Genomic DNA, 57,671 nt, shown 5'->3' on the forward strand with positions numbered 1-57,671 from the left:
GTGAACCTTTTTGGCAGACGCAAACAAGGATCGGTTGGTATCAGGCGACATTGACGACCTGAACGAAGCGCAAATTGAAAAGAGCCTACGTCCACGGATGCTGGCGCAATACATTGGCCAGGATCGGGTTAAACATCAGCTGCAGGTCTATATCACCGCGGCTAAGCAACGCGAAGAGTCCTTGGATCACGTGTTGCTTTACGGGCCGCCGGGATTGGGGAAAACCACGCTGGCATTAGTTATTGCCAATGAGCTAGGCGTCAACATTCGGACCACTTCCGGACCGGCCATTGAAAAGCCGGGCGACTTGGTGGCGCTGTTGAATGAGTTACGCCCTGGTGACGTGTTGTTTGTCGATGAAATTCACCGCTTACCCAAAATTGTTGAAGAAATGCTTTATTCAGCGATGGAGGACTTTTATATTGATATCGTGGTGGGTCAGGGACCGACAGCGCATCCGGTTCATTTTCCCTTACCGCCGTTTACACTAATCGGTGCCACGACGCGTGCAGGCATGCTGTCAGCGCCATTGCGGGATCGATTTGGCATCAGTGAACATATGGCGTATTATTCGCCTGACGACTTAAGTGAGATTGTTAAGCGGTCGGCAACGGTTTTTAACATGGCGATTGATGCTGAAGGCGCTCATGAAATTGCGCGGCGGTCGCGGGGCACACCGCGCGTTGCCAATCGTCTCCTGAAACGGGTGCGCGATTTTGCGGAAGTTGCCGGTAAAAGTCCGGTTGATTTGCAAATGGTCGATCATGCCTTGGATCAATTACAGGTTGATGCGCAAGGACTCGATCAAATTGATCGAAAACTATTGATGTTCATGATCCGCGACTACCAAGGCGGACCGGTCGGCTTATCCACGATCGCTGCGAACATTGGCGAAGAAATGGCCACCATTGAAGAAATGTACGAACCCTATTTGCTGCAGATTGGCTATTTAAAACGAACACCACGCGGCCGCATGGTGACGCCGGCCGGATTTGCGCATATGGGGATGACGGCGCCGGAGCCTGACAACCGGGCGCAGTAAGTCAAAACGATTAAAATGAATGGAAGCGAACAAGGTGCAAGACAAAAAACGTTATCGTCAAGTAGAAAATAAAAATTATCAACTTTCGGATTTCGATTATGATCTGCCACATGAATTAATTGCGCAGACACCGCTGAAGGAACGCGATGCCAGTCGGTTACTGGTACTGAATGCTGATACCGGTGCCATGCAAGATCGGCATTTTTATGATATTTTGGATTATTTTAAACCAGGAGACGCACTGGTCATGAATGACACTCGGGTGATGCCGGCGCGGCTTTATGGTGTTAAGCCGGAAACCGGCGCGCACATGGAAGTCTTGTTACTTAACAACACGTCCGGCGATGACTGGGAAACTTTGATGAAGCCAGCGCGTAAGGCACCGGTTGGCACCGTGATTGACTTTGGTGACGGCTTGTTGAAGGCAACGGTCACCAAAGAACTGGATAATGGTGGTCGCATGATTCATTTTGATTACGATGGCATTTTCATGGAAATTCTGGACAAGCTTGGCGAAACGCCACTCCCGCCTTACATCAAAGAAAAACTTGACGATCCGGAGATGTACCAGACAGTTTATTCTAAGGAATTAGGATCCGCAGCAGCCCCAACAGCCGGGTTGCACTGGACCAAAGAATTGCTGAAAAAAGTGCAGGATAAAGGGGTCAAATTAGTTTATCTGACCCTGCATGTCGGCCTCGGCACGTTCCGGCCAGTGGTTGAGGAAAATATCGAATCCCATAAAATGCACAGCGAATTTTACCGCTTAACCCCTGAAGCAGCGGCAACCCTAAATGAGGTCCGCGACAACGGCGGCCGCATCATCGCAACCGGGACAACGTCAATTCGGACGCTCGAAGCCATCGGCACCAAGTTCGACGGTGAAATCAAACCGGACTCTGGCTGGACCGACATCTTCATCAAGCCAGGCTACCAGTGGAAAGTCGTCGACGCCTTCATCACCAACTTTCATCTACCAAAATCAACCCTAGTCATGCTAGTAGCCGCCTTCACCGGCCGCGACACCATTCTGAATGCTTACAAGCATGCGATTGAAGAAAAATATCGGTTCTTTAGTTTTGGGGATGCCATGTTCATCTATTGATGAGCGCGAGCAGGAGCGCTTAGAAATCGGAGTGTAAGTGGCCCCAAACCTAAATGGCTGGTCTTTGGCCGGGGTCCTTACACGTAGATTTCTGCGACTGCGAGCGCGTTATGGAAAGCATCAGAGAGCATTTTTTCAACACCCACCACACCACGCAAAAAGCCGGCTTGCCCAACGCAAGCCGGCTTTATAACGGACGGGATCACATCAACACACACCTACAGACATGTCTCGATTTTTCTTTTAACGCATCGCTGCGTGGAACAACGTATTCATAGACGATCACAATGGCCAGGTCAAAACCCGGGAAGTGCGAAAACTACGGTAACGGTGATCCCGTCCTTAGGTTTATTTTAACAGGAATCGCGATCCGAAAAAAGCAAACGGGCCTAAATCTGCCAAACTTTGAGTGGCGTTCGTTTTGTCATTTAAAACAGATTCCTTTCTTTTAAATGACAAGTAACTCTGTTAAACTGGCATAACGAGAAAATGGATCAGTGGTGCTGCGAGGGCACTACGATGAATAAGGAGTTTGTTCATGGAACCAGCTGTTAAATATCATCTCATCCATCAAGATAAGCATAGCGGTGCCCGTTTAGGTGAATTAATCACGCCACACGGGACTTTTCCGACGCCTATGTTTATGCCGGTGGGGACGCAGGCAAGCGTTAAAACGATGGCGCCGGAGGAACTAGATACGATGGGCGCCACCGTTATTTTAGCCAACACGTACCATCTGTGGTTGCGCCCGGGACCAGAGCTAATTGAAGAAGCCGGTGGGTTGCACAAATTTATGAATTGGCATAAAGGCATTTTGACTGACTCAGGCGGTTTTCAGGTCTTTTCGCTTGCCGATACCCGACATATCACGGAGGACGGCGTTACGTTCAAGAACCATCTTAACGGGGCGAAAATGTTTCTGTCACCGGAAAAAGCCATTGCCATTGAAAATGCGCTTGGCTCTGATATCATGATGAGTCTGGATGAGTGTCCGCCATTTTTTGAAAGCTATGATTACGTCAAAAAGAGTGTGGCGCGAACCAGTCGTTGGGCGGAGCGGGGGTTAAAAGCCCACAAGAATCCGGATTGGCAAGCGTTGTTTGGTATTGTTCAAGGGGCAGGTTTCAGAGATCTGCGTGAGCAAAGTGCCAAGGACTTGGTCAGCATGGACTTCCCAGGCTATTCGATTGGCGGGTTGTCGGTTGGTGAATCCAAAGATGAGATGAATCACGTATTGGACTTTACGACGCCGCTGCTGCCGGAGAATAAACCGCGTTATCTGATGGGTGTGGGGTCGGCGGATGCGCTCATTGACGGGGCATTGCGCGGCATTGATATGTTTGACTGCGTTTTGCCAACGCGGATCGCCCGCAACGGCACCTGCATGACCAGTCGTGGCCGCCTTGTCATCAAAAACGCGAAGTATGCCCATGACTTTGGCCCGCTCGATCCTAATTGTAACTGTTATGCGTGCCGCAATTACAGCCGCGCCTATATTCGCCATCTGATTCACGTTGGCGAAGCGTTTGGCATTCGGTTGACGACCTACCATAACCTGTATTTCCTGTTACACCTGATGCAGCAGGTTCGCGAAGCCATTGCGAATGACGACCTCTTGGCTTTCCGCGAAGACTTTTTTGAAGCTTATGGGTACAACAAGGAAAAAGCAAAGAATTTCTAGTTTATTGGAGCACAACGCGAAATTCTGGTACACTATGCATTGACAAACTAAAAATAAGAGGTGCCTAATTTGGGAAATGGTAATGTTTCAATGATCGTTCTGTTAGTTGCTTTTTTTGCCTTCATGTACTTTTTCATGATTCGTCCGCAAAAAAAGCAGCAGCAGAAGCGCCAGGAAATGCTGAATGGGTTAAAAAAAGGCGATCCGATTGTGACAATTGGCGGCCTGCACGGGGTTATCGACTCCATTGACCAGCAAGCAGGAACGGTTGTCATCGATTCTGACGGGATTTATCTGACGTTCAACTTAAACGCGGTTCGTGGCGTAGCTTCTCGTCCCGCAACACCGGCGCCAGCAGCCAAGTCAGAAGAAGCTGCCAATACGGATGAACAACGAGCAGCCAAAGCAGCTGACGACACAGAATCGGAAGCTGATAGCCAAGCAGCTGCCACAGACGACACGACTTCGGAAGCAGACAACAAACAGAATTAATCGGCAATTCATTGCTGAATCAAACAAGAGCGGGCATTTGCTGGCTCTTTTTTTTGAGCAAGAAAGGAAGCGCTCACATAGGGTTTTCTGTGACTACGAGCACGTAATTTCTGATCAAATTGTCGATTACTCGTAATTCCCGGCGACCAAGTTCAAAAAAATACAAAGTGAAAAGCGCTTTTAATCCTTGATATTCCGCTAATGTCAATGAGCAAGCAATTTTTTGTGAAAAAGTTCACCAAAGTTGTTTACAAATTCACATGAATCGGTTATGATCTCCTTGTGAAATGGTTAACAAAAATTATGCGAAATGCTTGGAGGTAATCTCATGCTTAAGAATACCGCGAAAACTGCTACTGAAGTTGATGTGAAGCAAATGATCGACGAACTGGTTGCCAATGCGCACTCAGCTTTGAAGATTATGAAAACCTTTGATCAAGAAAAGATCGATCACATCGTTCATCGGATGGCGATTGCTGGCTTGGATCATCATATGGAATTGGCAAAACTCGCCGTTGATGAAACCGGCCGTGGAGTTTGGGAAGATAAAGCCATCAAGAATATGTTTGCCACCGAAGAAATCTGGCATTCAATTAAGAACAATAAGACGGTTGGCGTGATCAATGAAGATAAGCAACGCGGCTTGGTGTCAATTGCCGAACCGATCGGGGTTATTGCCGGGGTAACACCGGTGACCAATCCGACTTCTACCACAATCTTCAAATCCGAAATTTCAATCAAAACCCGTAATCCGATTATTTTCGCTTTCCATCCGGGTGCCCAAAAGTCTTCAGCGCGTGCGCTGGAAGTCATCCGTGAAGAAGCTGAAAAAGCCGGATTGCCAAAAGGCGCTTTACAGTATATTCCGGTACCAAGCATGGAAGCGACCAAGGCTCTGATGGATCATCCAGGCATTGCGACGATCCTGGCAACAGGTGGCCCGGGCATGGTTAAGTCCGCCTATTCTTCTGGCAAGCCTGCTTTAGGGGTTGGTGCAGGGAATGCCCCGGCATACATCGAAGCCAGTGCCAACATCAAACAGGCCGTCAATGACCTAGTACTTTCCAAGAGTTTTGACAATGGTATGATCTGTGCTTCCGAACAAGGAGCGATTGTTGATTCCAGCATTTACGATGCCGTGAAGAAAGAATTCGAAGCCCAAGGCGCTTATTTTGTTCAACCTAAGGACATGAAGAAGTTTGAAAGCACCGTGATCAATCTTGAAAAGCAAAGCGTCAATCCGCGCATTGTCGGTCAAAGTCCGAAGCAGATTGCTGAGTGGGCCGGTATTCAAATTCCGGAAGGTACCACGATTCTGATCGCTGAACTTAAAGGCGTGGGCGTGAAGTATCCACTTTCCCGCGAAAAGCTGAGCCCGGTTTTGGCCATGGTCAAAGCTGACGGGCATGAAGATGCCTTCAAGAAATGCGAAACTATGTTGGACATTGGCGGGTTAGGGCACACAGCGGTTATTCATACGGCAGATGAAGACTTGGCTTTGAAGTATGCCGATGCCATGCAGGCTTGCCGGATCTTGATCAACACGCCATCTTCTGTCGGCGGGATCGGGGACCTTTATAACGAAATGATTCCTAGCCTGACGCTGGGCTGCGGCTCTTACGGCGGCAACTCGATTTCGCACAATGTGGGGACAGTTGACTTGCTGAATATCAAGACCATGGCAAAACGGCGCAACAATATGCAATGGATGAAATTGCCGCCAAAGATTTATTTTGAAAAAAACTCGGTTCGCTATCTGGAACACATGGAAGGCATTAAGCGGGCGTTCATCGTTGCCGACCGCAGCATGGAAAAGCTGGGTTTCGTGAAGATCATTGAAGATGTACTGGCACGCCGGGAAAATCCGGTTCAGGTGCAGACCTTCGTTGATGTTGAACCTGATCCATCAACCGACACTGTCTTCAAAGGAACCGATATCATGCGGTCATTTGGTCCGGATACTGTCATTGCTATCGGTGGCGGCTCGGTTATGGATGCTGCCAAGGGTATGTGCTTATTCAATGACGCCGGGGATGCCGACTTCTTCGGGGCTAAGCAAAAGTTTCTGGATATTCGTAAGCGGACTTACACCTTCCCGAAACTGAACAAGACCAAACTGGTTTGCATCCCGACGACTTCCGGTACCGGTTCTGAGGTTACCCCATTTGCGGTTATCACGGATTCGAAAGCAGGCATCAAGTATCCCTTAGCCGATTATGCGCTGACCCCGGATATCGCGATTGTGGACAGTCAATTCATTGAATCCGTACCGCCAGTGGTTGTTGCCGACTCCGGTCTCGATGTTCTCTGCCATGCAACTGAAAGCTATGTATCCACCATGGCAACCCACTATACTAAGGGCTTGAGCCTTGAAGCGATCAAGCTGGTATTTGAAAACCTTGAAAAGAGTTATCACGGCGACATCGCTGCGAAATCCAAGATGCATGATGCTTCAACGATTGCCGGGATGGCCTTTGCCAACGCACTGCTGGGAATTAACCACAGTATTGCCCACAAGTTGGGTCAGGCGTTCCATCTCCCTCATGGCCGTTGCATTGCGATCACCATGCCACACGTGATCCGTTTCAATGCCAGTCAGCCGAAGAAGCGCGCTATCTGGGCTAAGTACAGTTACTTCCGCGCCAACGAAGATTATGCAGAAATTGCCCGTTATCTTGGCTTGCCAGGTAAAACCACCGATGAACTGGTAGAAAGCTACGTTCAGGCCTTCATCAAACTGGCACACAGCGTTGGCATCAAGTTGAGTCTGAAGGATCAAGGGGTTAAAAAAGCCGATCTGGACAAGCAGGTTGATCGACTTGCCGAACTTGCTTACGAAGACAACTGCACAGTCACCAATCCACAAGAACCATTAATCAGTGATTTGAAGCACATCATTCTCGATGAATACGAAGGCACGGAATCGACTTTCTAGGCGAGCATATGCTAATCATTTCACGATGATCGGCGAAGGTTCATCAGATTAACCTTTTGCGCCGATCTGTCAAAACACGTCATGAAATTGACGTGTTTTTTTATGCAAGTCATGGCATAATGTAGTACGGTAACTGCAATTAAAAGTAAGGACGTAAAATGACACCGAATAAAGAAGATTATCTTAAGTTGATTTTTGAGATCGGCGGTGACACCGAACTGGTCTCTAATAAGCAAATCGTTGCGGGGATGCATGTTTCTGCTGCCTCGGTCAGTGAGATGATCAATAAACTGGGTGAAGAAAAACTGGTCGCGCACACGCCTTACCAGGGCATCCAATTGACATCGGCAGGCCGGAAAAAAGCGGCTATTTTGGTGCGTAATCATCGTCTTTGGGAAGTGTTTTTAGTTAAATGCCTGAAGTATTCGCCGGATGCTGTTCATCAGGAGGCGGAAAAATTGGAACATGCCCTGACACCGGAGATGGCAAAACGGCTGTCTGCCATGTTGGGAAATCCCGAATACTGTCCGCATGGTGGCGTGATTCCGGATGCGGAAGGCCACTATATCCAGCAGAGTCGCGTCACTTTGGGTACAATGGAAGTTGGTCAACGCGGTCATATCGAACGGGTAATTGATGAGGTTTCGTTAATTGATTACACCGTCAAAATCGATCTACGCCTTGATGATGCCTTCACGGTGACGGCTAAAACACTGGATGCAGTGATCATCAAATTGGATCGAACAGGAAAAGAATTGGCGGTCGATGCCGATCGTGCTGCGCATATATTTGTTGAATTGTAATCAGGTTTTGGGAAAGCAGGGGCGTATACATGCCAGAAGAATCACGCGCTGTGATCATTATTTTTGGAGGATCAGGGGATCTAGCTTCGCGTAAACTATATCCCGCATTATTTAATCTTTATCGCCGCGGCGTGTTGGCTGAACATTTTGCCGTGATCGGGACTGCCCGACGACCATGGAGCGATGAACATTACCATGAGGTGGTTGAAACCGCGATTGCCGGGCTTAACCCGGAGCCGGAGCAAGCACACGCGTTTGCCCAACATTTCTTTTATCAAAGCCATGATGTCACCGATGCGGATCATTACATCACGCTAAAAAATCTGGCGGCTAAGTTGGATGATCAGTTTGCGACGGGTGGCAATCGGGTCTTTTACATGGCGATGGCACCGGACTTCTTTGAAACCATTGCCAGCCATCTCAAGTCCGAACATTTGTTGACGGATGCCGGGTTTAATCGGCTCATTATCGAAAAACCGTTTGGCCATGACTACGCCAGCGCCAAAGAACTGAATGACTCGTTAACGGCAACGTTTGCCGATGATCAGATCTTCCGGATTGATCATTACTTAGGCAAAGAGATGATTCAGAATCTTTTGGCGTTTCGGTTTGACAATACGATTTTTGAAGGTATCTGGAATAAGAAGTATATCGACAACATTCAGATTACGTTGGCCGAAGCGGTCGGCGTTGAGGAGCGGGCCGGCTATTATGAAAAGGCTGGCGCACTGCGGGACATGGTGCAAAACCACGTGATGCAGGTGCTGTCTTATCTCACCATGGACAAGCCGAAGTCCTTTACCACCAATGATATTTTGGCGGTAAAGGATAAAGTGTTCGCGGCGTTGAAGCCCTATGATCTGGCAACAGCGAAAGCCAATTTTGTCCGCGCCCAGTACGTCGGCGCTGAAGTCGATGGGAAAGCCGTTCGCGGATACCGTGAGGAAGAAGGCGTGGCGGCTGATTCACAAACCGCGACATTTGTGGCCGGAAAAATTATGTTGGATATGCCGCAGTGGCAAGGCGTTCCGATTTATATTCGCACCGGCAAACGCCTGACGCGCAAATCGACGCAGCTGACACTGACCTTCAAGCCAGTCGCTGCGCCGTTGTTCGGCCAATCCGCCGACAGCAAACCGGACACCTTGACCATTTATATCGAGCCAAGTGAAGGCTATTCACTACAGCTAAACGGCAAGGCGTTGGGAACTGGCCTCACCATTGAACCGGATGAATTGCGTTACCGCCATGACCCAGAGGCAGCGGCTGCAGCACCGGAGGCCTATGAACGGCTGATTAACAACGTGTTGGAAGGCGATCAGACCAACTTTACCCATTGGTCCGAATTGTCGGCTTCGTGGCACTTCATTGATGCCATTCAGGCTGCCTGGTCACAAGAACCGAACATGCCAACGTATCCGGCCGCAACTATGGGACCACAGGCAGCGTTTGATTTGTTGTCGCGTGACGGCCGCGAATGGTTCTGGCAACCGCACTGTGTTCAAATGGCTGATTAAGACTAATATACAGTGAGAAGGGACTGTGGCCGGAAAGGTTATGGTTCCTTTTTGAGTGAGCGTGAGCCAGCCCAGTTTCTGGGCTGGCGAGCGCGTTATCGAAAGCGAAATTCGGCCAGCCTTATTGCCCCACATAGAAAGCTTTGGATTTTTCAATCTTGGCCAAGTAAGCACAACCACTTTTCAATCACCGTAAGGAGGGGCATATGGCACTGTTCGAATTACCTTTACAAAATGATACGTCCCGAAAGATTATCCATCTCGATATGGACGCTTTTTACGCCTCGATTGAAATGCGCGATGACCCGCGACTGCGAAGCAAAGCCTTGGTGATTGCCCGCGATCCGCGAACGACCGGCGGAAAAGGCGTTGTGACGACGGCTAATTATGTGGCTCGGGGCTATGGCGTGCACTCGGCTATGCCTGCTAATGAAGCCTTGCAACTGGTGCCGCGATCGGAACTGGTGTTTAAAACACCGGACTTTCCTAAATATAAAGCTGTCTCAGCCCAAATTCATGCCTTGTTTCATCGAGTCACTGATTTGATAGAACCAGTTGCGTTTGACGAGGCATATCTGGATGTGACGGCTAATCACGCTTTTCCCAGCACCATTGCATTGGCCTTATGGTTGCAGGATCAAATCAGTCAGGCCACGCAACTGACCAGCTCCATCGGTATTTCTTACAACAAATTCATTGCCAAACAGGCGTCTGACTATAACAAACCCAACGGTCGGACCGTGGTGCTACCGGAACAGGCATTACTGTTTTTGGATCGCTTACCGATTAAACAGTTTCGCGGCGTCGGGAAAAAGACGCTGCCGAAATTAACGGATTTAGGCGTGACTGATGGCCAAACGTTGCGTGCGTTATCGCAGGATCAGCTACTGGGAATGTTTGGCAAAATGGGTTTTGTGCTGTACCAACATGCCCGTGGCGTCGATAATCGCCCGGTGGCTGTGCGGACGGCCAAGTCGATTGGTAAGGAACGAACGTATGGCACACCACTGACTGACAGCACGAGTGTCCAGACCCAGCTGCGTAAATTGGCAGCGATGGTGGTGACATCCTTGAATCAAAAAGGCATGCATGGCAAGACCGTTGTCCTTAAAGTCCGGGATGTCGATTTTAGCACCCAGACAAAGCGCTTAACTCAAGATCATTATTTTGAAAATGAACAGGATATTTTTGCGGCTGCATGGCAACTTTGGCAAAGCGTCAAGTTACCGAAGTTAGCGATTCGCCTGCTGGGCATTACCGTGACCGGCCTCGATCCTAAACAGTATGAAAATATTGATTTGCCATTAGGATGAGGATTGGAACTGCTTTCATTGTCATGCCGCCTGTGGCCGAATGGTACTGTTCCCATACTGTCATAGTACAGCCAAAGCTATGGTATACTAACGATAGATTGCAATGAGGTGATGGTATGGCAACAAAGCATGAGCAGATTCTGGATTATATTGCGAATTTAGCGGTCGGCAAGAAAATCTCGGTTCGATCAATTGCTAAACATTTGAAGGTCAGTGAAGGTACTGCCTATCGGGCGATTAAGGAAGCCGAGAATACCGGTTTCGTTTCCACAATTGCCCGGGTCGGAACGATCCGAATCGAGCAAAAACCGTTAAATCCAATTGAATCCGTCACGTTTAAGACGTTAGTTGATTTGATTGATGCTAACGTCTTAGGCGGTCATGCCGGCATGGATAAGAAGCTCGATAAATTCGTGATTGGTGCGATGACGCCGGCTGCCATGCGGCCATATATTACGCGTAATTCATTGCTGATTGTCGGAAATCGTGAAGACGTTCAGCGCCTGGCACTTGAAGACGGTGCCGCAGTGTTAATCACTGGGGGATTTGAAACCAGTCCGGCGATTATTGCTTTAGCAGATAATCAGCAGCTACCAGTGCTGCAGACCGCTTATGACACTTTTACCGTGGCGACAATGATTAATCGGGCTTTGTCCGATCAAGCGATTAAGCAGGATATTTTAACGGTTGCCGCGATTTATACGCCACTTTCCCAGATTGAAACAATCGGCGTCGAAGCAACAGTGGGCGATTATCTGGCCATGACGGATCCGCATTATCCGCTACCGGTTATCACCCGCAACGGTCGCCTGGTTGGATTGATGCGTCCGGCATTGGCAGCTGGCAAAAAGCCAACCGTGCCGATCGAGCGGTTAATGCAAAAAGATCCGCAAACCGTAAAACCGTATTTGAGTGTTACCACAGTCGGACACACGATGCAGGATAATGGCATGAATGCGATGCCGGTGGTCGATGACAGTTGGAATCTACTCGGAATCGTGACGCGCAATGCAGTCTTTTCCAGTTTGACCGGGATTGCGCATAGTCGGGAATTGTCCAATACCATTGCGGATCAAGTCAGTGCCCAATTGACGGCGATCACGCCGCAAAAGCCGTACGGTGGTGGATTTGAACTCAAAACGGTGCCGGCGATGACCAATGCGTTGGGGACGATGAGTTTTGGGGTCCTTGCTGAAGCCATCAATAGCTGCACAACAAGGTATCTCCACGCTAGCGGGCGGCGAAATGTGTTGGTTGAAGGTGTGAATCTGACCACTTTCCGCCCTGTACAACTGGAAAGCATTGTGACCGTTTTGCTACGGGTACTTGAACTGACACGCCATGATGCCACAGTTGATGTCGATGTCCTCAGCGATGGGGTGCAGGTGGCCAAGGCGGTTGTGACCTGCCAGCTACTAGAAAGGAATTGATCAAACATGATTCAAACCGATATTATCAACGCCATTAAGGCCAATAATCCCATTATTATTCACCGGCACGTGAACCCGGATCCGGATGCATTGGGGTCCCAGGTTGGCTTGGCCGAAGCCATTCGCGCGGGTTTTCCGGACAAGCAGGTTTATCAAGTCGGCAGCAATACCGGAAATTTAAGTTGGTTGGCGCAGGAACAAACCATCAGCGATGATGTTTATCAAGATGCACTGGTGATTGTGACCGATACAGCTGACACACCGCGGATTTCGGATACGCGCTTTAATCAAGGGAAAATGCTGATTAAAATCGACCACCACCCTAATGATGATGCTTACGGCGATCTTACCTGGGTCGATAACGATGCTAGTTCGGCATCCGAGCTGATTTACGATCTTATTGCGGCCAGTGATGGCACGTTAAAATTATCGGATCAAGCGGCAAGGATGCTTTATGCCGGCATTGTCGGTGATACCGGCCGCTTTCTTTTTAACAACACGACGCCGCATACGTTGCAGGTAGCCGCCGAGCTTATTAAAAAAGATTTTGATCCGACTGCGATTAACAATCGGATGAACACGGTCACGTTGGACCAAGCCCGACTGCAAGGGTATGTGATTGACCATTTGAAGATCAGTCCTGCCGGGGCAGCGAGCGTTACCGTGCCACGTACTGCCATTGAGGATCTGAAATTAGCAGACGATCAGGTAAGTGCCGTGGTCGGAACACCTGGCCGACTCGACATTGTTGTCGCCTGGGCCGAATTTATCGAACAGGCAGAAGGCGGGTACCGAGTTCATTTACGTTCTAAGGGGCCCATTATCAATACACTCGCAAAAGCGCACAATGGCGGAGGGCATCCCTTGGCCAGCGGTGCCAAAGCCGCTAATTTTGACGAAGTGATTCAAATCGAAACGCAACTTGATCAATTGGTCAAAGACTATTCAACTTCAGGAAAGTAGGCATTATGGAGAATCAATTTAAACAATATCAAATCAAGCCGTTCGTGATCGCCGGCCTTGATGCTATGGGGATCACGCAACCGACGCCGATTCAAAAAAAGGTGATTCCGGCCTTATTGCGCGGGGAGAATCTTGTGGGTCAGAGTCAGACAGGCAGCGGGAAAACCCACGCCTTTTTGGTACCGTTGCTTAGCATGGTCGATCCTGAACAGGATGCAACCCAAGTGGTCATCACGGCCCCTTCCCGCGAGCTCGCCAATCAGATTTATGCGGTCGCCCAACAATTGACCCAAACGGAACCGGCGATTCGGATCAGTCGGTTAGTCGGCGGGATGGATAAGCAAAAGCAGATTGACAAACTGCAGCATCATCAGCCACATGTTGCCATTGGCACACCGGGGCGGATCTTAGACATGATAAAACGTTATGATTTAGTGCCGGCTTCGGTTCGTCATTTTGTCGTCGATGAAGCCGATATGACGTTGGACATGGGTTTTCTGGAGACTGTCGATGCGATTGCGTCTAGTTTTCCGGAGAATTTGCAGATGGCCGTTTTTTCTGCCACCATTCCGCAAAAGCTCGAACCGTTCCTGCGTAAATACATGCATCACCCCACAATGATTGAACTCAAACCACAGTCCGTCATCGCTGACACCGTTGAGAATATTCTGATTGCTGCTAAAGGACAGGATAAAAACGAACTGGTTTATCAGCTCGTCACGATGGGCCATCCGTTTTTGGTGTTGATTTTTGCCAATACCAAAACCAGCGTGGATGCGATTCATGATTACCTGAAACATCAAGGGTTGAAAGTTGCCAAGATTCATGGTGGCGTCCAACCGCGTGAACGCCGGCGCATCATGAAAGAAGTGGCTGATCTTAAATATCAATACGTGGTTGCGACTGATTTGGCTGCGCGTGGCATTGATATTAAAGGGGTTTCGATGGTGATTAATGCCGAGATTCCGCGAGACCTGGAGTTCTTTATTCATCGAGTAGGGCGGACTGGACGAAACGGCTTGGCTGGTACGGCGATCACGCTTTATGAACCGGGACAAGAAGATCAGGTTGCCGAGTTAGAGCATATGGGCATCAAGTTTGCGCCTAAGACCCTTCACAAAGGCGAATTGGTCGACACGTATGATCGGAATCGGCGCGTTCACCGTAAGCCTAAGCAGGAAGAAACAAGTCTGGCGATGCGCGGCTTAGTCAAAAAAGCCAAGCAAAAGCATATGCCAAACTATCGTAAGAAAATTCGCACTGCTGCGTTATTGGAACGCAAACGGAATGCCAAAGTTGCCCGTCGCCAAGCCTTATTAGCCGAAAAACGTAAAAACCGCAAACGAGGATAAAAATATGGCCGTAAACGAGTTGACGCTGCCGACATGGAATACCCTGAATGAAAAACGGCAGCGCTTTATTTTTCAACAGCTGACTCGCTATTTCTTAAGTCCATTGCTGACAGTTGACGCAATTCGTCCGGTGACCGCCACGTTTTACGGTCAGACACTTCACACTTTTGAAGCGATGATCGGTGGCGAATGGGTGCGGTTGGTTCCGGGGATGACGAATGTCAGTCTGGGATTCGCTACGAATCATCAAGAAGAGTTGGCACCTTACCTGGCGCAAAGCGATTTGACTCTGGCTGACATTCAACAGCTGCTTTCACCGGTTAGAAAAACCGACATGCCTCCTATGTTGGTCGCAACCAGGGCAACGCCAGCCAATGAGGAGATTTTGGGACGGGTTAGTTTGACCACCCGAATTTTCAAGGGCAACCATATGGCATATGCGGCAATTCGCGCGCAGGTACTGGCGTTACTGGATCGCCATGGCAGCCTTGATCCATTTTCGCAAACTGGCTGGCCGGCTACCCTGACAAGCGGCAGCGTCAAATTGCGATTGGCCAGTGCGCATCATTATCAGGTCAGTATCGTTAAATCGTGGCGTAAAGCTGATCTGAGCAAGTCACTGAGCTATTTTGGCTTCCGTCTGCCGACTCAGGATCAATATGAATACCTGCAAAGTGGCGGTAACCCCAGCCTGTTTCCATTCGGCAATACGCTACCACTGGAAATGCCGCGGTATTTGCCTAACCGCTTTGGCCTGACCATTCCGGTTAAACGAACCGGTAGTGAGCTGATTGTCGAAGACTTGCAAAAAAGCACGGCATTAACTGCTCAGCCGACAGCAAAAGAGGCATTGGCGTTATCGCCGTTTTATCAGGTTCCAGGTGAAGTAGATTTGTCATCTGCCGTGTATCGTCGGGTTGCGACAATTACGGTGAATTAGTCGCCAAGCCTTCATGCTCCTTAACAAAGTGAGTTGACCCCACTTTTCAGAAAAGCTATAATGAACAACCGTTAGGACATGCGTCGACCCCTGTGTGAGACAGAAACAACCGCGTTAGTTGAGAACGGTTGCGCCAGGCTAAGATGTGCTCCCTGATATCAGTTGAACGAATATTAATGAAGTGGTAATGAGTCGCATCATTGCAACCAAGGTGGTACCGCGTGCAAGCGCCCTTGGCAGCAATGGTGCTTTTTGTGTTAACGTGCTTACCAGCCCAGAGGAGGAAGTGCCAAAGTGAAAAAGATGTCAAGTGGCGAAATTCGCCAAATGTTTCTGGATTTTTTTAAGAGTAAAGGTCATGCCGTTGAACCAAGTGCTTCGTTGATCCCGGTCGACGATCCGACTTTGTTATGGATCAATTCCGGTGTTGCGACGCTGAAGAAGTATTTTGATGGCTCGGTCGCACCGGACAATCCGCGGATCACCAATGCCCAAAAGTCGATTCGAACCAACGATATTGAAAATGTCGGGAAAACTGCGCGCCATTTAACCTTTTTTGAAATGCTAGGCAACTTTTCCGTTGGTGATTATTTCAAAAAAGAAGTGATTCCGTGGGCGTGGGAGTTACTGACGAGCCCTAAATGGTTCGGATTTGATCCTAAGCGTCTGTACGTGACGGTTTATCCAAAAGATAAGGTAACTAAAGAACTATGGCGCAAGGTCGGGGTTCCTGACGATCACATCGTTGAAGCGGAAGATAATTTCTGGGACATTGGTGAAGGCCCATCCGGTCCGGATTCCGAAATTTTTTATGACCGCGGCCAATCGTTCAACAATGTCGCTGAAGATGATCCGGAGAACTATCCCGGCGGTGAAAACTCGCGGTATGTTGAAATCTGGAATATTGTCTTTTCAGAACTGAATCATTTACCAGACGGGCGCTTTGTCGAGCAACCACATAAGAACATTGATACTGGCATGGGCTTGGAACGTTTGGTTGCCGTGATTCAAGGGACACCAACGATTTTTGAAACCGACCTGTTCATGCCGATTATCAAGGCGACCGAAAAGATGAGTGCTGGCAAAAAATACGGTGCCAATGCGCAGGATGATGTTTCATTTAAAATCATTGCGGACCACGCGCGGACGGTGACATTTGCGATTGGCGATGGCGCCTTGCCAAGTAACGAAGGTCGCGGTTACGTGTTGCGGCGGCTGATCCGGCGTGCGGTTCTGAATGGCAAAAAGCTAGGCATCGATCACGATTTTCTGTATCAATTGGTACCGGTTGTCGGCGAAATCATGAAGAGCTATTACCCACAGATTCTGGCTAACCAACCATTTATTCAAAAGGTGATCAAATCCGAGGAAACGCGATTCCGCCAGACATTGGATGCCGGTGTCAATCTGTTGAATCAGATCATTGCCGAATTGAAGAAAACCGGCAAGAAAGAAATTTCCGGCGCCGATGCCTTCAAGTTGTTTGACACATACGGGTTCCCGGTTGAAATGACCAATGAGTATGCGCAGGACGAGGGTTTACAAGTCGATATGGTCGGCTTCAAAAAGAACATGGCCGCGCAACGTGATCGGGCCCGTAAAGCGCGCGGCGATCGCCAGTCTATGGGCAGTCAGGATACGGTTTTAATGAACATCACAACGCCAAGTAAATTTACCGGTTGGACCGAATTGGATCATAAGCATGCGACCCTGCAGGACATTATTGTCGACGATCAGCTGCAGGATGATGTCAGTGACGGCACGGCGCAGTTGATTTTTAACGAGACCCCGTTTTATGCGGAAATGGGCGGCCAGGTCGCCGATCACGGGCAAATTAAGGCGCAAGACGGCACGGTATTGGCAGAAGTAACTGATGTGCAGCATGCACCCAATGGCCAGAATCTGCATACGGTGACCGTTAACGGTAAGTTGGAAAAAGGCCAAGCATACTGGCTGAGTGTTGATCGGCTGCGACGGAAGAAAGTTTCGCTTAACCATACGGCGACCCATTTGCTTGATCAAGCACTGCGCGATGTTTTAGGCGAGCATACTCACCAGGCAGGTTCATTAGTCGAACCGGATTACTTGCGGTTTGATTTTACGAACTTCGGACAGGTAACCCCGAAACAGCTCCGCGAAGTCGAAACGATTGTTAATCAGAAAATCTGGGATGCTTTGCCGATTACCTGGAAAGAGATGCCAATCGAAGAGGCCAAGAAACTTGGCGCGATTGCTATGTTTGGGGACAAATATGGCGATGTCGTGCGGATTGTGTCGATTGGCGATTATAACAAGGAATTCGATGGCGGCACGCATCCAACCAACACCAATGCATTAGGATTATTCAAGATCACCAGCGAATCCGGTATCGGTGCCGGTATTCGCCGGGTTGAAGCTGTGACCTCTAAGGAAGCTTATGAATATCTGACGCAACAACAGGATTGGCTAAGAGAAACCGCAGATCATCTGAAAATTGATCAGGTGAAAAACGTGCCAAGCAAGGTAGCCCAACTGCAGGCTGATCTTAAAACCGAGCAGAAAACAGTGGATGGGTTGCAGGCAAAACTTGCTGCCCAAGCTGCAGCTGGTATTTTTGACCATGCCGAAACGGTTGGCGACTTCAAGATCATTACCAAACAGGTTCAAGTTGCCGGGATGAACGAGTTGCGACAATTGGCCGATGAATGGAAAACCAAGAACGCTTCGGATGTGCTGGTGCTGGGAACGGAAGCCAATGGCAAGGCAAACTTGCTGGTAGCAGCCAATGCAACCGCGAATAAAGCCGGCATCAAAGCAGGTGACCTGATCAAAGCCATCGCGCCAAAAGTTGGCGGTGGCGGCGGCGGTCGTCCGGACATGGCTCAGGCAGGCGGCAAGAATCCGGCCGGTATTGCAGCAGCCTTAAGCGAAGCCAAGCAGGTTATTGGCCAACAAGCTTAGTAAACTGAAGCCGTTTTACTGGTAATCATGGTCAGCTTCAGTGCCTAAATTGATCCTCTTGAATGCCATTTAAATAGTTGTACCGTGCGTCAGAATTCGCTAACAGTTATTTTGTTAGTCGAATCCTGACGCATTTTATTTTTGGCGTTATGAGCGCGATGATTCATGGTAGAATGAAGAAAACGATTCTATTGGGGGTGAGTAGCATGAGAGCGTTGCGGTTGGCCTTAACCGATTTCTTGGGGACGCGGGAGGTTTATCAAGTCGTCTGTCGCGATAACCTGGTTAACATAGATTATATTGTTGATCCGACAACGCTGGAAGGAGCGGCCGAGAATGAATTGACAGGAGCGGATGCTGCGGCGTTTATTGCCAAACTATCCGCGCTCGACTTCAATGCCTGGCGCAAACCGTCAGCTGAAAAGTCACCGATGCTGGCTGACACGCGCTGGGAATTGACGATCACTGACGATGGTGGTCAGAAGGATCGCTACGAAGGCGGTCAGCCACTTCCTGAAAATTTTGAAACCTTGCTTAGTTTATTGAAGTATGTCGTTACCGTTCCGGGCGGCCACTTTTTGCCAGCCACAGCATGGCAGTTGGATTATGTCCGCTTTGGCACCATCCAGTTGCCGAAGTTCGATGGGCCGGGCCGCTTTTTAAATCGGCAATTACGTTATCGGCGAACGTACCTGATTGATGCGTTGAATAATCAAGTGGTTCTGAAAACTGCCTACGCCGAGCCACTTTCCGATCATGATGTTGTCTATCATGACCCTGAGCTGGTAGCATCCTTAGCTAAAAAGGTGACCGATGCTGTGGCTGGTTTAGGCGATTTAACCGCCATCACTGTCGATCCTGCTCAGCGGCCGCGAGCGATTCTGGTATTGACGGTAAAGTATCCGCACGGCGAGCCAACGCAACTTCAAGTGAATGCTGAAACCGACTTGAAGATGAAGAAGTTATGGCAGACAGTCATTGCGGCCATTCAGAATTTTCGGCGGATCGGTGAACGACGTGATCTGCAGGAAGCTTATCAACTCGGTCCGCAGTTGATGCATTACATTAAAGTCAACTTCCGGCAAGGGTCCAAGGATTATTTGTATAAAACCGATTTGCCTGGACTGCAGGAAGGCGACGTGGTCATCGTTCCGGTGGGAAATGAAGGGCGTACGCTGCATGGTGAGGTTGTCGATGCGCAGGTTATGCCGCCGATTCATTTTCCAGTGCATCCTGATAAGATTAAACAGGTGATCGGCTTGGCTGATTGGGATGACGAGGATGATGATTGGGTGTAACAGACGCTTTCATTGACTTTTTACTTACTTTTGCTCAGGAATTGTACATTTGCCTGGCTTTCAAATAAAATGGTCTGTGAAGCGGATAGAATAGAGGTGTAAGAATGAGCACATTAGATCAAACCGTTCACTTTGATTTTCGAGATAACAATCCGAAAAATGTTCACGAAACGTTGGAAACTGTGTATAAGGCGCTTGAGGAAAAAGGCTATAACCCGATCAACCAGATAGTGGGGTATCTGATTTCTGGGGATCCAGCCTATATTCCTCGGTACAATGATGCGCGTAACCTGATCCGGAAACATGAGCGCGACGAGATCATTGAAGAGCTTGTTCGAAACTATCTTGGCAAGGAGCAAGCTTAATGCGCTTAATGGGGTTGGACGTCGGTTCTCGGACTGTCGGGGTAGCGATCAGTGATCCTTTAGGCTGGACGGCACAAGGTCTGGAGATTATTCGGATCAATGAAGATAAACAACAGTTTGGGATTACACGCCTCAAAGAGTTGGTCAAGCAATATGAGGTGACCGCCTTTGTTTTGGGTTTACCCAAAAATATGAACAATTCAATTGGACCACGCGCAGAAAAGTCACAGGCTTATGGTGATTTACTTAAAGAGACGTTTGGTTTGCCAGTTGACTTTATTGATGAGCGGCTTACAACCGTTGAGGCTTCGCGGATGCTGATTGAAGAAGCAGACGCCAGCCGTAAGCGGCAAAAGCAGGTCATTGATAAAGTGGCTGCTCAGATGATTCTACAAAATTATCTGGATGCAAAAGGTCCCTTGACGAAGCAATAATCATGGCAGGTGGCAACACAGGTTCCGCCTGTATTTAAGGAGAAGCAAGATGGCGAATAACGAACATGTAACGCCCGGCGATGACAATCAGCAGATTACGCTGATCGATGAAAAGGGCAACGAAGAGCTCTATCAGGTTTTATTCACGTTTGATTCCGAAGATTACGGCAAAAGCTACGTGCTTTTATACCCTGCCAGCGAAAGCGATAATCAGGAAGTTGAAATCCAGGCTTTCTCATTCACGCCGGATGCAAACGGGGATGCCAGCTCGGGAGATCTTTTTCCTATCGAAGACGATGAGGAATGGGATATGGTCGAAGAAGTCCTAAACACCTTCTTGGCCGATGACGATTCAAATCTACAAGATTAACCAAGTCATCCCCCTAGCAGGCCACCGGAATTGGTGGTCTGCTTTTTGTGTGAGCGTGAACTGGCGCGGTTAGGAGCCGGAGTGTAAGTGGCCTTGGGCGTGATGGCCCGGGCTTGGCCATTGCGACCGAGGTCCTTACATGCAGGCTCCTGCGCCAGTGAACGCGTTATGGCAACCGAGCACATTTCGAGCAGATAACTCCCAATTTCAGTCGCATTTACCCGCACCTGCTCGCGACCGGTTAACTATGGTAAAATACACCTTAAAAGAGTGGAGGCATTCGCGTCATGACTGAGGAGAAGCGCCGCTTTAAAGCCATTATTGGCGGTAAAGCGTATACGATTATCGGACCCGGATCCGAGCAACATTTTTTGACCGTGACGAAGCTGCTGAACGAACGGCTGGATCAAGTTAAAACGCTTGCACCGGATATGACCGCCGAAGAGCAGGCCGTTTTAGTTGCCTTCAATGCTGTTTCTGATCAGGTTAAACTGTTAGCGGCCCAACAGGATGAGCCGGATCAAAAGGCATAGTGGGGGAACGACTTGATTTCGATTGCGATTATTTTAGTGTTGGCATATTTTTATTACAGTGGGGCACGTCTTTTTATTACAGTGGGGCACGTCGCGGGGCTGTGTTGCAGTGGCTACACGTGGGCGGATATGCCCTGAGCTTTTTGGCAGCAACTGCCTTGGCCCAGCCATTAGGGGAACACTTCACGTTATTAATTCCTTATCCATCAGCGACTAATGCCGGTCAATTTGCGTTTTATTCCGATAAAATCGGTTTGACGTTAGATACCGCGTTTTATCGCGGCTTTGCTTTTTTACTGGTACTGACGATCGGCTGGTTAATGACTCGAATTATCTCGTTGTGGTTTCATGATTTGACTTATAAGGCAATGGGTCACCGCAAAAGTGCTGTCATTGGCGGCATCGCTAATTTGGTGATTGGGTATATTTTTTTGTTTCTCATTTTGGCGTTGCTGGCGTTGATTCCGATTGCCGGGATTCAACAGGGACTCGACCATTCAATTGTTGCCAAAGTCATGATTAAATATTCACCGGGGTTAACACAATTTGTGAATGCCCTTTGGTTGTGAACACAGTGACGCTCAAGGACGGAGAACGGATGTCTTTGGGCGCTTCGTGGTTATAGGAGCAGAACATGAATAAAAAGATTTTAAAAACACTTGAATACGACAAGATTCAGCAAGCACTGTTGCGTCAAGTCGTAACGGCGAAAGGACGGCAGCTGGTCCAGAATATGGTGCCGTTAACGGATCCGGTGGCCGTACAACGGGCGCTGGATGAAACCGCTGACGGAGCCTCAGCATTACGGCTCAAAGGTGGCATTCCGGTTCCCCAGCTGGAAAATATTGATCCGGCATTAAAGCGAGTCGATATCGGGGCCGTTTTGAATGGCCAGGAGTTGGCCAGCATCAGTCGGGTGTTGCAAACAGTGAGTGCCATCGATAAATTTTTGACTGACTTACAGGATCAGATTGACTTTCGGCAGTTATATACGTTGCAAGAGGAACTGACAGCATTGCCGCAATTATCTCGGCGTTTGAAGACTGCCGTTGATCCAGATGGCACTTTAACTGATGAAGCCAGTCCCGAGCTGCACGGGATTCGTGAGCAAATTAAACGTATTGAAAGCGATATTCGTAACAAAATGTCTGAATATACGCGTGGCGCCCAGTCAAAATATTTGAGTGATCCAATTGTAACGATTCGTGACGATCGCTATGTCATCCCGGTGAAAGCAGCGTATCGCAGCAAATTCGGTGGTGTTGTGCACGATCAAAGTGCCACGGGGCAAACCCTTTTTGTTGAACCACAAGCTATCGTCGCGTTGAATAACCGTCTGCGTGAGGCTCAGATGGCAGAAACAGCCGAAATCAATCGGGTGTTGGCTGAGCTATCAAATGAGTTGGCACCCTATACAGGGCAGATCAAAGCCAATGCGGCGGTTTTGGGCCATTTTGACTTTATTAACGCTAAAGCCAAGTTGGCTAAGGACCAAAAGGCAACCGAACCACTTGTTTCATCCGATAATGATGTCCTGTTGCGGCAGGCACGCCATCCGTTAATTGACCGGCATCAGGTGGTTGGTAATGACATCCCACTGGGAGCAGATTATCAGGCAATGGTGATCACGGGCCCCAACACCGGTGGAAAAACGATCACCTTAAAAACGTTAGGGCTATTGCAGCTCATGGGTCAATCCGGCTTGTTTATTCCGGCTGACGATGAAAGCCGCATCGGCATTTTTGATGAGGTTTTTGCCGACATTGGCGATGAGCAGTCGATCGAGCAGAATCTGTCCACTTTTTCGGCCCATATGGATAATATCGTGCACATTCTTAAACAGCTTTCCCGCAATAGTCTGGTGCTGTTTGATGAATTGGGAGCAGGCACGGATCCACAGGAAGGTGCGGCGCTGGCGATTGCAATTTTGGATGCGGTCGGCGAAATTGGCGCGTACGTGGTGGCGACGACCCATTACCCGGAACTGAAATTGTATGGCTACAACACGCCAAAAACCATCAACGCGTCGATGGAGTTCGACAGCAAAACGCTGCAGCCAACCTATCGCCTGTTGGTCGGTGTTCCCGGTCGGTCAAACGCCTTCGATATTTCGATGCGATTAGGCCTACCGCAGTCGATTGTCGATCGGGCCAAGTCGATGATTAGTTCCGACAGTCACGAACTCAACAACATGATCAGTGATTTGGAAAGACAACGTAAGGCAGCAGAAAATACCCGGGCAGCTGCGCAACGGCAATTGGCAGATGCCCAAGCGCTTCACGACGAATTGGCTGATGCGTATAAGACATTCACCACTGAACGGGACGCTCAGTTGCAACAGGCGAAGGAAAAAGCCAATGCCATGGTTGACAAGGCGCAGGCAAAAGCGGATAAAATTATTAAGCAGCTGCGGCAAATGCAACTGACCAATCCGGGATCCGTCAAAGAAAATCAATTGATTGCGGCCAAAACCGCCCTGAAGCATCTGCATCAAGACGAGCCACTGCAAAAAAATCGGGTGCTTCGGCGTGAACGGGAAAAGCAGGCCTTGCATGTCGGCGATGAGGTGAAGGTCGCCAGTTATGACCAGACTGGCACTTTATTGGAACAGTTCGACAAGGATCATTGGCAGGTTCAGATGGGCATTTTGAAAATGAAGGTGCCGACGTCAGAACTGGAAAAAGTCAAACCAACCAAACAGGCCTCCGTCCAGCGGCCAGTGGTCAAAGTTAGTGGCGGTGGCATGAGCGGCCCGTCTACCACGCTGGATTTGCGTGGCGAGCGCTATGAGCAGGCAATGGCCGATTTGGATCAATATATTGATGCAGCATTGTTGGCGGGCTATCCGTCGGTGACGATCATTCATGGTTTGGGCACCGGCGCGATTCGCAATGGTGTGAACCAATATCTGAAGCGTCATCGGCAAGTGAAAAGCTTTGGGTTTGCCCCGCAGAATGCTGGTGGATCCGGGGCAACGATTGTTAATTTCAAGTAGCTGGTAGTATTTTACCAGTGAATGTGCTATGATTTAGTTATAAAAAGTAAGAGGAGGAATCCGTTCATGGTTCAAGCAGTCACAGATTCAAACTACAAGACGGAGACCGACACTGGCGTCACCCTAACCGATTTTTGGGCGACATGGTGCGGCCCTTGTCGTATGCAGAGCCCAGTGATCGAAAAGTTAGCCGAAAGCCGCGATGACGTTAAGTTCGTCAAGATGGATGTCGACGCTAACCCGGAGACGCCAAAGTCCTTTGGCATTATGGCGATCCCAACGCTTGTTATCAAGAAAGATGGCAAGGTTGTCGAGAAGCTGGTTGGCTATCAAACCAAAGATCAGCTCGATGCAACACTGAACAAGTACACCGCTTAATTGAAGCAAAAGGACCAACATTCTGGTCGGAGGCTGCAGTCTGAATAAGGCTGTGGCCTTTTTTAGAAGTGTCAAATAAGACGCGTAACTTTTTAGCACACAAGCAGGTTTGTGCGAAAGTTACGCGTCTTTTCTTTTTCATAACCAGATTGGTGAGACTCAAAAATTGGGGGTTAAAGCAAATACCGTTCACTGTGGATATAAAAAACATGATAAAAAGACGAATCTTAATCCAAACCGAGGAAAATCAGTGGGATTTTTCAGATGTAATCGCTATATTAGGGTTATTTCATCGTGGTGGTTTAGCCTGGGAAACGACCTGTATTGAACACGCATAAACGCGTCCGACGTTGGTATAACAGGAACTTTGAGATGTTAAACAATTGTTTGGGTTGAAGCCCGGCAGATAGTTGTCTGGTTCACATTACGAAACTGTTAGGTGATTGTTACGCTTTTCGTTGGCGAGGCGTTTTCTGTAAAACTATAATAGACGTGTAATTAAGAACGTGGGGTGACAAGATGTTCGCAAAATTAAAAGCGGTGTGGGAGAATCCCACATTTCGGTTCATCTTTTGGACCGTCACGTATTTCGTGATTCTGCTGGTTCTGGTTTATCTATACGGATACAGTGGCATCAATAACAGTAAATTCATCTATAACGAGTTCTAAAAAGGGGGAAAACCGAGATGATCGATAATGTCATCACAGCGATTGATCGGGTCGCCGCAGAGCATCCAACGCGCGTGGCTTATGATTATGAAGGTAAACAGTACACATACGCGCAGTTAAAAGACGGCAGTGATCGCTTGGCCGGTTTCTTTGCGGAAACCTTGCCAGATGGTCAGCCGATCATTGTGTATGGCGGACAAACCTTTGATATGGTCGAGGTTTTCCTTGGGCTTTCAAAATCAGGGCATGCCTACATTCCGATCGATACGCACAGTCCGAATGAACGGATCACGCAGGTCCAGGATGTTGCCCATGCACCGGCCGTCATTGAAGTCGCTCCGCTGCCGATTACGGTGCCAGACGTCCAGATTATTAAGGCGCCGGAACTACATGACGCCGAAAAGACGCATGAACCGATTCGCTCCTTGCAACATGCCGTCGCCGGAGACGATAACTACTACATCATTTTCACGAGCGGCACAACCGGCAAACCAAAAGGCGTTCAGATCAGCCACGAAAATCTGTTGAGCTATGTTAATTGGAATATCTCCGATTTTGGCCTCCAGGAAGGCGTCGTTTCGATGTCCCAACCGCCGTATTCGTTTGACTTAAGTGTCATGGATCTATATCCAACGTTGGTACTCGGCGGCACGTTAAAAGCTTTGCCAAAAGAAGTGACTGACAACTTCAAAGACTTATTTGCAACGCTGCCAAAACTCGGTCTGAATGAATGGGTTTCAACCCCGTCATTTGTCGAAATTGCCTTGCTAGATCCGAACTTTAAACAGGAAAATTATCCGAACCTGACGCATTTTCTATTCTGTGGTGAGGAACTTGTCAATAAAACCGCACAGGAGCTGATTACCCGCTTTCCCAAAGCAACGGTCTATAACACTTATGGTCCGACAGAAGCAACGGTTGCCGTGACCGGTATGGCGATCACGCAAGAAATTGTCGATCAATATCCGCGGTTGCCAATTGGGTATGCCAAACCTGACACCGATATTTTCATTGTTGATGAGCAAGGCAATCAAGTGCCGCCTGATACGGAAGGCGAGTTAATGATTGTCGGACCAAGTGTTTCTAAGGGTTATCTCAATAATCCGGATAAAACCGCAAAAGCTTTCTTTAAAGTTGGCAGTAAGCGGGGTTATCGGTCCGGTGACTTAGCAACAATGACGGCAGATGGCATGATCTTTTATCGTGGTCGTACCGATTTTCAAGTCAAACTGCACGGTTACCGCATTGAGCTGGAAGATGTTGACCATAACCTGAATCAGGTTTCGTATATCAAACAGGCGTCAACGGTGCCGCGCTACGATAAGGATCATAAAGTAGCACAATTAATCGCCTTTGCGGTTGCCAAGCCTAACGACTTCGATAGTGATATGAAGTTAACGCAGGCGGTCAAAGCCGAACTGGGCAAGATGGTGATGGAATATATGATTCCGCAACGCATTATCTATCGGGATCAATTACCATTGACAGCGAATGGCAAGGTTGATCGCAAAGCACTGATTGCAGAGGTAAATCATTAATGCTGAATTTACAACCTTATGAAAATCCACAGTATTTTCTCTATTTGATCATCGCCTTGCTGCCGGTCATCATCGGGATGTTTAAGGGCTTCAGGATGCATTGGTATGAAAGTATCTTTTCACTAGTGTTCCTGGTTCTGATTTTTGACGCTGACAAGTGGCCACAGGGTAAGGCACTGTTGGGATATGTTGTCTTCAACCTGTTGCTGGTATATGCCTACTTCAAGTATCGCACGCGAGAAGGGTCGAAAAACTCGACGGCTGTGTTTTATCTCAGTGTTGCGTTAGGCATTGCCCAGCTAGCGGTTGTCAAGTTTACCCCGTTGTTCCAACATCACGGCTCGATTCTGGGTTTTCTGGGAATTAGTTATCTGACCTTCCGTGTCGTCGGAACGATCATGGAAATCCGGGATGGCTCGATCAAAGACCTGAATATGTGGAAGTTTGTCCAATTTCTATTGTTCTTCCCAACGATCTCAAGCGGCCCGATTGACCGTTATCGCCGCTTCGTTAAAGATTATGATCGGGTCCCTGATCCTGAACATTATGCCCAGCTCGTCACAAAAGCGATGCATTACTTGATGCTCGGGTTCCTTTATAAGTTCATTCTTGGCTATATTTTTGGGACTTTGTGGCTGCCTTCCGTCGAGCATATGGCGATGGCAAGCCGCGGTGGGGCATTCTTGGGACTCAGTTGGCCGATTGTCGGCGTCATGTACGCTTATTCCGGATATTTGTTCTTCGACTTTGCCGGTTACAGTTTGTTTGCGGTGGCCATTTCGTATTTGATGGGCATCGAGACGCCAATGAACTTCAACAAGCCGTGGATGTCTTATAACATTAAGGACTTCTGGAATCGTTGGCATATGAGTCTGAGCTTCTGGTTCCGTGACTACATTTACATGCGGTTCGTGTTCTTCGTGATGAAACATAAGTGGCTGAAGTCACGCGTTTCGACGGCGTTTGTCGGTTATCTGGTGTTATTCCTGATCATGGGTATTTGGCATGGTGAACACTGGTATTACATCGTTTACGGGTTATTCCACGCTATGCTCATCAATTTGACCGATGCTTGGCTGCGCTTTAAGAAGAAGCACAAAGACTTCTTCCCGCACAATAAGGCAACGCATTACTTTGCTATTTTCATGACAGCAAATGCAGTCTGCCTTTCGTTCTTGATTTTTTCCGGGTTCTTGGACACACTGTGGTTCCATTAAAAATGTTGTGGTAAATGGCCGGTCGTTCAATGACCGACTGGAGTTGAAAAGAAAGAGGTAGTTGATAATGGCAGACGAATCAATTAAAAATGGTGTTTTGGATATTTTGGCTGATTTAACCGGTTCTGACGATGTGAAAAAGGATTTGGATATGAACTTGTTTGAAACCGGGCTGTTGGATTCAATGGGAACCGTACAGCTGCTGTTGGAACTGCAAAGCCAGTATGGTGTGAACGCACCGGTATCCGAATTTGATCGTAAGGAGTGGGATACTCCTAATAAAATCATTGCAAAGGTCGAACAAGCACAATGAAAAAACCGATCGGGAAGATCCTTTGGCGCGGACTTGGCCCGCTGCTGATCGCTGTGATCCTGGTCGCCGCCTTGATGCTCGTGCCATTTAAGTTTGGCCGCAGCAGCCAAGCGACGATCAGGCAGGCAGCCAGTTCAATGTCGGCCAACGTGCTTAAAGGCGAAAATATTAAAAATGAAGCCATGGCCGAGAACTATGTCCCGTTCATTGGGTCATCCGAATTGTCGCGGATGGATGCTTTGCACCCTTCCGTATTGGCGCAAAAGTATCATCGCAGCTATCGTCCGTTTTTGATGGGGATGGCCGGCACCCAATCGCTGACACATTTCCTGTCGGTCAACGCGTTGACGCATGTGAATGGGAAAAAGGCTGTGATGGTGCTGTCGCCGCAATGGTTTGTTCCTGGCGGTGTGCGCAAGGCACAGTTTGACTTCTTCTTTTCTCCGGCGCAACTGACGACTTTCTTGTTGCATGCTAATCCGAATTCAGAAGCGGATCGCTATGCAGCGCGCCGATTGTTACAGTTTCCATCGACGAATTCGGATCGGATGTCCAATGGCGCGCTAAAAAATATCGCTGCCGGACAGAAGCTGTCGGATGCCCAGTATTGGTATTTGAAGCAAGTTAAAAGTCCGATGGCTGATCATCAGGATGCTTTGTTCTCGCAGTTGTTTTTAAATAATAATCAGCCGAAGTTGGACAAAGCGGCTAAACAGCTGCCTGCAAAGTATGATGCTGATGACTTAGACGGCGTGGCGACACAGATAGGCATGAAGGAAACAACGAACAATCCTTTTGGACTTAAGAATGACTTTTATTCGAAAAGAGTCAAAAAGAATTTGCCTAAGCTGGAGGGGTCACAGGCACACTGGAGTTATGTGAAATCGCCAGAGTATTCAGATCTGCAACTGGTATTGAATACATTTGCGAAGAAGCATATGGAAGTTTTGTTTGTCATTCCGCCAATCAATGCCAAGTGGGCAGCCTATACCGGCCTGGATCTTGGCATGATTCAAAATACCGTGACAAAGTTGAAATACCAGCTGAAAACGCAAGGCTTCAACCACGTTTTGGATTTAAGCCAGGATGGTGGCCAACCATACTTCATGGAAGATACGATTCATATTGGTTGGCGCGGTTGGCTTAAAATGGACCAAACTGTCCGTCCGTTCCTTAAAACGAATAAGGCAGCAAGAATTCATTACAAACTTAACGACCAGTTTTATACGAAGAGTTGGCAGCAGCGGTCTGCTAATGGCTTAGACTGAAGCTCTGAAAATAGCGGTAGTTAATGCTTGCGTCTGACGAAAAGCGACCCCGAAGACAAATGGCGTCTTCGGGGTCGCTTTTGCGTGATTGCATTTATTTCAAGCTGTTTGGGCTTACCGACAAGCCAATGGCCCACCTGCATGAAGGCTATTGATCGTCGGGCGCCAGATCAATGAGATGATCGGCAGTAGGTTGCGAATCTTGATTGTCCATGACAACGGTTAGGACAACGTTTTGGTCACGCCGTTGAATCGCACTGCCGCCTTCAACGGCAAAGCCCAAGACCTGTTGCAATGATTGGGCTAAAAACCCGGCTTCAAGTTGAAAGTCTGGGTCATCGTATGTACGAATACGGGTTGCCACGACGTCTCCAGCCAGCAAATATTGGCGCTCCTGGCGCATTTGTTTGAGCGGCGTTAATGTACCGAAACCAACCTGGGTAAAGAGTTGCGGTAAGGCGGTTTCATCGACTGGTAATTTGGTTGCCAAATCACGCCCTGACCAATAGAGAATATGGTGCTGTTCTTCACCCAGCATGTTCGGCAACATTAGATCGCGCATTGCCGTTACCGCAAAGAATGAGACCGAGCCGGGAAGGTTCAGCAGGGTGGTATAATCAGATTTTGCCATGTTGTGCCTCCTGTTTCTATTCGTCTAGTATAGCCGAAAAACGGGTTTAAAAACATGCTTTTCTGAACGCTTGCTTTTTTTAAGATTTAAACTCACAATGAAGTTTCAGAGTTTTATCGCGACAGATAAGTATCAGGGGCCGTCACGTGTTTTCAGTCGGGGGGTCACGCTAGATTTTTGCGATTTATTAACAGGCTAGCGTGGTAATCGATGTTAACCAACGGCGATACCTTGAATTGAAGTTTCAAAAGGAGATTCATCATGATGAACAAGCAACCAATCGGATTTATTGACTCAGGTGTCGGCGGCTTGACCGTTGTGAAAGAAGCCTTGCATCAGTTACCGGCCGAAAATACGGTTTATTTAGGTGACCAAGCGCGTCTGCCATATGGACCGCGACCCGCCGAACAGGTTCAGGCATTTACTTGGCAGATGGTCAATTTCCTGCTCACCAAGCACATCAAGATGCTGGTCATTGCGTGCAATACGGCGACAGCAGCAGCTTTGCCTTTGATTAAAGCCAAGCTATCGATCCCGGTGATCGGGGTCATCAAGCCAGGCAGTCGTGCGGCTTTAAAAGCAACGCGCACCGGCCATATCGGCATTATCGCGACAGAAGGAACGGTTAAAAGTGGTGCGTATACCCAGGCTTTGCGGATGAAGGCGCCTGACATTCGCCTAACCAGTTTAGCGGCACCCAAGTTCGTGTCATTGGTCGAAAGTAACGAGGCGCATTCGCCAATCGCCAAGCGGGTGGTGGCGGATACTTTGCAGCCGCTTTTGCACACGGACATTGATACGTTGGTGCTCGGGTGCACGCATTACCCGATTTTACGGCCGATTATTCAAAACGTGATGGGTAGCGGCGTCACCTTAATTGACTCAGGCGCAGAAACCGTTAATGATGTTTCGATGCTGCTTGATTATTTTGATTTGGCCAATGACAGCCATGAAACGCCCACGCACGATTATTATACGACAGGCGCCCCTTCCATGTTTGATGAGTTAGGTGAAGCATGGCTTGAATTGAAGGCTCCCATGCACGCCCAGCATGTTAATATTGAATCAGAGCCGACCCACTTTGTTGACGCGGCAGATATGCCAACTGGTAAAACCATCGTGGTAGCCAGCAAAAATCCCGGTAAAGTAAAAGAATTTAAGGCGATGTTTGAGCCTGCTGGCTACACGGTTAAAAGCCTGGCTGATTTTCCCAGCGTCCCGACTGTCGACGAGACTGGCACGACTTTTGAAGAAAATGCGCGGCAAAAAGCCGACCAGTACGCAAAAGATCTCCAGCTACCGGTGGTTGCCGATGATTCGGGTTTAATGGTTGATGCGCTGGATGGTCAACCGGGCATTCGTTCAGCCCGTTATGCCGGCGATGGGCATAACGATGCGGCGAATAATGCCAAACTTTTGGCGAATTTAGCCGATGTTCCTGACGATGCGCGAACCGCCACGTTCCATACAACCTTGGTGCTGGCAAAACCGGATCATCCGGAAGCCGATCTGGTGGTTCATGGTGATCTTTCTGGACAAATCACGGCCATCCCGCGCGGAACTGACGGCTTTGGCTACGATCCATTTTTCTTGGTGCCGTCACTAGGTAAAACACTGGCAGAGCTGACTGCCGAAGAAAAAAATCAGATTAGTCATCGCGGTAATGCCATGCGGTCACTGGAAAAGGTTTGGCAGGCATGGTTGGAGGAAAAGATATGAAAATTCTGGCAGTAAGCGATACGCACGGCGATCGTGCGATTCTCGAGACAATTTTGAAACAGCAGCCGGATCTGGATGGTTATTTCTATGCTGGCGATTCGGAGTTGCCAGCGGATGATTCGCTTTTTCAAACGTATCATGCGGTTGAAGGGAACATGGACTTTGATCCTAATTTCCCCATGAGTGTGACAACGACGGTGAAAGGCATCACGATTTTTATGACGCATGGCCATCGATTTGGCGTGAACTTTGGGTTGGATAAGCTCATGGCTGCCGGCGAAGCTGCCCACGCTCAGCTGGTTATTTTCGGGCATACCCATCAACTTGGCGTGGAAGAGCGCGCCGGTATGGTGATTTTGAATCCGGGCTCGATTAGTCAGCCCCGCGGTCAGTTCGCCAATTTAGGCAGTACTTACGCCACAGTTTCCTGGACAGAGGACAAAGTGCACGTTGACTTTTTGAAGCGGGACGGCAGCATCGTTGCGCCATTAAGCCGCGACTTTTTGCAGGCATGATCGGCATATTTGAGATAATTAAAAATCGGTTCTAGCGGCAATTGCTAGAGCCGATTTTTTATGAGAATCAAACCGTTGTTACATGAAGAGCTGTTTGTAGGTGAAGACCGCGAGAATGGCTGCAACGATTGGCGCGATTACAGGCACCCAGGCGTATCCCCAGTCGGAACTGCCTTTGTGTTTTAATGGCAAAAGCGCGTGCAGAATTCGCGGGCCGAGGTCACGGGCCGGGTTTAACGCCGGTCCGGTTGGGCCACCCAGTGATGCCACTAATGTCGCCACAAGGAAGCCTAAGCCCATGTGTGCCGTTCCAAGATTGTCTTGGAAGAACGGTGCTTTGGTAATACCAAGGGCGCCGATGAAAAGAATATACGAACCGATAAATTCGTTGACGAAACCGTTTAGTTTGCTCTTCGTCGCACTGATCGTACTAAATGTCCCAAGAATGTGTTGGGTATTGGTCGTGAGATCATAATGCGGTTTGTAAGCTGCAACGACAAACAGCTGTCCGACCATGGCCCCGGCCATCTGGACCACAATATACGGTAACACTTCTGACCACGGGAACATGCCAGAAGCAGCTAAACCTAATGTAAATGCGGGATTAATGTGGTTACCGGAAATGGCGCCAAACATCATGGCGGGAATCATGACCCCGGCGCCGTAGCCGACCGCAATCAGCAGCCAGTCTGAGCCATTTCCCTTGGTACCCTTCAAGTCGACGTTGGCAACGGAACCATTTCCTAACAAAACCATAATGGCAGTGCCAATAAATTCGGCGGCCAAACGCACGCCTAGATCATATGTCATTTTTACCCCTCCAAATGATTCGTTCATTGCTAGCATGTGCATGGTGCTTACTTTGATTTGCTTTGTTGCTTCGATAATGTGTTCTTCCGGCTCTAAGCGCTCCTGCTCACGCTCCACCATAACGCGTTCGCAGTCGCAGAAATCTGCGTGTAAGGACCTCGGTCGCAATGGCAAAGAGCGCCATCACGCCCAAGGCCACTTACACTCCGATTTCTAAGCGCTCCTGCTCACGCTCACCCATAACGCGTTCGCCAGCCCAGAAGCCTGCGTGTAAGGACCTCGATCGCAATGGCCAAAGCCCGGCCATTACGCCCGAGGCCACTTACACTCCGGCTTCTAAGCGGGCTGGCTCACGCTCACTAAAAAGTTGTCGTATTTCTTATGAATAACGGCGATAGAAATTCCTTGATGTCATTCATGGTAAAATAACCATATGGTGTTTCCGCCTTTTGACGGATGGCACCGGCATGGATAAGCGGTAAACTGAACCAATAAAGTTAACTAATCTAACTTTTTGCTCGATGTGCTTAAACCAAGAATGTTAAAAAGGAGCTACCCAAATGTTAAATCAAGCCATTGCCAATATGCTGATTGAAAATCGTCATCACTTTATGATTTCTGCAGATATGGTTGCAACGGTCTCCGAAGATAACCCATTAAGTCATGCGTTTCTTGTTCTTACCAAGGTGCGCTATGCGAAAATTCCGGTTTTGGATCACGACTCGAAGTTTAAAGGGCTCATTTCACTGCCGATGATTACCGAAACGATGCTGGGTCTGGACCATATCAGTTTTCAGTCACTAGATACCATGACCGTCAAAGATGTCATGGAGACTGATGTGGCGACAATTAGTGACCCCTATGACTTGGAGAACGTTTTACATTTGCTTGTCGACAACCCGTTCATTCCGGTCGTTCAGGATGGATACTTCACTGGTATCGTGACCCGGCGTGAGGTGATGAAAGGCATCAACAATATTGGTCACAATATCGACAAGCATTTCCAGTTGGAACCTTTAGCGTCAGTCGTTGAAAAAGAATCTTAACCCCTTAAAAACCGGCATACGGACAAACCTGTATGCTGGTTTTTTGTTGGCCACATTAGTTAGCGTCTGCGTTGGATTCCGGTTTATCTAGGAAAATGGTCGCTAAAACGCCGATGATGAGGCTAACCACAACCAAAAGTGCCGGAATAACCATGCCAGTAGCCGGCCAATAAGGCGCGATGCCAGTTTCGAGCAGAATGACCACTGCTGCGGCAACAATACCGCATACAGCATAATAAACCTGGGTTTCAAAATGTTCGAGCAAATACGCCATCAATTTGGCCACCGCAATCAGACCGACAATGGCGCCAAGCATGAAAGGCAGCAGCAGCGCCACTGAGCCCATCGCCGCGTTAAAAGCCGACCAGTTGCCGGAAGCAAATGCTCGGGCCGCATCACCTAGCTGGCTGACAGCATTATAGACGGTTCCGTACTGATCAATAACCATCAGCATGACGGAGCCGGAAATACCAGGGATGGCCATTAACGATACCGCAAAGATGCCGGCAAAAGCCATCACACCGGCGTCACTAACACTGCTCAGGCGCTGAATGGCAATGAGGTTCTCCGGCTGGGTCCCGCCAATCTTGGCTAGTCCGTAAATACCCGCAAATCCTGCAGCCACTAGTAAGAGGTACCACCAAGTGAAGGGTTTGAGCACCAATTTGCGATAAATAAACGGGCCGATGCCAAGTACTAACCCGATAAAGAAACCATAACTAGGTAGCGGCCAATGCGTGGTGACGACTAGGACGGCTTTAGTGGAAACCAAGATACCAACGACAGCTCCTAAGCCAATCGGTGCCAAGAAACGCAAATTTTTCTTGGGATTGGCGCGGAAGTGATTCACTGCTTGTAAGAGGCGGTCATACAACCCGACGACGACGGCAAAAATACTGCCGGAAAGACCGGAAATGACAAGTGCAATGCCGATGATGGCACCTTTGATGAAGTTGAGCATAGCATCTCCTTATAAATGGATTTTGGTGTGAATATTGGTAAAACGCCAAACTCTTTATGAGCCAGACTGTAAATTGATCGGCGGCGTGATCACATGAATGCCGGCGGAGTTTAATGCAGCAATGTAAGCAGCGAGAAATGTTCGCTGTAAACTGAGCTGCTCACCGTTTTCAGCGTAAAAAAGAACTTGGTAGGTAAACGTGCCATTTTTTTCCTCTGTCAGACCCAGAATATCCGGACCCTCAGTGATGGTCGTGAACTTTGGAACTAAGTCGTGATTGACGCGTTCAATAGTTTTGCGGACCAAATCGAGATCAGCAGTCGGCTCAAGTGGCAACTTAATGAGTACCTGCATGTTGCTGCGGGAAAGGTTGCTGACGATTGTAATGTTGCGATTAGGGATGAAGTTAACCGTACCGTCATAACTCTTAACCACCGTGGTGCGTAAGCCAAGGCTAGTGACTGTTCCGGAAATCTTGCCTAATTGGACAACATCACCAACGTCAAACTGCGCCTCCAGTAGAATAAAGAAACCAGTCACAACGTCATTGACGAAGCCTTGAGCACCAAAGCCGATTGCCAAGCCGGCCACGCCCGCACCAGCAAGCAGTGTCCCCACCGGAACGCCCAACGTTGATAGGATCGCGTAAAAATAGAAGAAGAGCACAAAATAGAAAAATAGATTTCGCGAAAGGGTGTGGATGGTTTTGACGCGCGTGCCTGATAAATGCGCGCGACGCTGATAGCTTTTAAAAGCCCGATTGATGGCGAACTGACCTAAACGATAAAGTGCAAGAAATAAAATCGAAAAGAATAGCAACGACAGAACCTTATCAATCAGGGTTCCGGCAATTTTATCCCAGTTGATGGTTTTAAAATACCGTAACCACACATTGGGTTGTTCAGTTACGGTCGTTGCCGTGAACATCATGCCTGTCACGTGACGACCTCCTCTTGGTGTTGGCTTTATTTTACCAGAACCGGGGCGGATCTGCTGGAGATTTGTCATGATGCGGATAAGTTTTAACTTTTGGTGGGAGAAGGGGTGGGTGCGATTGTGTGGCAGGGGGTAAGGGTGGTGAGGTAGTTCGATTTCGAATACGGTTACTGGGGTAGAGGTCGGCGTGAAAGGTCTCAGACCTAAAATGGCCCAAGCCCAGGTATTGGGGAGAAAGATAGATTTTGTGGGCAATCCGGTTCCGAAACGCGATCCCCGGCGCAGAAATCTGCGTGTAAGGACCTTGGGCACAATGGCAAAGGGGATAAGAATTGGAAGGCAATCCGGTTCCGAAACGCGCTCACAGGCCCAGAAACCTACACATAAGGACCTCGAACCTAAATGGCCAAAGCCCAGCCATTTAGGTTCGAGGCCACTTATGCTCCGGTTTCTAACCGGGCCTGCTCACGCTCTTAAATCTTTTGCACCACTCTCCCCTCGATGTTATGATTGGTGTAATCAACTGGTTTGAAATGGAGGGTGTTGCATGTCAGGTGGAGAGATTGCTTGGATCATTGCTGCGGTTGCTTTTTTGATTATTGCTTTGGCGATTGCCGTCATTGCGATTCGGGTTTCGGGTGTGACCAAGGAAATTAAGGAAACGGTTGCCGAGACGAATAAGACGTTGAACACGGTCAACGGGGAGCTTGGCATTTTGACGAAGGAAGTCGAAGGCCTTCTTGCGAAGAGCAATACCCTTCTTGAAGATGTAAATGGCAAGGTGGCGGCGATTGATCCTGTCTTTACCGCAATTGGTGAGCTTGGTGAAAGCGTTTCTGATTTGAATCAGTCAACGCGCAATTTGACCGAACGCGTTGCCCATGGTGCTAAGAACGGGGCCAAGGCGACGGTTGCGACACGTATGGGTGCCAAAGCATTTTCAATGTTGACCAAAAAGAAACATCATAATGAATAGCAGGGGGAATCATCATGGCTAAAAAAGGACATTTTTTGCTTGGATTTGTATTCGGAGCTGCCAGTGCCTTAGCAACGACTTATTTATTGACTCCGCAAACCAGTGACGAGTTAAAGCGACGGGTTAAGCATGCTTCCGCGAATTTAGCCGATCGTGCGGTTGATTACTATTGATTACGCCAAAGAGGCTAGTGCTGACTGGAAGCAAAGCGCGACGGATTTTGTCGATGACTTGAAGGCGCGTGGGAATGATGCCGATGGGTCAGAAGCGTTGGCTAATTATGATGCTGCGACCGAGCAATTGCGCGACCAATTGAATACTGCAGCGGATACGGATACTTCAGCTGATTTTGATGACATTGTGCTGGACGGTAAGAGTGCGTTTGCCCAAGCCAAGGATGACGATGAAGGCAGTGAAACCCGCACCGATGAAGTGCCGGAACCGACCGAACCAAAGCCAGTTAGTGGAGCCGCCGCATCTGAGGCCAAACCGGCAAGTTCTGAATCTGAAGCCACCGATTAATCAGCACTAGTAACTACAAGATTTTGAATATTAAAAATGGCGACAAACGAAAGACACCCCGACGTGAGCACCTTTCGTTTGTCGCTTTTAGCATCACAGCTGGTCTTAGCTGTGGAAAGACTTATCTTGATCGTGAACGAAGGAGGATCATATGCTAAATAGCGAACGTCAGGCACACATCAAAGCCACTTTAAGTACTGCGGCCGAGCCGCTCAGTGCGTCGAGTTTTGCGCGGCGGTTTACTGTCAGTCGGCAGACCATTGTTGGCGATATTGCGCTTTTGCGGGCCCAAGGCGAACCGATCATTGCAACGCCGCGTGGTTATACGTTGTCACATCCAGCGGCTCATGAGTTTTTGATTCCTTGCAAACATACGCCGGAGCAAACGGTACAGGAGCTGCAGCTGATCCTCGACAACGGTGGCTGGATTGAAGATGTTTTGGTCGAGCATCCGTTATATGGTCAGTTACGCGGTCAGCTGAATATTCGCACCGTTGCCGATATGAAGCTGTTTTTGAGTCGTCTAGCGCGTTATCAAGGCCGCCACTTGTCCGAGTTAACCGGTGGCATTCATTTACACACGATTAGCGTTAGAAATGAACGGAATATCGCCAAAATTAAAGAAGCACTGCGCAAGGCTGGCATTTTATATGAACAGTCGGAAGCAGACTAGACAATTTCGGTGGTAGAGGCAAAAACAGCAGCAGTCAACAACATAAAAATGGTCCCGAGGAGACAGCGTCTACCTCTTTGGGACCATTTTTGATATTAACGCCCTGTTCATCTTTTTCCGACGAGTAACTCGGCGTCATCAGCCATTGATGACAGTGAATTCTTTTGATGTGTGGGTAAAAGGTCCGCAGCCGGTTTCCGTGACGTGGACACAGTCTTCAATCCGAACACCAGCGACACCAGGAACGTAAATACCAGGTTCGATCGAGAAGCACATGCCTGGCTGTAGAATCATATCGTTGCCTTCCATGATGGATGGGAATTCATGGGTGGACATGCCGATTCCGTGTCCCAAACGGTGATTAAAATATTCGCCGTAACCCGCTTTGGTAATAATGTCGCGGGCAATCTTGTCGAGGTCGGATGCTTTTAATCCCGGCTTAACGGCATCCATAGCAGTCAGGTTCGCTTCTAGACAAATATCAAAAATTTCACGCGGCTTACCGGTGACCTGACCAAAAGCGACGGTGCGCGTGGCGTCAGACATGTAACCATGGTTGTCCGTACCAAGATCAAACAAGACCAGTTCATTTGGAGCGAGCTTTGTTCCCATCGGTTCGCCATGCGGATTGGCCGCATCTACGCCAGCTTGGACGATGGTGCCAAAACTCATGTGCATGACGCCTTCCTTCATCATCGCATAGTCAATTTCAGCCGCAACTTCCTGTTCAGTGGCACCTGCCTTGATCGCCTTAAAACCTGCTTGGAACGCGCGGTCAGCCTGAGCCCCGGCAATTTCCATTTGTTTAATTTCGGCAGGTGTTTTGATTAACCGTTGCTTTTCAATGAAACGGGAAGCATCGATCGGAAAAGTCGCATCAGGAAACTGCTTCATGAGGGCTTCAAATTTGAAGACTGCGAGGTTATCTTTTTCAATAGCCCACTTGGTCGGATTAGGGTTCACGTCCTTGATATGGGTTGCCATGACGGCAAACGGATCTTCGTGATCAAGATAGCCAAATACCTGATAAGGCCAGCCAGCTTTTTTAACTTCCTCAATGGTTAGTTGCGGGGTGAACAGGAACGGATCCTTGTCCGGGGTGACGATTAAGGCGGTGATCCGTTCTTCGGGATCCTGGAAGAAACCCGTGTAATAGTTGATATTGACCGGGTCACTGATATAAGCAAGGTCGAGGCCTTCTTCGCCAACCCAGGTTTGTAATGCTGCTAAATGCTCGTTCATCGTGGTCCTCCTCAAAAGGGCACAGCACAAAATATCATGCAAAACGAATCTTTTACCATATTTGTGCTGCACCGTGATATTAACGTGCCAAGTGCTCAGGCATCGAAAATGACTTGCAAGATAAGGTGCTAGTCGCGATGCCAAATGCAACTTTCTTTACCAGTATATCACGAGCCATGAGGGACACTTTCTGAAAAGCCCGTTTGTGAAAATTTCATGGAAAATTCAGTAAAACGCTTGCATTGCCTTTCTCATTCTGCTATTTTGGAATGTAAATAGATGTTTCGTGATTTTCATACTCACGACTAAGGAGAAAATAAAGTGGAAAAACAAACAATAACAATTTATGATGTTGCCCGCGAGGCAAATGTATCGATGGCGACGGTGTCCCGAGTGGTTAATGGTAACCCGAATGTGAAGCCGGCTACCCGCAAGAAGGTTTTAGAGGTTATCGAACGCCTCGACTACCGGCCGAATGCGGTAGCCCGTGGCCTGGCAAGCAAGAAAACGACAACCGTCGGCGTTATCATTCCCGACGTTACCAACATGTTCTTCTCAAGCTTGGCCCGTGGGATTGATGATGTTGCGACCATGTACAAATACAACATTATTTTGGCGAACTCGGATGAAAATAACCAAAAGGAAGTTTCCGTACTTAACACTTTGTTGGCCAAGCAGGTTGACGGGTTGATTTTCATGGGTCATGAACTGACCGATTCGATTCGCGCGGAATTTTCCCGAAGCAAAACGCCGGTTGTACTGGCAGGCTCGATTGATCCGGATGAACAGGTTGGCAGTGTCAACATTGACTACGTGGCTGCGGTTGAAGAAGCGACGCACCAATTACTGGAGAGCGGTAATAAGCGGGTGGCATTGGCGACCGGCTCGCTCACCCATCCGATTAACGGTCAGTTCCGCCTGAAGGGCTATAAACAAGCACTTGAAAAAGCCGGCGTTGCCTATGACGAAAGCCTGATCTTTGAAAATGAGCCAAGTTATCAAGCGGGGTTGGCATTGTTTGGTAAGCTGCAGAAAGTCGGCGCAACGGCTGTCATTGCCGGCGATGATGAACTGGCAGTCGGCATTTTGGATGGCGCACTGGACAAGGGCGTGAAGGTGCCGGATGATTTTGAAATTATTACCAGCAACAACACCAAGCTAACCGAAATGACCCGGCCACAACTGACATCAATTGATCAGCCGCTTTATGACATTGGCGCTGTGGCAATGCGGTTGCTGACAAAGATGATGAACAAAGAAGAGATCGAAGAAAAAACCGTGATGTTAGGTTTCGATATTTTGAAACGCGGCTCAACCAAATAAAGGTGTTGAGCGAAATCAGCTTTGGCACCTCGTGAGCAATAAAAAATCGGTTCTAAAGACAGATGATGTGTGTCTTTAGAACCGATTTTTGCGTTACTGGATTGATTGGCCTTCAAGATGACGCATGAACTTACTGACCGCTGCCAGTTGTAGCAGGTGTGGTTTGCTGATTATTGGTCGTTGTGCCACCAGTTGTGTTACCGCCAGTCGTTGTCGTGCCAGTGCCGGTTGTTTCGCCGCCAGTGCCAGTTGCACCGTTTGTCCCGCCAGTTCCCGTTGTTTGCGGTTCACTTGGCTGGTTTTCGGAGGTTCCTTGCTGGTTTTTCTGGCTGGAAGGCACCGTGACGCTAGGCGTTTGGCTGCTTTCAGTTGTGGCTGGTGCCGTGGTTTCAGGCGTGATCGGTGTTTCCTGATGCTCTTTTTTGGCTTCGGTCGAGCGACCATTAGCGTCAGAAACCTGACCATAGCCATTGCTTTTACCGTTGAGATGGTCATAGAACAACTGATAATTGTCTTTGCTGCCGCCGATGCCAAATTCAGCTTTCGCAGTTGGCTGCCAGTCATTGTAGAGGCTGGTAACAGTTGATCCGCCTGTGTGATAAGTGCGCCCGTTAAAAGTAAGGGTGCCAGCCGGTTGCCCGGTTTGCTTATCGACAGTGACGGACTTGACGGTACTTGGTCGGGCTAATTTTTTATCAACTTTAAATTGCTTAGGGATGGTGTGATAAACCGCATTTGCCAACTTCGACCAATAAGCTTCGTTGGTCATTGAACTGTTTTCATCAAGCGTGTAGTTGGTGCCGTTACTGTTGTCATAGCCCATCCAACTGGCAATGGTGACACCCGGCGTTGAACCGATAAACCAAATATCGCGGAAATCGTTGCTGGTACCGGTTTTCCCGATCAGGTTGTCCGTATTGAAGCGCAGCTGATAGTTCAGGCTCTCGGCAGTCCCTGATTCAACCACGTTTTTCAACATTTGATTCATGATGTAGTTCGTACCTTTGGAGAAAACCTTGGTCTTTTTAACCTGATGGCGGTAGACGGCATGGCCTGAAGGATCGACGATTTCAGAGATGACATAAGCTGGTACGTGTTCGCCTTGATTGGCAAAAGTGGAAAAAGCGCTGGCTTGTTCCTTGACGTCGACGCCATAATCGGTACCGCCCAAGGCTAGACCGAGCTGGCTGTAATCATTGTCAGTGAGGGTATTGATGCCCATTTTTTCCATGTAGCTTTTGACATTGACGTTCGGCTTGATGTGTTTATACAGATTAACTGCCGGAATGTTGTAGGATTGGGCAAGCGCTTCGGTGGCAGGGATGAACCGATTTTGAATCTGGTCGCCGTAATCGGTCACACTGTAATTGTTGCCAAGGTTGGTTTTGAAGTCAGCCAAAGCCGTCTGCGAACCGATGACTTTTTGATCGATCGCTGGTGCATACACCAAAAGCGGCTTAATCGTGGAGCCGGGAGAACGTAAGGTGTAAATGTGATTGAGTTCACCAGAGACCCCGCCGACAAATCCGAGAACGGCACCGGTTTGGTTGTCCAACACAACCGAGCCGTTTTGAACCGGATGTTTGACGGTTTCGGTTTCACCGGTTTTAGGATTGATCTGAGTACTGGTGTAGGTTTGACCGAATGTATTTCGCGTGGCGCGCATCACAAATTGCATCCGATCGTACACGTCTTTGTTGATGGTACTTTTGATTTGGTAATTTTTGGAAGCGAAAAGATCGCCTGCTTGCCTCAAATAGTCGTTGTTTAAGGCGTTGTCTTTGGCAAGGTCGGCAGCAGAGTGACCATCATTTTGGGCTAATTTCTCAGCTAATAATGATTTAGCTTCACTGAGCACCATGTTGTAGACATACCCATACTCATTGTCATCCTGTTCGGCATTTTCCGGCTTGAGGAACGCGCCTTTTAGATCGAATGACTTGGCTGCAACATACTGCTTGTGACTGATGACGCCAGCTCGATACATCCGAAACAGCACGGTCTGTTGCCGATTAATGCCGGATTTAAGGCTGGCTTTTAGTTGACCGTTGGCAGTATACGGCGTGTAAACAAACGGACTCTGCGGCAAGCCAGCAATAAAGGCGGCTTCCGGCAGGTTCACCTGACTGGCAGAGACGCCAAAAAGTCCTTGCGCAGCCGCTTCGACGCCGGCAATGTTTTGCCCCTTGTTGTTCCGACCCAGCGTGGCAACATTCAGATAAGTTTCCAGGATTTCGTTCTTGCTGAAGTGGTTGTTTAGGCGCCGCGCCAACATGATCTCCGCAGCTTTACGTTTGAAGGTTGTCTCTGAGTTCAAAAACATCATTTTGACAACCTGCTGCGTTAAAGTCGAGCCGCCAGTTTGGTTACCCATGCCGGTTAAGTCGGAAAAGAAAGCCCGAATCACCGCCTTAGGCACCACCCCGTCATGACGATAAAAGTCTTCGTCTTCAGTGGCAATGATCGCCTTGGTCAGCCACGGCGACATGTCACTAAGACTGACCTTTGTCGAATACAAATCGCTTTTGACATCGCTCAGCTTGACGTTATGTGCAAAATACATACTGGAAGTACGGCTGGTGTTAGATAGCGTTGCCTTCATCGCTGCTTCGGTCGGAATCGGCGTTGCATCGATGATCGACACAAAATAACCGCCAAATAAGCCGAGGCCAAAAACAGCTGCAATGCCTAAAACGCCTAATAAGTAATAGACAATACTTTTGATGCTTTGAAGCGTGACATTACCGTAAAAAACAACGGCAGTTTTACCCGTTAAATGTTTGGAATCAGCTTTGGAATCAGGACGCCGCGTCACGAATGCCGTGAACCAGCGGCGAAATCGAGTTCCAAGCGTCTTGACCCGATCGACGAACTTTTTCAAGTGCTTGTCCCACCTTAAATTTTGGTCTAATATTCCTTAGTATACCGTAAAAATAAAGCGGATTCTAATACTGTTGGCAGAGCGTGAGCCGGCGCGGTTAGAAGTCGGAGTATAAGTGGCCTTGGGCGTGATGGCCCGGGCTTAGGCCATCGCGACCAAGGTCCTTATACACAGACTTCTGCGCCGGTGAACGCGTTTCGGAGAGCATCGGTAAACAGACCGGTCTTTGACCATTGCGACCAAGGTTCTTATACGCAGACTTCTGCGCCAGAGAATGCGTTTGTGGAAAGCGCCAGTTTCTGTTTGCGACAACGCACTTCAAAGCCAACTTACCTGTTTGCCCTCACCATTCATAGTTTCAAGCGGCTTCACTTGCGACCCGCGTTGTGTTGTGCAAGACTGATAACTATATAAATAAGCGTGCGAGAACAGGGGTTAAACATGTATCGAGTTATTTTGTTTGATGTAGACGACACTTTGTTGGATTTTAAAGCAGGGGAACTAAAAAGCCTGGCTAAGATGTTTGCCAGGCTTAAATTACCATATACGCCGCGGATTGAGGCGAGTTATTTGAAAATCAATGCTGATCTGTGGCGTGATTACGAAGCAGGCCGGATTACGCGGCCGGAACTGTTTGACGTGCGATTTGCCAAGCTGTTTCGCCATCACCATTTGAACGCTAATCCGCATTTAGCTGAACGGACGTATCATCATTTTTTGGATCAGGAAGCAATTTTGCTGCCGCGGGTGACGGAAACTCTGGATGCCTTAAAAGACTATCGGCTGTTTATCGTCAGTAACGGCATTGAGCCGGTCCAGCGTGAGCGTCTGGCAACCAGCGGTTTAATTGATTATTTTGAGGACATCTTTGTTTCCGATAGTGTCGGGAGCCCGAAGCCGACCGTGGCGTTTTTTGATTATGTTGCCAAACGCATTCCCCGATTCAATCGGCGCGAGACGCTGATTATGGGTGATTCATTGACCTCGGACATTCAAGGCGGCATCAACGGCAAGATTGATTCAATCTGGTTCAATCCGCATTTTCAGCCTAATCGCGAGCAGATAACGCCAACTTATCAGCTGAATGAATTCAGTGATTTGACGAAGTTACTGCTTGCCAACTAGACGATGTGTGGCTTAATTGGCTAAGCGAATGGTGCCAGTTGTAACGACCATTGTTCCTTGGGCCGTTTTTAACAGTAAGGCACCATTATCATCGAACCCGCTGATGATTCCGGTCAGCGGGTTTTGTGTACCGCTAACCGTGATTTGCCGACCGATCCAGGCAGCCTTTTTCCGATAAATCGGCATAATGGTGTCAGGATTTGCAAACAACCGCATGAGATTCGTCAAGAAACGGCCGGCAAGCTCCGGACGCGGATCGCTACCGGGCTTTTCAGCAAGAAGGGTCGTGATTGGCTGATCGGTTGGTAACGGCGCTGTCGGAGTCGAGAAGATGTCAACGCCGACGCCAAGCACTACAGCATTTTGTTCGAGCAATGCTTCTGCCAAAATACCGGCAACCTTTTGGCCGTTTTTTTGCAAGTCGTTGACCCATTTGATCGCGGTGACAATACCAAATTGGGTTTCAATGGCTTGCTGCAAAGCGACACCTGCAGCTGGCGTGATTAAGGCACGGCTGATTTGCGGGTGGAAGGCGTAACTCAGATAGAGACCGGCATCGGCAGGACTGGCAAAGGGTTTGCCATGGCGTCCGACACCGGCAGTTTGTTCACCGGCAATTAGAATTTGCGGCAACGTTGCTCCGTTTTGAACCGTTTGTTTTAAAACCGTATTGGTCGAGGTTACCGTTGCTTGCGTGGCCACTGCTGCGCGCAGGTGCGGATCATCTAACCATGGATCTAAGCTATCAGGCGTTAACATAAGAAAGCTTCCTTTCTGGGATTAATCGCAAGTGCGCCAGAAGTCAGGTGACAGACTTCTGGCGCACAGGCACGAGCATGAATTTTAAAATTTGCCAAGAACTGTTATCAGTAATGTGAATACTGATTACATTTTAAAAATACAGAGACTTAGCTTATTTGACTAAGCGGCTGATGGCGTCGGCATAAATGGCCACAGCCGTGATGATATCTTTAATCGGCATGTACTCATTCGCCTGATGCATGACATTTTCCTGTCCCGGCATCTGGGCGCCGAAAGCGACACCCCGTTTGATAATTCGGCCATAGGTGCCGCCACCGATGACTTGTTCGTGTCCCGCAATACCAGTGTGGTCAGTGAAAGTTTGCAAATAGGGTTTTAACCAGCGGATCGTCACCAGGAACGTAATGCGGTTCCTGTGCATGGCCACTCAAGGATACGTCGAATTGGTCGGCACCAACCGCGCTTTCAATTTGATCACGGATTTTATCAGCGTCGGTGCCTTGCGGGTAACGGACATTGACCAGCACACTTTGTTCGCCATCCTGGGTGAACGTGAAGATATCCGGGCTAGCGGTTAACTCACCCATCAGTTTGTCCGTGTAATTGATACCCAAGTGGTGGCCGCGTGAATCTAAGTGCAGATATTTGGCGATCATGGTCAGATAGGCTTTGCCTGCCGGATCAAAAGGCAAATCAGCTAGCAAGCTTGCCAGATAAGTGGCCGCATTCTTGCCATCTTTTGGTTCCTGGGCATGGGCACCTTTACCCACGATTTCAATCGTTGTAGGATTGCCCAGCGTCAAGGTGAGTTTGACGCCTTGCTGATCAGCCCAGTCGCTGACTTGGGTCGCAAAGCTTTCAGGCAAGTCGCCGGTAATCGTTGCTTTTGCTTCTTGCGGAACCATATTGGGTCGAATACCCGCCGAAAATTCATTCAAAGTCAGTTGGGCTTCTGCTGCAGCAACCGGTTTTTGCACGATTTTGAAGCTGGCAATGCCTTTTTCGCCGTTGATAATTGGAAATTCAGCATCAGGAGAGAAGCCAAAGTCCGGTGCCGGCTCGCTTTCGAGATAGCGGTGCAAGCCAACCCAGTCGGATTCTTCGTCTGTGCCTAAGATGAAGTGAATCTTTTTATTGATTGGCAGGCCCAGATCGCGGACGAGTTTCAATGCATAGTAAGCAGCAATGCTCGGTCCTTTATCGTCGCTGGTGCCACGACCGTAAATCTTGCCATCGCGAATCACTGGGTCGAATGGGTCGGTTTTCCAGCCAGGTCCAGCGGGAACAACATCGACATGCCCAAATAGTCCTAAAGTTTCAGGACCGCTGCCTAACTCGATCCGACCGGCAACATGGTCCACATTGAGCGTCTTAAAACCATCCCGCTCGGCAATTGCCAAGAAGGCATCCAGCGCTTTTGTCGGACCGGGTCCGAGTGGATATTCTGCGGTTTTATGCTCGGTGTCGCGTTCGGAATTGATCTTCAACAGTGTTGTGAGATCAGAAAGAAGCTGGGGTTCCAATCTTTCTGCTTCCTACTGCCAATTAATTGCCATGAGGTTAACCTACTTTCTTTCTATCGTTGTCTTTAGAATAGCATGTTTGTTCCACAGAAACGACTGAATCATTCAGAGAAAATCGAAAAGCGGTCAGAACACGGTGAAAAGCTTGTCATGGCGCGATTGTAAGCACACCCATGTCGTAACCCTTCTCAACCGATTTCAGTGACCCGAGCATTAAGCAAGGGGGTGTCAAATGCCGAATTGCCTAATGCCCAGTGGATGAGCGGCTTTTCTTTTAGTGGAATGCTGCGATAGAGCATGAGCCAGGTTGCCATGTTTTCGGCAGATGGCAACAATTGCACATCTTTGGCTTTTAACCAGCCTGTTTTGGTTTTTAAGTAAAGCTGACTATTTTCGTAGCGTGCGGCCAGAACCCGTGCGCGGGTATTGTCCGCAACGTGGCCAGTAACATTTTGCTGGTGTAACGGATCAGCGTAAACCGGCGCACGAAAACCGCGGCTGGTGACGACGATTTTTTGGTGGAGAAACAGGCTGGCCCAGCCGGCTTGGGGTGCGAGGTTGATCGTTGTAACTGGCACGAACGCGTTATCGCCGATTTGATAATACGTGTTGCCGGCAATGGTAACCATTGCAGAAATCGCAATCGGTGTTTGCGGTGCTAACTGTTCAGGGCGTAGGAGCGGCTGATAAGGGTTTTCGTAAACCGGAAGCGCCGAGACACTGGAGTTAGCGCCAAGATCGTTGATACTGGTGGTAACAGACGCGGCTTTCAGCGCCTGGAATTCATGCCCGAGACTCGTGTAGTTGGTCACAACACCGTCAATGTTGAGGTTAACCAGCCATGTCCACCGATCCCGATCCTCGTTCATCTCATCCCAGACGTACATTTTTTTGCCAAGGTCATGCAGCTGATTGACCAGCTGCGGCGTCACCAGATCCGAACTTAAATTAATGCCGTCTACATAAGTCAACACATCAAAATTGATCCGTTTAAGCGAACCAACAATTAAAATCCGCGGCACAGAAGGCAAATCCGCCTGCAAGCGCTTGAGACTGGCAGCCGAAAATGAATGGAACATGACGCGGTTTTCCATGTGATACTGTTTAATCAAAGCTGTAATTTTGTCTTCAAGGTGGGGATGCGGTTCGCCTTTAACGATTTTGGTTTCAATCAAGAATTTATGGTTTGTCTGTTGCTCGTGGGCGAAAAGCTCCTCGAGGCTGTGAACCGGTTCGCCATTTTTGGTATGATATTGCTGAAGTTGCGCAAAAGTGCTCTTGGCAATGGTCAGATTGGCGCCGGTCATCCGCTGAATGGTTGAATCATGTTGAATCACGACCACGCCATCAGCACTTTCATGTACATCGAGTTCAACATAATCAGCGCCGTTGTTAAAAGCACTATCGAAACTTTGAAAAGTTTCTTCCGGATAGTTCAGCGGATCGCCACGGTGGCCAACCAGCGTAAACCCTGAAAGCAGAAGAAATAATGGCAGCAGCAAAACTGCCACAGTGAATCGTTTGCCCATACAGGCTGCTCCTTTCCAGAAAAAAACATCATACCATAAACAATAGCATAGTGAGCGCGAACCGGCGCGGTTAGAAACCGGAGCATAAGTGCCCTTGAGCCTAAATGGCTGGGCTTTGGCCATTTAGGCTCAAGGCCCTTATGTGCAGGTTTCTGCGCCGGTGAGCGCGTTATGGAGCCGGATTGCCTTACTATTTTTACTCCCCCAAAATGGTCATTGCAAGTAAGATCCCTACACGCAGACTTCTGCGCCAATGAACGCGTTACGATAACCTTAAAACAAACTCAGCAAACAAATAAGGAGCGTCAAAAATGGCAGAAAAATATCAGGTTTTTGATTTGATTCAGGAAATTACCCGACTTGACGGAAGCCGCTATTTTGAACTAGGCAACGTCATGTTGAATGGCCGCGCGGAAAAAGCAGCTATGAAGGGCTTTATTAAGCGGGTGCGGATTGTTCAATTGAATATTGCCCACTCGACGGCTGTCACAACTTATGAAAAATATATCAACGAGCATTATGAATTTCCGCCAGCGGATTTGACCAGTTGGGAAGAATGGGACAAACCAGAAGGCCCGATTCGCGATGCTTATCATGAGATTCTACGACAAAATCATGTAGGTTGATTCCGCAGCAATACAGGCGGTCTGGAATCGTATTCAATGAAACATGACAACATTTTAATAAAAACCTCAATTTTCGTGATGAATTCCGTGATTATTGCAAAAAGCGGGCCTGTGTCGATTGTATTTCTCACTGTCAAACGGTCACGCGCTTTGCTTCACATTGACGCTACTTATATAATGTAAGGCATATGAAAGCGAGGGATCTGCGTGAAGTATCTAGGTAAATGGCTTATCCCGTTCGTCGCGGCGATCGCGGTTTTTATTGGCATGCAATTTGATAGCGGCTTCTATACCAAGCCGGTTGGTCAGGTTGAAGCGGTTAAGGTGGTTAAAACCACCACCCACCAAGACGAAGACGAAAATCGTGATCGCATGGTTAAGCAGCAGGTTCAGATACGCCTCCTCAACACAGCTAAACGGGGCAAACGCATCACCATGCACAATACCTACTCGTTTAGTGGTGCATTGGACAATGAACTTCGCGTGGGTGAGCAGGTTTTCCTGGATGTTGACAAGGGTGCCTATACCTTGAACAACGTGAAACGGGATGCGATTCTGGCGGCGTTGTTAGTCTTGACTTTTGGTTTGATCTTTTTGGTCATGGGCCGGCGAGCGTGGTTAACGAGCATTAGCATTTTACTCAACACGTTAATCTTCTTTATCGCAGTTGAGTGGGAGATCGGCAGTAAGCAGTGGCAGGCGTGGTGGTTATTTGTCATTTTGGCGGTGATTTTCACGGTGCTGACAGCAGTGTTTATTGTTGGAATTAAGCCGATTGCCGCAACAATTTCGTTGGGTGCCTTGTTGGCTACCACAGTCGCAGTGGCGCTCGGCTATGGCATTATGGCCTTGACCAATTACAGCGGCATCCACTTTGAAGAGGTCAAATACGCCACTCAAACGCCGCAACTCTTATTCTTCGGTCAAATTGTGATTGGCTCTTTGGGCGCTGTGCTAGACGAGGCGAGTGACATTTCGGTTGCGATCTTCCAGCTTCATGACACGGCCAAGGAGCGGTTTCGGGCAGGGATGGCTATTGGCCGCAATGTTATGGGACCGCTGATTTCGGTTCTGTTTATGATTTTCATTGCCGATACATTCATGGAATCGGTTTTGTGGATCCGCAACAATAATTCGATTGCACAAACGGTTATCTGGGTGATGGGACTTGGATTTGCCCAGAGCCTCATCAGCGCGTTTGGTATTGTGCTGGCAGTGCCGGTGACGAGTGGGTTAGCGGCGATGATGGCTAAAATTAAGAAGGTGACAGCATGAACGCTATTCTTGCACTATCCTTGGTTCTGCTTGTCATGATGTTTATTGTCGGCGGCAAGCAAGGCTTGTCAAATTTCTTTGCCTTAGCCGTCAACGCCTTGTTAATGATCTTGGTCGTCATTTTAATGGCCAGCGGGTTTAATCCGATTATTGTAGCCATTATTTTTGGGCTGATTATTTTGGCCAGCACGATTTTCCTCAGCACCAGCCAGCTTTCTGTCGCCGGACCGGCGTTTGTCTCGTCTTTGTTAATCATGACGTTATTGGTCGGACTGATTCTTTTGACGATGACGTTGAGCCAGACAGCGGGGTTTGGGCCGGAAGATTCCGAAGCACTGGAAGGCTTTTCCGTGTACATCGGCGTCAGTTTCCCGCACATTTTGATTGCCACTACCTTGCTGGGTACGCTTGGGGCAATTGCTGAAGCAGCGATTGCCGTTGCAGCCGGAATGGATGAGATTAAGGATCAGGCAAGTGCCACCGGGATTAAACAAATGGGGCACGAGATTATCGGAACTGCTTTAAATACGCTATTCTTTGGCTTCTTTGGCGGTTTTTCTTCTTTGTTTATCTGGTTTGCGTCACTGCGCTATCCATTTTCACAGGTAATTAATAACAAGATTTTTGTTGGCGAACTCTTGCAGGTCTTGATTTCGGTGATTGCCGTCATTTTGACCGTGCCGATGACGACTTGGGTGGTCACGACCAGGCATGCACATCGCCGAAAGGAGTAACATGCAATATTTTATTGCGGATACACACTTTTTTCATGCAGACCTTTTAGGGAACAACGATTTTGCTCCTCGCCTGTTTCCAACCATTGAGGCAATGGACGCGGCGATGATTCAGGCATGGAATGCGCGGGTTGATGATCGCGATATCGTCTATCATTTAGGTGACATTGCGATGAATCCGGAGCATTTTCCCCAACCGCCGGAAGTTTTGGCGATCCTATTGCAACTGCACGGCCGGATTGTTTTTATAAAAGGAAACCACGACTACGAATCACTGTTTAAGTTTCTTCATCGTCATGACCCGGGCGTGAACGGTTTGCCTAAGTTCACCTTCCATTCAGTTGGCACGATTATCAAGGATGACCATACGCAGTTCATTATGACGCATTATCCGTTGATGATGGGTATTGTGAAGCAGACGCTGAATTTACACGGCCACATTCACCACAATAGCGTCAACATTGCAGAGAATATCAATGTAGGGGTAGACGCTCCGGAACGGGATTTGTTAGTGCCACATCTGCCTTTTGGAACCCCACTGACGGCGGCTGAAGTACACAAGATTTACCGGTTGAAGGCTGCGGTGTTAGCTAAGGAACGCTGAGTGCAATGTGATGTTTGACCCGTTGTCTTGCAGGGCATAGGATGAAACTAGGGTATTAGTTTAGAAATGTCACCTGAAAGACCGATTAGGGAGGTGCCTTGTGGAAAAGTTAGTGATTCTGCACACGAATGACCTGCATTCCCACTTTGAAAACTGGCCGAAAATTCGCCGGTTTATGTTGGGAACCCGCGCTGCAGAACAAGCAGAAGAGGCGAGTGTTTTAGCATTTGACGATGGCGATGCAATGGATCGTTCGGTACCGTTAACCGAAGCAACGGACGGGCAGATTAATATTCAGCTGTTGAATGAAATCGGCTATGATGCGGTGACCATTGGCAACAATGAAGGCGTCGGCAATCCGCATCAGGTGTTGGAGCATTTGTACGATCACGCTAATTTTCCCGTTGCACTGGCCAACTTGTTTGAGCCGGATGGCACGCGTCCGCATTGGGCCAAGCCCATTGTCATGAAGCAGACACCGGCAGGGACGCGAATTGCCATTGTCGGCTTTACGGCACCATTTTTCCTGACATATCAGCCAAATGGGTGGCAGGTTAAGACAGTGGCAGACGTTTTTCCGGCGATTCTCAAACAGCTTGAGGGCACCTATGATGTTTTGATTGTGCTATCACATTTAGGCATTGAGGCTGATCGTCATTTAGCCCAGCAATATCCGCAAATTGATGTCGTGATTGGCGGGCATACGCATCACTTGCTTGCAGAAGGCGAATTACACGGGACGACCTTATTAACCGCCGCTGAAAAGTATGGCCATTATGTTGGCAAGATTACGTTATCGCTGGATGATGACCACAAAATTCAGACGCGTCGTGCCGAAACCTTTCAAACCGCTTTGTTACAAGGAGCCGCAGCGGATCCGCGAGAAATTCAAGGCTATGAAAGTAAAGGCATTGCCTTGTTAAAACAGCAAAAAGTTGCTCGCTTGCCTAAACACCTGGCGATTCAGTATGATCGGCCATCACCATTACTTGATTTTGGCTTGGCGGCGGTCGCTGATGCTGCTAAAACCGATGCGGCAATCCTGAATGCCGGCCTTTTCCTGACCCCGCTTGGCCCCGGCGTTGTCACACAGGCTGATCTTCTGACCTGTTTGCCCCATCCCATGCACCTGCTAAAAGTAACTTTAAGTGGCAAGGAACTCTGGCGTCTGATCATGGAAATGGAAAAGAACCGCATGTTTCTCCGCCACTTCCACATGATCGGCATGAGTTTTCGCGGCAAAATTTTTGGAGACATCGGTTATCGCGGCATTTCGGTTGATCGAGAAAAGCGGACAGTTTTGTGGCATGGCGAGCCGCTGGTTCTGGAACGGCAATATACGTTCGCAACCGTCGACAACTTTCTGTTCATTCCGTTCTTCCCAACCATCGAAATTATGGGCAGCAATGAATTTCTTTTTCCGAAACTGATACGGGAGGTTGTTGGCGATTATATGGCAAAAGTTTTTCCTTTATAAATTCATGCTATACTTTTACAATTACGAGTCGAATGATTTTTTTAAAAGGAGGGCGCGACTTGGGTGAACGAGAAGCATTATCCGAACAAATTGATGTCGCCTTGACTCCGGACACAACCAAAGAGATGGGGGTTGTCAAAGTCGACCATGATCTGATAACGATTGATGGCCGCCGCTATCGCATTGTCAAAGACCACCGTGATGCTTTTGACCTTGAACGCTTAAATGAACGATACAACGATATTCTCGATAAGTACGATTATATTGTTGGCGACTGGGGTTACGACCAGTTACGGTTGCGCGGTTTTTACAAAGACGATCGCCGCGGTGCCAGCAAGGATCAGCAGATCAGCACATTAGAAGATTATCTCTATGAATATTGCAATTTTGGCTGTGCTTATTTTGTGCTTGCCCGTTTGGATAAACCGGCAACTAAGGTAGCTGATCGGTGGCACGATCGGGAGCGAAAATCGGCGACAGGCAAAACCGCGCACCGGCAACAATCAAAGCCGACACAGCGACAACATCATGGCAAACGTAAGCCTTATGCCAAGGCAAACAAGCCATATACGGAAAAAACGACCCGATCGGCGCATTTTCATGGCGAACAGGCCAAAACAGTCAATCAAACACAACCACGCAAGCGGCATTTTACGATCCGTCAACGTGAGACTAACAAGAAGTAGGGACAGACTTGAAGTATAAAGGTTATATGATCGATCTTGACGGGACGATTTATCGTGGCAAAGAACGCATTCCAGCAGCTAAGGATTTTGTCGAACGGTTACAGGCGGCGCGGCTTCCGTTTTTATTTTTGACGAACAATACGACGAAAAGTCCTGAAGATGTGGTGAAAAATCTGGCGGAGAATCACGATATTCATGTGTCACCGGCGCAGATTTACACGCCTTCGCTCGCGACCGCGGCTTATTTGACTGATCTCAATCATGGCGATGTTTCCGGAAAGTCGGTGTATATCATCGGTGAGCTGGGGCTGAAGCAGGCGCTTTTGGATACGGGATTGCGGTTGAATGAAGTGGATCCGGATTATGTGGTAGTCGGGCTGGATTATGACGTGACGTACCATAAGTTTGAGTTGGCCACATTGGCAATTAAACGCGGCGCCAAATTTATCGGAACCAATGCGGATACCAATTTGCCCAATGAGCGTGGCTTGGTACCGGGGGCGGGATCGCTGATTGCTTTAGTGGAACGCAGTACGCAGCAACGGGCGTTTTACATTGGCAAACCCGAACCGACGATTATGGAAAAAGCGCTGAAGAAGATGGGACTGCCAAAAGACGCAGTGGCCATGGTTGGCGATAATTACAACACCGACATTAAGGCAGGGTTGAATGCGGGGATCGATACGATTTTAGTCTATACCGGCGTTTCTACCCGGGATTATGTTTCCAAGCAGGTCCACCAACCAACGCATCAGATTGATGCCTTGACGGACTGGGAGGTCTAGATGAAACGCATCGTTCATTGGCTGACGCTTTGGCTAGCGATTGTCAGTGGCGTCATTTTCGTGACGATTTTCAGCACGCTGCTGACGTTCCCGATTTATGCACATATGGATAACCTGCCGCAAATCGCTGCCATGTCGCTGGGACGGTTGTACCATAATTATTTGCAACTCATGGCATACTTAGACTTGCCGTGGATTGGTACGCTGCATATGCAGGATTTCCCCACAAGCCTGCATGGCGCGCTTCATTTTGCCGATGTGCGCCATTTGTTTATTTTGGATCTTGTGATTGCCCTTGTGACGATTCCTTTTGCCATTCGGTGGGTGCGTCAGCTTAAAGCAGCCAAGAAGCGGTATTTGCTGGTCCGGCCGTTTATGATCGGGGCGGTGGTGCCGATCATCTTAACCGGATTGCTAAGCATTAACTTTGATCGTTTCTTCATCATTTTCCATGAGGTGCTATTTCGCAATCGTGACTGGCTGTTTGACCCAGCCACGGATCCGATTATCAATGTCTTACCTGAAGGCTTCTTCATGCTTTGCTTTCTCACGGCATTTGCCTTATTCGAGGCTATCATGATATGGGGTATCTGGCGTGGTCGTCAAGATGCCCAGCGTCAGTCACCATTTTAAAAATCAAAAGCGCATGCTCCCAATATCGTTGTGATATTGGGAGCATGCGTTTTTGCATACCTAGAAAATTTGATGATTGGTTTAACGATCCACAACTTTAGCAGTGCGGGTTTTAACGGCAGCGATGACCATTGGCAAGAGTGAAATCAAAACGATGCCAAGCGCTACTAACGAAAAATGCTCTTTGACGAACGTTACGTTGCCGAAGTAAAAGCCGCCGAGTACACATAAGGTAACCCAGAGGAAGCCGCCTAATAAATTATAGTGGATGAACTTACCATAATGCATCCGCGAACCGCCTGACACAAACGGTGCAAATGTCCGAATGAGTGGCATGAAGCGGGCAATCGCAATGGTTTTGCCACCATGTTTATCAAAGAAAGCTTCGGCTTGCAGCAGCTTGTCGCGGTTGATCAGGCGGCCAAACCAGCCTTTACCGGTAGAAGCGGCCGACCCCACGCGTTTACCGATTTCATAATTCACGGTATCGCCTAGAACAGCTGCGGCCAAGAAGACTGCAAAGAGAATCCAGACATTTAAATTATAGGCGGCATTGGCAGCTAACGCACTGGCAGCGAACAACAGTGAATCCCCAGGTAGGAACGGGAAGACAACAACCCCTGTTTCGATAAAGACCATCGCAAAGAGGATGACATAGGTCCAAGGGCCGAAGCTATTAACGATGGTAATCAGATGCTCATCGATATGCAGGATGAAATCAAACAGTTGGGTCATTGGGTAAGCTCCTTTAATGAATTTACATTTCATTATACGGGATAATATGAAAATTTCATGAAACAAAGGCAAATTTTAGAAAAACGTCAATAAATGTCGTCTTCGATTTCCGGATGCGAATGCGCCAGTCGACTAGCCGCGGCCGCCGCCATGGCCCCCACGATGTCATCAAGAAAGGTGTGGATAATCCCCGGTTCGTGGGCATTAAGCTTGGCCAGTATACCCGGTTTAATGCGGTCAATGTAGCCATAATTGGTAAAACCAATTGAACCATAAACATTGACAATAGAAAAGGCCAAGACTTCATCGACACCGTAAAGCCCTTCGTCTTCGGCAATGATTTTCTGCAAAGGCTCTTCAAGCTGGTTGGCCTCGGCTGCCTTATCCAGTGCAATACCGGTCATAACCGCATTTTGCACCTCACGTTTACGTAAAACGATCCGAACGTTTTGGGTTGCTTCTTCGATGGTTAAGTTGGGGATGAACCGTTCCTGCAAAAACATGACGAGTTCGCCGATGTCACTTAAGTTAACCCCGCGTTCATGTAACAGTTGGATCGTGCGTTCATAAAGCTTTTCTTCATTGGTCATAATCTCACGCTTTCCTTTAGGCTGGGTGGGGTAAGGCTGATTTTTATCGATAAAGCTGGGTACTGTGCAACGCTTGCCGTCGTTCCGGATAAAGTCGGCTAAGTGCTTCGTTAATGGCCGTTGGTGCCTCACCGAAGCCACTGGCAATTAGTGGTAGTTTTCCCGCGTAACTAACGGCATCACCGATAGCAAAAATTCCCGGGCGACTGGTTTGCATCTGTGAATCAACCAGAATGCCGTTACGATCGGTCTTAAACTGCCAAGCCTGCAGATGGCGCTTGTCGGTGACAAAACCATAATTAACCAGCAACTTGTCGACTGTTAAAACCGGCTCGTTGTCACCCCGAACTTCCTTTAACTGCAAGGCGAGCTTGTCATTTTCCTGTTTAACCGCCTCAATCAAATAAGGCGTATGAATGGCAACGCTGCTTTTTTCAAGTGCTGCCACACTTGCCTCGAGG

The 57,671-nt window shown here is 48.5% G+C and carries 51 protein-coding genes and 3 pseudogenes (1 of these 54 running past the window's edge); 42 read left to right on the forward strand and 12 right to left on the reverse strand.

What is annotated here, in order from left to right; all coding sequences use genetic code 11:
• Window positions 1–10: 10 nt before the first annotated feature.
• The 26 genes and pseudogenes from ruvB to dltD all read left to right on the forward strand — a co-directional run bounded on the left by ruvB (window position 11) and on the right by dltD (window position 29,891).
• On the forward strand, window positions 11–1,042 hold the full coding sequence (ruvB, locus tag LBCZ_RS02810; protein WP_039639533.1) for a Holliday junction branch migration DNA helicase RuvB: 1,032 nt from the start codon (window positions 11–13) through the stop codon (window positions 1,040–1,042).
• Window positions 1,043–1,061: 19 nt separating this feature from the next.
• The gene (gene queA, locus LBCZ_RS02815; RefSeq protein WP_032958311.1) at window positions 1,062–2,147 is read left to right on the forward strand and encodes a tRNA preQ1(34) S-adenosylmethionine ribosyltransferase-isomerase QueA; all 1,086 of its coding nucleotides are present in this window, start codon (window positions 1,062–1,064) and stop codon (window positions 2,145–2,147) included.
• 538 nt (window positions 2,148–2,685) lie between these two features.
• Entirely contained in the window at window positions 2,686–3,828 is a 1,143-nt protein-coding gene (tgt, locus tag LBCZ_RS02820) for a tRNA guanosine(34) transglycosylase Tgt (protein WP_025012312.1), read from the forward strand.
• A gap of 90 nt (window positions 3,829–3,918) precedes the next feature.
• Complete coding sequence (gene yajC / locus LBCZ_RS02825) at window positions 3,919–4,320, forward strand: preprotein translocase subunit YajC (RefSeq protein WP_032958322.1); 402 nt, start codon at window positions 3,919–3,921, stop codon at window positions 4,318–4,320.
• Between the two features lie 328 nt (window positions 4,321–4,648).
• Window positions 4,649–7,255, forward strand: a complete 2,607-nt coding sequence (adhE, locus tag LBCZ_RS02830) for a bifunctional acetaldehyde-CoA/alcohol dehydrogenase (RefSeq protein WP_039639531.1) — start codon at window positions 4,649–4,651, stop codon at window positions 7,253–7,255.
• 158 nt (window positions 7,256–7,413) lie between these two features.
• Entirely contained in the window at window positions 7,414–8,058 is a 645-nt protein-coding gene (locus LBCZ_RS02835) for a metal-dependent transcriptional regulator (protein WP_025012314.1), read from the forward strand.
• 29 nt (window positions 8,059–8,087) lie between these two features.
• Window positions 8,088–9,575 (forward strand): glucose-6-phosphate dehydrogenase, encoded by a 1,488-nt coding sequence (gene zwf / locus LBCZ_RS02840; protein WP_039639529.1) that lies wholly within the window; start codon window positions 8,088–8,090, stop codon window positions 9,573–9,575.
• A gap of 206 nt (window positions 9,576–9,781) precedes the next feature.
• Window positions 9,782–10,888, forward strand: a complete 1,107-nt coding sequence (dinB, locus tag LBCZ_RS02845) for a DNA polymerase IV (protein WP_025012315.1) — start codon at window positions 9,782–9,784, stop codon at window positions 10,886–10,888.
• A 116-nt stretch (window positions 10,889–11,004) separates the two neighbouring features.
• A complete protein-coding gene (locus LBCZ_RS02850; protein ID WP_025012316.1) occupies window positions 11,005–12,318 on the forward strand; it encodes a DRTGG domain-containing protein in 1,314 nt (437 codons plus the stop codon).
• A 6-nt stretch (window positions 12,319–12,324) separates the two neighbouring features.
• Complete coding sequence (locus LBCZ_RS02855; protein WP_032958313.1) at window positions 12,325–13,281, forward strand: DHH family phosphoesterase; 957 nt, start codon at window positions 12,325–12,327, stop codon at window positions 13,279–13,281.
• Between the two features lie 5 nt (window positions 13,282–13,286).
• On the forward strand, window positions 13,287–14,633 hold the full coding sequence (locus tag LBCZ_RS02860) for a DEAD/DEAH box helicase (protein WP_025012318.1): 1,347 nt from the start codon (window positions 13,287–13,289) through the stop codon (window positions 14,631–14,633).
• 4 nt (window positions 14,634–14,637) lie between these two features.
• Window positions 14,638–15,573 (forward strand): hypothetical protein, encoded by a 936-nt coding sequence (locus LBCZ_RS02865; RefSeq protein ID WP_039639526.1) that lies wholly within the window; start codon window positions 14,638–14,640, stop codon window positions 15,571–15,573.
• Window positions 15,574–15,867: 294 nt separating this feature from the next.
• Complete coding sequence (gene alaS, locus LBCZ_RS02870; RefSeq protein ID WP_025012319.1) at window positions 15,868–18,513, forward strand: alanine--tRNA ligase; 2,646 nt, start codon at window positions 15,868–15,870, stop codon at window positions 18,511–18,513.
• A gap of 206 nt (window positions 18,514–18,719) precedes the next feature.
• Window positions 18,720–19,811, forward strand: a complete 1,092-nt coding sequence (locus LBCZ_RS02875; RefSeq protein WP_025012320.1) for a hypothetical protein — start codon at window positions 18,720–18,722, stop codon at window positions 19,809–19,811.
• A gap of 104 nt (window positions 19,812–19,915) precedes the next feature.
• The gene (locus LBCZ_RS02880) at window positions 19,916–20,176 is read left to right on the forward strand and encodes an IreB family regulatory phosphoprotein (protein ID WP_003564007.1); all 261 of its coding nucleotides are present in this window, start codon (window positions 19,916–19,918) and stop codon (window positions 20,174–20,176) included.
• On the forward strand, window positions 20,176–20,610 hold the full coding sequence (ruvX, locus tag LBCZ_RS02885) for a Holliday junction resolvase RuvX (RefSeq protein WP_025012321.1): 435 nt from the start codon (window positions 20,176–20,178) through the stop codon (window positions 20,608–20,610). Before LBCZ_RS02880 ends, ruvX begins: the two co-directional genes overlap by 1 nt.
• A gap of 49 nt (window positions 20,611–20,659) precedes the next feature.
• Window positions 20,660–20,980 carry a DUF1292 domain-containing protein gene (locus LBCZ_RS02890; RefSeq protein WP_010493750.1) on the forward strand — a complete coding sequence of 107 codons (321 nt, stop codon included), beginning with the start codon at window positions 20,660–20,662 and terminating at the stop codon, window positions 20,978–20,980.
• A 287-nt stretch (window positions 20,981–21,267) separates the two neighbouring features.
• A complete protein-coding gene (locus LBCZ_RS02895; RefSeq protein WP_025012322.1) occupies window positions 21,268–21,513 on the forward strand; it encodes a cell division protein ZapA in 246 nt (81 codons plus the stop codon).
• Between the two features lie 12 nt (window positions 21,514–21,525).
• Window positions 21,526–22,082: pseudogene (locus tag LBCZ_RS02900) on the forward strand (CvpA family protein).
• 65 nt (window positions 22,083–22,147) lie between these two features.
• On the forward strand, window positions 22,148–24,508 hold the full coding sequence (locus tag LBCZ_RS02905) for an endonuclease MutS2 (RefSeq protein WP_025012324.1): 2,361 nt from the start codon (window positions 22,148–22,150) through the stop codon (window positions 24,506–24,508).
• A 66-nt stretch (window positions 24,509–24,574) separates the two neighbouring features.
• Window positions 24,575–24,886: a thioredoxin gene (gene trxA / locus LBCZ_RS02910; RefSeq protein WP_010493758.1), complete on the forward strand. Its 312-nt coding sequence runs from the start codon at window positions 24,575–24,577 to the stop codon at window positions 24,884–24,886.
• Between the two features lie 519 nt (window positions 24,887–25,405).
• The gene (locus LBCZ_RS02915) at window positions 25,406–25,555 is read left to right on the forward strand and encodes a teichoic acid D-Ala incorporation-associated protein DltX (protein ID WP_005714493.1); all 150 of its coding nucleotides are present in this window, start codon (window positions 25,406–25,408) and stop codon (window positions 25,553–25,555) included.
• Window positions 25,556–25,572: 17 nt separating this feature from the next.
• On the forward strand, window positions 25,573–27,093 hold the full coding sequence (gene dltA / locus LBCZ_RS02920) for a D-alanine--poly(phosphoribitol) ligase subunit DltA (RefSeq protein WP_039639519.1): 1,521 nt from the start codon (window positions 25,573–25,575) through the stop codon (window positions 27,091–27,093).
• Complete coding sequence (gene dltB, locus LBCZ_RS02925; RefSeq protein WP_025012325.1) at window positions 27,093–28,310, forward strand: D-alanyl-lipoteichoic acid biosynthesis protein DltB; 1,218 nt, start codon at window positions 27,093–27,095, stop codon at window positions 28,308–28,310. The genes dltA and dltB overlap by 1 nt, the downstream gene beginning before the upstream one ends.
• Window positions 28,311–28,377: 67 nt before the next feature.
• Window positions 28,378–28,623: a D-alanine--poly(phosphoribitol) ligase subunit 2 gene (gene dltC, locus LBCZ_RS02930; protein ID WP_010493765.1), complete on the forward strand. Its 246-nt coding sequence runs from the start codon at window positions 28,378–28,380 to the stop codon at window positions 28,621–28,623.
• Window positions 28,620–29,891 (forward strand): D-alanyl-lipoteichoic acid biosynthesis protein DltD, encoded by a 1,272-nt coding sequence (gene dltD / locus LBCZ_RS02935; RefSeq protein WP_025012326.1) that lies wholly within the window; start codon window positions 28,620–28,622, stop codon window positions 29,889–29,891. Before dltC ends, dltD begins: the two co-directional genes overlap by 4 nt.
• A 148-nt stretch (window positions 29,892–30,039) precedes the next feature.
• Here dltD and LBCZ_RS02940 read toward each other — a convergent pair whose 3' ends face one another.
• A complete protein-coding gene (locus LBCZ_RS02940) occupies window positions 30,040–30,522 on the reverse strand; it encodes a DUF2507 domain-containing protein (protein ID WP_025012327.1) in 483 nt (160 codons plus the stop codon).
• A 264-nt stretch (window positions 30,523–30,786) separates the two neighbouring features.
• On the opposite strand from LBCZ_RS02940, the gene racE reads away from it, so the two are divergent.
• Together racE and LBCZ_RS02950 are read left to right on the forward strand one after the other, a co-directional pair.
• Window positions 30,787–32,241 carry a glutamate racemase gene (gene racE / locus LBCZ_RS02945; protein WP_039640008.1) on the forward strand — a complete coding sequence of 485 codons (1,455 nt, stop codon included), beginning with the start codon at window positions 30,787–30,789 and terminating at the stop codon, window positions 32,239–32,241.
• Window positions 32,238–32,756: a metallophosphoesterase gene (locus LBCZ_RS02950; protein ID WP_025012328.1), complete on the forward strand. Its 519-nt coding sequence runs from the start codon at window positions 32,238–32,240 to the stop codon at window positions 32,754–32,756. The genes racE and LBCZ_RS02950 overlap by 4 nt, the downstream gene beginning before the upstream one ends.
• A 78-nt stretch (window positions 32,757–32,834) precedes the next feature.
• Here the strand turns inward: LBCZ_RS02950 and LBCZ_RS02955 are convergent, their stop codons facing one another.
• Window positions 32,835–33,566 (reverse strand): MIP/aquaporin family protein, encoded by a 732-nt coding sequence (locus LBCZ_RS02955; RefSeq protein WP_010493778.1) that lies wholly within the window; start codon window positions 33,564–33,566, stop codon window positions 32,835–32,837.
• A 560-nt stretch (window positions 33,567–34,126) separates the two neighbouring features.
• Between LBCZ_RS02955 and cbpB the strand changes: the two genes are divergently transcribed.
• The gene (gene cbpB, locus LBCZ_RS02960) at window positions 34,127–34,612 is read left to right on the forward strand and encodes a cyclic-di-AMP-binding protein CbpB (protein WP_010493780.1); all 486 of its coding nucleotides are present in this window, start codon (window positions 34,127–34,129) and stop codon (window positions 34,610–34,612) included.
• Between the two features lie 55 nt (window positions 34,613–34,667).
• Here the strand turns inward: cbpB and LBCZ_RS02965 are convergent, their stop codons facing one another.
• The gene (locus tag LBCZ_RS02965; RefSeq protein ID WP_025012329.1) at window positions 34,668–35,573 is read right to left on the reverse strand and encodes a DUF368 domain-containing protein; all 906 of its coding nucleotides are present in this window, start codon (window positions 35,571–35,573) and stop codon (window positions 34,668–34,670) included.
• A 54-nt stretch (window positions 35,574–35,627) separates the two neighbouring features.
• A complete protein-coding gene (locus LBCZ_RS02970) occupies window positions 35,628–36,503 on the reverse strand; it encodes a mechanosensitive ion channel family protein (protein WP_032958328.1) in 876 nt (291 codons plus the stop codon).
• A gap of 553 nt (window positions 36,504–37,056) precedes the next feature.
• Between LBCZ_RS02970 and LBCZ_RS02975 the strand changes: the two genes are divergently transcribed.
• The 3 genes and pseudogenes from LBCZ_RS02975 to LBCZ_RS02985 all read left to right on the forward strand — a co-directional run bounded on the left by LBCZ_RS02975 (window position 37,057) and on the right by LBCZ_RS02985 (window position 38,680).
• Complete coding sequence (locus tag LBCZ_RS02975; protein ID WP_025012331.1) at window positions 37,057–37,485, forward strand: DUF948 domain-containing protein; 429 nt, start codon at window positions 37,057–37,059, stop codon at window positions 37,483–37,485.
• 14 nt (window positions 37,486–37,499) lie between these two features.
• Window positions 37,500–38,007 (forward strand): annotated as a pseudogene (locus tag LBCZ_RS02980) (YtxH domain-containing protein).
• Between the two features lie 151 nt (window positions 38,008–38,158).
• A complete protein-coding gene (locus tag LBCZ_RS02985) occupies window positions 38,159–38,680 on the forward strand; it encodes a transcription repressor NadR (RefSeq protein WP_025012332.1) in 522 nt (173 codons plus the stop codon).
• Between the two features lie 138 nt (window positions 38,681–38,818).
• On the opposite strand, the gene LBCZ_RS02990 is transcribed toward LBCZ_RS02985, so the two are convergent.
• Entirely contained in the window at window positions 38,819–39,922 is a 1,104-nt protein-coding gene (locus LBCZ_RS02990; protein ID WP_025012333.1) for a M24 family metallopeptidase, read from the reverse strand.
• 321 nt (window positions 39,923–40,243) lie between these two features.
• Here LBCZ_RS02990 and ccpA point away from each other — a divergent pair, with 321 nt between their 5' ends.
• Window positions 40,244–41,245 carry a catabolite control protein A gene (gene ccpA, locus LBCZ_RS02995; RefSeq protein ID WP_010493797.1) on the forward strand — a complete coding sequence of 334 codons (1,002 nt, stop codon included), beginning with the start codon at window positions 40,244–40,246 and terminating at the stop codon, window positions 41,243–41,245.
• A 130-nt stretch (window positions 41,246–41,375) separates the two neighbouring features.
• Here ccpA and LBCZ_RS03000 read toward each other — a convergent pair whose 3' ends face one another.
• Window positions 41,376–44,126, reverse strand: coding sequence for a transglycosylase domain-containing protein (locus LBCZ_RS03000; protein ID WP_025012334.1), 2,751 nt, complete (start codon window positions 44,124–44,126; stop codon window positions 41,376–41,378).
• 441 nt (window positions 44,127–44,567) lie between these two features.
• On the opposite strand from LBCZ_RS03000, the gene LBCZ_RS03005 reads away from it, so the two are divergent.
• The gene (locus tag LBCZ_RS03005) at window positions 44,568–45,251 is read left to right on the forward strand and encodes a YjjG family noncanonical pyrimidine nucleotidase (protein ID WP_025012335.1); all 684 of its coding nucleotides are present in this window, start codon (window positions 44,568–44,570) and stop codon (window positions 45,249–45,251) included.
• 12 nt (window positions 45,252–45,263) lie between these two features.
• Here LBCZ_RS03005 and LBCZ_RS03010 read toward each other — a convergent pair whose 3' ends face one another.
• From LBCZ_RS03010 to LBCZ_RS03020, 3 genes and pseudogenes are all read right to left on the reverse strand, one after another.
• On the reverse strand, window positions 45,264–46,010 hold the full coding sequence (locus LBCZ_RS03010) for a biotin--[acetyl-CoA-carboxylase] ligase (protein WP_025012336.1): 747 nt from the start codon (window positions 46,008–46,010) through the stop codon (window positions 45,264–45,266).
• Window positions 46,011–46,164: 154 nt separating this feature from the next.
• Window positions 46,165–47,536, reverse strand: a pseudogene (gene pepV, locus LBCZ_RS03015) (dipeptidase PepV).
• A gap of 188 nt (window positions 47,537–47,724) precedes the next feature.
• Window positions 47,725–49,065 (reverse strand): glycerophosphodiester phosphodiesterase, encoded by a 1,341-nt coding sequence (locus LBCZ_RS03020; protein ID WP_039639517.1) that lies wholly within the window; start codon window positions 49,063–49,065, stop codon window positions 47,725–47,727.
• Window positions 49,066–49,376: 311 nt separating this feature from the next.
• Here LBCZ_RS03020 and LBCZ_RS03025 point away from each other — a divergent pair, with 311 nt between their 5' ends.
• The 8 genes from LBCZ_RS03025 (at window position 49,377) to LBCZ_RS03060 (ending at window position 55,885) form a co-directional block, all read left to right on the forward strand.
• A complete protein-coding gene (locus tag LBCZ_RS03025; protein WP_025012337.1) occupies window positions 49,377–49,691 on the forward strand; it encodes a hypothetical protein in 315 nt (104 codons plus the stop codon).
• Window positions 49,692–49,898: 207 nt separating this feature from the next.
• Complete coding sequence (locus tag LBCZ_RS03030) at window positions 49,899–50,966, forward strand: YibE/F family protein (RefSeq protein WP_039639514.1); 1,068 nt, start codon at window positions 49,899–49,901, stop codon at window positions 50,964–50,966.
• Window positions 50,963–51,700, forward strand: a complete 738-nt coding sequence (locus tag LBCZ_RS03035) for a YibE/F family protein (protein ID WP_025012338.1) — start codon at window positions 50,963–50,965, stop codon at window positions 51,698–51,700. The genes LBCZ_RS03030 and LBCZ_RS03035 overlap by 4 nt, the downstream gene beginning before the upstream one ends.
• 1 nt (window position 51,701) lies before the next feature.
• A complete protein-coding gene (locus LBCZ_RS03040) occupies window positions 51,702–52,304 on the forward strand; it encodes a metallophosphoesterase (protein WP_039639512.1) in 603 nt (200 codons plus the stop codon).
• A gap of 100 nt (window positions 52,305–52,404) precedes the next feature.
• On the forward strand, window positions 52,405–53,781 hold the full coding sequence (locus LBCZ_RS03045; RefSeq protein WP_025012339.1) for a bifunctional metallophosphatase/5'-nucleotidase: 1,377 nt from the start codon (window positions 52,405–52,407) through the stop codon (window positions 53,779–53,781).
• A gap of 59 nt (window positions 53,782–53,840) precedes the next feature.
• On the forward strand, window positions 53,841–54,467 hold the full coding sequence (locus LBCZ_RS03050) for a YutD family protein (protein ID WP_039639510.1): 627 nt from the start codon (window positions 53,841–53,843) through the stop codon (window positions 54,465–54,467).
• 8 nt (window positions 54,468–54,475) lie between these two features.
• Window positions 54,476–55,252, forward strand: coding sequence for a TIGR01457 family HAD-type hydrolase (locus LBCZ_RS03055; RefSeq protein ID WP_025012341.1), 777 nt, complete (start codon window positions 54,476–54,478; stop codon window positions 55,250–55,252).
• Window positions 55,253–55,885: a TIGR01906 family membrane protein gene (locus LBCZ_RS03060; RefSeq protein WP_025012342.1), complete on the forward strand. Its 633-nt coding sequence runs from the start codon at window positions 55,253–55,255 to the stop codon at window positions 55,883–55,885.
• An 81-nt stretch (window positions 55,886–55,966) separates the two neighbouring features.
• On the opposite strand, the gene LBCZ_RS03065 is transcribed toward LBCZ_RS03060, so the two are convergent.
• From LBCZ_RS03065 to LBCZ_RS03075, 3 genes are all read right to left on the reverse strand, one after another.
• Complete coding sequence (locus LBCZ_RS03065; protein ID WP_010493822.1) at window positions 55,967–56,620, reverse strand: VTT domain-containing protein; 654 nt, start codon at window positions 56,618–56,620, stop codon at window positions 55,967–55,969.
• Between the two features lie 86 nt (window positions 56,621–56,706).
• Window positions 56,707–57,210 carry a phosphatidylglycerophosphatase A family protein gene (locus tag LBCZ_RS03070; RefSeq protein ID WP_010493824.1) on the reverse strand — a complete coding sequence of 168 codons (504 nt, stop codon included), beginning with the start codon at window positions 57,208–57,210 and terminating at the stop codon, window positions 56,707–56,709.
• A gap of 43 nt (window positions 57,211–57,253) precedes the next feature.
• Window positions 57,254–57,671, reverse strand: the 3' end of a protein-coding gene (locus LBCZ_RS03075) for an NAD(P)/FAD-dependent oxidoreductase (protein WP_025012343.1). 569 nt of this gene lie beyond the right edge of the window; the window shows 418 of its 987 coding nt (coding positions 570–987); the start codon falls outside the window, past its right edge; the stop codon is at window positions 57,254–57,256.

Source organism: Lacticaseibacillus casei DSM 20011 = JCM 1134 = ATCC 393 (assembly GCF_000829055.1).
Taxonomy (GTDB): Bacteria; Bacillota; Bacilli; order Lactobacillales; family Lactobacillaceae; genus Lacticaseibacillus; species Lacticaseibacillus casei.

Coding starts and splice junctions, on each gene's coding strand:
- queA (WP_032958311.1), top strand. CDS start 1,062: ATGGAAGCGAACAAGGTGCAAGACAAAAAACGTTATCGTCAAGTAGAA.
- tgt (WP_025012312.1), top strand. CDS start 2,686: ATGGAACCAGCTGTTAAATATCATCTCATCCATCAAGATAAGCATAGC.
- yajC (WP_032958322.1), top strand. CDS start 3,919: ATGATCGTTCTGTTAGTTGCTTTTTTTGCCTTCATGTACTTTTTCATG.
- adhE (WP_039639531.1), top strand. CDS start 4,649: ATGCTTAAGAATACCGCGAAAACTGCTACTGAAGTTGATGTGAAGCAA.
- LBCZ_RS02835 (WP_025012314.1), top strand. CDS start 7,414: ATGACACCGAATAAAGAAGATTATCTTAAGTTGATTTTTGAGATCGGC.
- zwf (WP_039639529.1), top strand. CDS start 8,088: ATGCCAGAAGAATCACGCGCTGTGATCATTATTTTTGGAGGATCAGGG.
- dinB (WP_025012315.1), top strand. CDS start 9,782: ATGGCACTGTTCGAATTACCTTTACAAAATGATACGTCCCGAAAGATT.
- LBCZ_RS02850 (WP_025012316.1), top strand. CDS start 11,005: ATGGCAACAAAGCATGAGCAGATTCTGGATTATATTGCGAATTTAGCG.
- LBCZ_RS02855 (WP_032958313.1), top strand. CDS start 12,325: ATGATTCAAACCGATATTATCAACGCCATTAAGGCCAATAATCCCATT.
- LBCZ_RS02860 (WP_025012318.1), top strand. CDS start 13,287: ATGGAGAATCAATTTAAACAATATCAAATCAAGCCGTTCGTGATCGCC.
- LBCZ_RS02865 (WP_039639526.1), top strand. CDS start 14,638: ATGGCCGTAAACGAGTTGACGCTGCCGACATGGAATACCCTGAATGAA.
- LBCZ_RS02875 (WP_025012320.1), top strand. CDS start 18,720: ATGAGAGCGTTGCGGTTGGCCTTAACCGATTTCTTGGGGACGCGGGAG.
- LBCZ_RS02880 (WP_003564007.1), top strand. CDS start 19,916: ATGAGCACATTAGATCAAACCGTTCACTTTGATTTTCGAGATAACAAT.
- ruvX (WP_025012321.1), top strand. CDS start 20,176: ATGCGCTTAATGGGGTTGGACGTCGGTTCTCGGACTGTCGGGGTAGCG.
- LBCZ_RS02890 (WP_010493750.1), top strand. CDS start 20,660: ATGGCGAATAACGAACATGTAACGCCCGGCGATGACAATCAGCAGATT.
- LBCZ_RS02895 (WP_025012322.1), top strand. CDS start 21,268: ATGACTGAGGAGAAGCGCCGCTTTAAAGCCATTATTGGCGGTAAAGCG.
- LBCZ_RS02905 (WP_025012324.1), top strand. CDS start 22,148: ATGAATAAAAAGATTTTAAAAACACTTGAATACGACAAGATTCAGCAA.
- trxA (WP_010493758.1), top strand. CDS start 24,575: ATGGTTCAAGCAGTCACAGATTCAAACTACAAGACGGAGACCGACACT.
- LBCZ_RS02915 (WP_005714493.1), top strand. CDS start 25,406: ATGTTCGCAAAATTAAAAGCGGTGTGGGAGAATCCCACATTTCGGTTC.
- dltA (WP_039639519.1), top strand. CDS start 25,573: ATGATCGATAATGTCATCACAGCGATTGATCGGGTCGCCGCAGAGCAT.
- dltB (WP_025012325.1), top strand. CDS start 27,093: ATGCTGAATTTACAACCTTATGAAAATCCACAGTATTTTCTCTATTTG.
- dltC (WP_010493765.1), top strand. CDS start 28,378: ATGGCAGACGAATCAATTAAAAATGGTGTTTTGGATATTTTGGCTGAT.
- dltD (WP_025012326.1), top strand. CDS start 28,620: ATGAAAAAACCGATCGGGAAGATCCTTTGGCGCGGACTTGGCCCGCTG.
- LBCZ_RS02940 (WP_025012327.1), bottom strand. CDS start 30,522: ATGGCAAAATCTGATTATACCACCCTGCTGAACCTTCCCGGCTCGGTC.
- racE (WP_039640008.1), top strand. CDS start 30,787: ATGAACAAGCAACCAATCGGATTTATTGACTCAGGTGTCGGCGGCTTG.
- LBCZ_RS02950 (WP_025012328.1), top strand. CDS start 32,238: ATGAAAATTCTGGCAGTAAGCGATACGCACGGCGATCGTGCGATTCTC.
- LBCZ_RS02955 (WP_010493778.1), bottom strand. CDS start 33,566: ATGACATATGATCTAGGCGTGCGTTTGGCCGCCGAATTTATTGGCACT.
- cbpB (WP_010493780.1), top strand. CDS start 34,127: ATGTTAAATCAAGCCATTGCCAATATGCTGATTGAAAATCGTCATCAC.
- LBCZ_RS02965 (WP_025012329.1), bottom strand. CDS start 35,573: ATGCTCAACTTCATCAAAGGTGCCATCATCGGCATTGCACTTGTCATT.
- LBCZ_RS02970 (WP_032958328.1), bottom strand. CDS start 36,503: ATGATGTTCACGGCAACGACCGTAACTGAACAACCCAATGTGTGGTTA.
- LBCZ_RS02975 (WP_025012331.1), top strand. CDS start 37,057: ATGTCAGGTGGAGAGATTGCTTGGATCATTGCTGCGGTTGCTTTTTTG.
- LBCZ_RS02985 (WP_025012332.1), top strand. CDS start 38,159: ATGCTAAATAGCGAACGTCAGGCACACATCAAAGCCACTTTAAGTACT.
- LBCZ_RS02990 (WP_025012333.1), bottom strand. CDS start 39,922: ATGAACGAGCATTTAGCAGCATTACAAACCTGGGTTGGCGAAGAAGGC.
- LBCZ_RS03005 (WP_025012335.1), top strand. CDS start 44,568: ATGTATCGAGTTATTTTGTTTGATGTAGACGACACTTTGTTGGATTTT.
- LBCZ_RS03010 (WP_025012336.1), bottom strand. CDS start 46,010: ATGTTAACGCCTGATAGCTTAGATCCATGGTTAGATGATCCGCACCTG.
- LBCZ_RS03020 (WP_039639517.1), bottom strand. CDS start 49,065: ATGGGCAAACGATTCACTGTGGCAGTTTTGCTGCTGCCATTATTTCTT.
- LBCZ_RS03025 (WP_025012337.1), top strand. CDS start 49,377: ATGGCAGAAAAATATCAGGTTTTTGATTTGATTCAGGAAATTACCCGA.
- LBCZ_RS03035 (WP_025012338.1), top strand. CDS start 50,963: ATGAACGCTATTCTTGCACTATCCTTGGTTCTGCTTGTCATGATGTTT.
- LBCZ_RS03040 (WP_039639512.1), top strand. CDS start 51,702: ATGCAATATTTTATTGCGGATACACACTTTTTTCATGCAGACCTTTTA.
- LBCZ_RS03060 (WP_025012342.1), top strand. CDS start 55,253: ATGAAACGCATCGTTCATTGGCTGACGCTTTGGCTAGCGATTGTCAGT.
- LBCZ_RS03065 (WP_010493822.1), bottom strand. CDS start 56,620: ATGACCCAACTGTTTGATTTCATCCTGCATATCGATGAGCATCTGATT.
- LBCZ_RS03070 (WP_010493824.1), bottom strand. CDS start 57,210: ATGACCAATGAAGAAAAGCTTTATGAACGCACGATCCAACTGTTACAT.